The organism is Labrenzia sp. R5_0 (assembly GCF_017743835.1).
Classification (GTDB): Bacteria; Pseudomonadota; Alphaproteobacteria; order Rhizobiales; family Stappiaceae; genus Roseibium; species Roseibium algicola.
The window spans coordinates 683710-741380 of record NZ_JAGHRK010000002.1; the positions used below are offsets into that span (position 1 = coordinate 683710).

Consider the following 57671-nt stretch of genomic DNA (forward strand, 5'->3'; position numbering starts at 1 on the left):
TCCTCCGACAGTCGAGATCGGAACAGGATTTCACCCATCCAGATGAACATGGGTAGCGCCGTCAGATCCCAGGAGTTCGATGCCCCCCAAACCGTCGTTGCCAGAACGGGACCGGCAGGCGCAGATACAAGAACCATCATTGCAGCAAGCGCGACGGCAAACAGCGCAACAGCTACCCAGATACCGGTTGCAAGCGCCGCCAGCATTCCAATGCCGAGCAGGAGGGCGACAAGGGAGAGATCCATTATTCTTTCCCCTCTATCGGATCGGCCTTCACGACCGATTCAAAACTCGGCGCCTTGCCAGTGAGCGCCATGATCAGGTCGTCCAGCAAAGCGATTGAGAACACCAGCAGTCCGAAAGTCATCACCGACTGCGGAAAGACGAGCGGGATCGGAATGACGCCGTAGGAGGTTTCGTTGAATTTGAAGCTGTCGAGCGCAAGCTGTCCGGCGTTCCACGTGAAGAATGCCGCCAGCGCAAGAGCGACCGCGACCGCCCAGACATTCAGGATACGCGCCCCAGCTTTGGGCACGGATTGCAGCAGGATCGCGACCCTGATGTGATCACCGTTGCGCAGCGTCCCGGATAGGGCAAGAAAGGATGCCCCTACCAGCAGAAAACCTGCAATTTCAGCAAGTGAAGGAACCTGCAGTCCGAGTGGCTCAAGACCAAAGACCGTTCGAGACCAGTCGAATATGCGTCCAAACACCTGAAGAACAACGAGACTGGCAATGACAACGAGACAACACGCAGCCATAGCCGTTGACGCTTGATAAAGCGTATTCAAAGCCTTTCGCATCGGCTTCCCCTACCGGATGTGCAGCTGATATTAAAAAAACGCCGGACTTGTTAGGTCCGGCGCTTCTTTAGCTGTTTAGTTTTTATAGGCTTCGAGAACGGCTTGGCCGGTTTCACCGGCTTCCTCTTGCCATTCGGCAGCCATCGTCTCGCCGATTGCTGCGAGATCCTGGATCAGCTCGCTGCTCGGCTGAACGACAGTGATGCCGTTGTCGACCAGAACCTGGGTCTGCGTCTTGGTTTCTACCTTGGAAGCTTCCCAGCCGCGCTTCTCAGCAACATCGGCGGCTTCAAGGACAGCTGCCTTTTCGTCGTCGCTCAGGGCGTCGAAAGCACCCTTGTTGACGAACACCATGTTTTTCGGCAGCCAGGCCTGGGTGTCATGATAGTGGCTCAGGAAGTCCCAAGCCTTGGAATTCGCACCGGTGGAGGGTGACGTGATCATGGCTTCGACACGACCGGTGGAAAAGGCGGTCGGAATATCCGGCACTTCAACCTGCGTCGGCACGGCGCCAGCCAGCTGGGCCAGGCGCTCAGTCGCTGTGTTGTAGGCACGGAACTTCAAACCCTTGAGATCATCACCCTTGGTGATTTCCTTTTTGGCGTAGATACCCTGGGGCGGCCACGGCACGGCATACAGCAGCTGCAGTCCCTGCTCGCCGAGCTTTTCTTCCAGTGCAGGCTTCGACGCCTGGTAAAGCTTCCAGGCCTGATCATAGGACGGAGCCAGGAAAGGTACGGAATCCACCCCGAAGACCGCATCTTCGTTGGAAAGGCGGGACACCAGAATTTCGCCGATCGGGGCAAGCCCCTTGCGGACCGAGTTCTTGATTTCCGGATGCTTGAACAGCGACCCCGCAGAGTGGATCTGGATGACCAGCGAGCCGTCAGTCTTTTCCTTCACTTCTTCAGCGAAGGCAGCAATGTTCTGTGTGTGAAAGTTGCTGTCACCATAAGGTGTCGGCATGTCCCACTTGGTCTCAGCGGAAGCAGCGGTGAAACCCGCAAGGCCGAATGCGGCAGCAGCAGCCAGATGGATTCCGGCACGTGTCAGGGAACGAGATTGCAGCATGATTTTCTCCTCTAGGAAGCGGGGATTACCCGTCGGGATGCTGCTCGAGGTGCATTCTTCGAACACCTTGTGGAGCACATCTTCACAAACACTAGACTCAAAAATCACCAACATCAACAATTTATCGATAAATTGTGATTGTCATCTTCAAAACCAAAGCGTCCTTCCCTCCGCGAAAAGGATTGGCTAGCGTTCCGGCCAGACAACCTGGAAACCTGAATTCGTGCCAAACACCAACCAACGCCTCTTGAATGGCAACAGCGCCAACCGCCTGATTTTGGCGCTCATTTTGGCAGTGGCGGCCTTGCTACGCTTTCAGAACCTGGACAGGACGAGCCTTTGGTACGATGAAGCCGTCAGCTGGAGCCAGTCCAAGGGAACCATCGCCGAGCTGTTGACCGCCGTTGCAGCTGACAATTATCCGCCGCTGCATAATATTTTGCTCTGGCTGACGATGCCCTTGGCAGGTGACAGTGAAACAGCATTGCGCTTGCCATCCGTGCTGTTGGGCGTTCTTGCCGTCTGGCTAATCTTTCTGACTGGCAAGACGCTGGCCGGAAACACCACAGGCCTGCTTGCTGCCGCTCTCCTGACCGTCTCTCCGTTCCACATCTGGTATTCGACAGAAGCCCGCATGTATGCCCTGCTGGCAACATGCGGGCTCGCCTTTCTGCTTCTGGTTCTGAAAAGCCTTGAAAGGCCATCGGCGTGGCGGCTGGTGGCGCTTGGAGTGACTGGAGCCCTGTTCCTCTACAGTCACATCTACGCCCTTCTGGGCTTCGCATCCGTTGGTGTGGTCTGCGGCATCCTGGCATTGACCGGCATTTTGAAATCCGGCCGCAACAGTCTCACCAATGCGGTTCTTGTCTGCCTTGCGATGGCAGCGAGCGCGCTTGCCTTTTTACCTTGGTTGATCATCCTGGCGATGCGAGCAAGGTCGGTGGCCGAAGAAGGCTTCTGGATTGCTTATCCTGATCCGACGTTTCTCATCAACATCGCCTTCAGTATGGCCGGATCGCTGCCATTGTTCTGGGTGCTGGCAGGTTTGGCCGTCGCCAGTCTCCTGACCGTCGTTCACCTGCCAGGCAGGTACTTCGGCAAACCGCAAAGTGCGGACGCAATCCTCGTTTGCTTTGCCTACACCGTTGGGCCACCGCTTTTGGCCTATCTCTATTCCATAAGCGTGCAGCCGATCCTTTTTGATCGATACCTGATCGCGGCATGGCCAGGGCTTGTCCTGCTCGCCTCTGTAACAGCCCAGCGCCTGGCGCCACAGGTTGCACCGATCGCACTGTTTGCTGCCGCGATATGGTTGAGTTTCCCCGAATTGAAATTCACGCTGCTGGAGAGAATACGCCCCGAATGGCGCCTGATCGCACGGGACTATCTGGAACAGAAAGCCGATGGCGATCATCTCTTGCTGTTCAAGGGATTTGCCGCACCGGCCCTGTCTTATTACCTGCGCGACCCCAACACCTTCACGCCAGTTGATACAATTGCCGAAATAAACAAGGGCACCGCTGATGCCCGATGGCTATTGATCGTCCACACAAGCAGTGAGGAACTAAGCAAAGCGCAAGAAGCCTTTGCCCCGCGGGAAGGCACTCCGGCAGCCAGGCGCTTTGGCTGGGGAGCCAGTGGCCTGACACTTTTGGAGCGAGGCCCTGTCGAATAATCTCACTCGCCTGGATGCAAGTCGCAAAACAACCAGAAACAGACAGCAACAGTCGCAAGTACCCCTGCACCAATTGCAACTTCCAGCAAAAGCCCAAGCAGGGAAACGCCGAGAAGCAGGGCGACAAGCAGGAAGACGCCAACGAACCAGAGGTCTGCTGTCAGTATACTGATTGTGAAGTCGACAGCCTCCGCCAGACGCAGCAGAAACGGATCCCGTTCTTCTGATTTATCGTTTTCCGACATCTCCAGCTTTCAGTTTTCCCTTTTACCACAAGATCATATGGGGGTACCGCTGGCGATAAAAAGATCAAATAACAACCCATTCAGATTTTTTCATCGACATTTTATCGATAAAATGTCAGCATAAATTCACTTGCTATCAAAACGCTAATTATCGGCATGGAATCGCGTGTTCCTTGAAGCCGGCAGCATCAGAGGGAAGATCATGACAGCCAAGTGGGATTTCTGGATCGACCGTGGCGGCACCTTTACCGACATCGTCGGCAGGTCACCGGACGGCACGCTGCATCCGCACAAGGTGCTCTCCGAAAATCCGGAAGCCTATCGCGATGCCGCCATTCAAGGCATCCGGGAATTGCTTGGTGTGGAAAAAGGCGCGACTATTCCCTCGGACAAGATCGCGACCGTCAAGATGGGCACGACCGTTGCCACCAATGCACTTCTGGAGCGCAAGGGTGAGCGAACAGCTCTGTTCATCACGAAAGGCTTTCGGGATGCGCTCGAGATCGGCTACCAGGCTCGACCGCATATTTTTGCCAAGGAAATCATAAAGCCTGAGTTGCTCTATGAGAGCGTCCACGAGATCATCGAACGTGTCCGCGCCGATGGCGAACTGGAACTCGCACTGGACGAAGGACAGGCCCGTAGTGCAATGCAGGCCGCTTGGGATGACGGCATTCGCTCCATCGCAATCGTGCTGATGCACGCTTACGCCTATCCGGCCCATGAACAACTTCTCAAAAAGATTGCTGAAGACATCGGCTTCCCGCAGATCTCGGTGTCCCATGAAGTGTCACCGCTGATGAAGCTGGTGGGACGCGGCGACACCACTGTGGTCGACGCCTATCTGTCACCCATCCTGCGCCGCTATGTGAACCAGGTACAGGAAGAACTGGGCGAAGGTCCGCGGCTGATGTTCATGCAGTCTTCCGGAGGTCTCACCGCAGCCGATCTGTTCCAGGGCAAGGACGCAATCCTGTCCGGCCCGGCCGGAGGTGTTGTCGGCGCAGTCGAAACCTCACGCATGGCCGGTTTCGAAAAGATCATCGGTTTTGACATGGGCGGCACGTCTACAGACGTCTGTCACTACGACGGCGACTACGAACGCGCATTCGAAACGGAAGTCGCCGGTGTGCGCATGCGCGCTCCGATGATGATGATCCATACGGTTGCAGCAGGCGGCGGTTCGATCCTTCATTATGCCGACGGCCGCTTTCAGGTGGGCCCCGATTCAGCCGGGGCAAATCCGGGTCCGGCCTGCTACCGACGTGGCGGGCCTCTCACCGTTACAGATGCCAACCTGATGACAGGCAAACTGGCACCGGAATTCTTTCCGAAGATCTTTGGCCCGGACCAGGATCAGCCGCTTGACGGCGACGTTGTTCGCAAACGTTTCACGGATCTGGCTGTGCGCATTGGCGATGGACGCACCCCGGAAGATGTTGCAGACGGCTTCTTGAAAATCGCCGTCGAGAACATGGCCAATGCCATCAAGAAGATTTCGGTCCAACGCGGCTACGACGTGACCGAATACGCGTTGACCTGCTTCGGTGGCGCTGGTGGCCAGACCGGCTGCCGCGTTGCTGACAGTCTCGGCATGAAGACCGTCATTCTGCACCCGTTCTCGGGCATCCTGTCGGCATACGGCATGGGACTGGCTGATATCCGCGCAGACCGGCAACAGGCCGTCGTCAAGACACTTACGGACGACTTGATCCCTGAACTGCAGGCGCTTCGTGATCAGCTTGCCAGCCAGACGGAAGCGGAACTCGACAGGCAGTCGATCACTGCCGCCGCGCGCCGCACGACCGCAACCGCACATTTGCGTTACGACGGCACCGACACGCCGCTACCGGTCCCCCTCGGGTCCGTCTCTGAAATGCGGGCAGCCTTTGAGGATGCACACAAGAAACAGTTCGGCTTTGCCTATGAGAAAAAGCCGGTCGTCGTGGAAGCACTGGAAGTCGAAACGGCCGGTGGCGGCGCCGGTCTCACCGAGCCGGATCTGACATTGGCCACAGGGACGCCCTCCCCGGCAACCTCCACAAGCATTTACTCCGAAGGCACCTGGCACAAGGCCGGTATTTTCAAACGCGAAGTGCTGAAACCGGGCATGAAGGTGACCGGACCTGCGGTGATCATCGAACCACATGCCACGATCGCTGTTGAAGACGGCTGGCAGGCAGAGATCAATTCAAAGGATCACGTGATCCTGAAGCGTATCGTGCCGTTGAAACGCGCAGAAGCCATCGGAACGCACGCCGACCCGGTCATGCTCGAAGTGTTCAACAACCTGTTCATGTCTATTGCGGAACAGATGGGGGTCACCCTTCAGAACACCGCATACTCGGTCAACATCAAGGAACGTCTTGATTTCTCTTGTGCCGTCTTCGACGCAGACGGTGCCCTGGTTGCCAACGCACCACACATGCCGGTTCATCTGGGGTCCATGGACCGTTCGGTGGAAACGGTCATCAAGCTCAACAAGGGCAAGATCAAGCCGGGCGACGTGTTTGCATTGAACGCCCCGTACAACGGTGGCACCCACTTACCGGATATCACAGTTGTGTCGCCGGTCTTCGATGACGAAGGCAAGGAGATCCTTTTCTGGTCGGCGTCCCGTGGCCACCATGCTGATGTCGGCGGCTCCGCCCCAGGCTCCATGACGCCGCGCGCGACCAACGTGGACGAGGAAGGTGTTCTGTTCGACAATTTCAAGATCGTCGACGAAGGACGTTTCTGCGAACAGGAACTGGTTGAGCTTCTGACCAACCATCCCTACCCCGCCCGCAACCCGCATCAGAACGTCGCCGATCTGTCTGCACAGATCGCCGCAAACGAAAAGGGTATCCAGGAACTTCGGAAGATGGTCACCCACTTCGGACTGGACGTGGTCCAGGCTTATATGGGGCACGTCCAGGACAACGCGGAAGAAAGCGTTCGCCGCGTGATCGAAGCGCTGAAGGACTCCGAATACGAGTATCCGACTGACCAGGGCTCCGTGATCAAGGTCAAGATTACCGTCGACAAATCAAAGCGCGAGGCAACGGTCGACTTTACCGGGACCTCGGGTGTCAAGCCGAACAACTTCAATGCGCCGGAACCTGTGACCCGTGCGGCAATCCTATATTGCTTCCGGGTGATGGTAGACGGCGACATTCCGATGAACGCCGGCTGTCTTAAACCGATCAACATCATCATTCCGGATGACTGCATGTTGCGGCCTTCCTATCCGGCTGCGGTGGTGGCGGGTAACGTGGAAACGTCCCAGCATGTCACCAATGCCGTCTTCGCAGCTCTTGGTGCCATGGCCAATGCTCAGGGAACGATGAACAACCTGACATTTGGCAACAACACGTATCAGTACTATGAAACCATCTGTTCCGGCTCGCCGGCAGGGCCTGGCTTCAATGGTACGGATGGTGTCCACACCCACATGACCAACTCGCGGCTAACCGACCCGGAAGTATTGGAGTTCCGTTTCCCGGTTCTCCTGGAGGATTTCCATATCCGCAAGGGGTCCGGTGGCAAAGGCAAGTGGTCAGCGGGTGACGGCACCAGGCGGACCTTGCGTTTCCTTGAGAAAATGGACTGCGCGATCCTGGCGTCTCACCGTACCGTTCCGCCGAAAGGATTGGACGGTGGCAGCGACGGCGAACTCGGCCGCACCGAAGTTCGGCGGCTGAATGGCGAGATCCAACAACTGGAGGGCTGTGATCAGACGGTTCTTGAGGCAGGAGAAGCGGTCACCGTTATCACGCCCACAGCGGGCGGTTGGGGCCACGCCTGATCCAAATTCCAATAGATCGAAGAAAAAGAACGGCCACCTGATTGGGTGGCCGTTTTTTTGTTATCTCGCTGCAGATATGCACATCGTCACTTCTACCTATACGAGAATTATTCTTTCTCTCAGGGACAAAGTTTACCGTTTTTTCAATCTGAGTCCGCCTAAACTGACACAACCTCAACTCTGGCGCTGCCTATGGCGCTGAGAAACTCGGGCTTTTGAGAAATGTTTGCATCAAATCCCATTGCAACTTCAGTTGCCGCAAAAATTCTAGCATTGGTTGCCTTCCTCAGTCTTGGCCTGCTTGTTGTGGCCGCAGTTGCCATCGTTCAGATGGGAATGATCGGGAAGGAACTTCAAAACATTGCGGAAAAGGATATTCCACTCACGCAAGCAATCAGTCAGGTTGCCAATCATCAACTACAGCAGGCAGCGGTGATTGAACGGATCATGCGCGTATCCGGCCTGACCTCCGGCGAAGATGCTGAATCAACCGCTGCCTTGAAATCCACTTTGGCCGCTCTGAACGAACAGGTTTCCGATGAAATTCTGAAAGCGGAAGCACTCGCCCTCTCGGCGCTGGAAAAGTCGGCATCCGATACGCAAAAGGACGAGTTTTCCCAAACGCTCACACAGCTCAAACGCATCGAGAACGAGTACCAAACCTATTCTGCAGAAATAGCTGGTATCTTGGCGAAGATCGAACAGAACAACCTCTCTGATGCGAGCACCCTTCTCGTTGAGTTGGAAAAGGAACAAACTCGCCTCGACAATGAACTGGTGTCGCTACTCACCGAGATCGAGCGTTTTACGCAAACAGCTGCGTCATCTGCAGAAGAACATGAGAAACAGGCCTTTCAGCAAATCGCGATCACCGCGGCGCTGACTTTGATTTTGTGCCTTGTCGGCTCAGTCCTTTTCGCCAGATATCTGATTTCCCGTCCCTTGCACCAGGTCACCGCAGGCCTTCTGGAGCTCGCTAGAGGCAACACGGATGTGGAAGTCAATGTACGCACGAATGACGAAATCGGTCAGGTGGCAAGCGCATTCGAAACCTTCCGTGAAAACACGATCGAGATGAAGCGCCTGCAGGAACAGGCTCGCGAAGAAGAAATGCAGGCAGAAGCGGATCGTCGCGATACAAGATTGCGGTTGGCCGACGAGCTTGAAAGGCTCCTGATGACCAGCTGCGACACAGCGGTTTCTGCATTGAGTGAACTTGCGTCCGGTGCCGACGAATTGGCGCGCAACAGTCATGAGACCATTGAAAGGTCCAACACGGTTGCCGCTGCAGCCGAACAGGCCACAGCATCGGTCCAATCTGTTGCATCCGCGTCTGAGGAACTGGCGAGTTCAATTCACGAAATCAGCCGCCAGATTACACTCGCGAATTCCTCCACCTCTCGTACATCTGAACAGGCTGAAGTTTCCGGAGAGACAGTCGGAAAACTGTCTACATCGGCAGAGGAGATCACGGATGTCCTGAAACTGATCAGCGACATTGCTGCCCAGACCAATCTGCTGGCCTTGAACGCAACTATCGAAGCAGCGAGAGCTGGCGAAGCAGGCAAGGGATTTGCCGTCGTGGCTTCTGAAGTAAAGGCGCTTGCCACGCAAACCGGACAGGCAACCGATCAGATTGGTTCACAGCTGAGCGGTGTCCAGTCCGGGGCGGCAACCTGTTCTGATGCAATTACCACGGTTGTCAAAGCCATGATGGAAATTCGCGAACAGATTTCCGGAATTGCCTCTGCGATTGAAGAGCAAAACGCAGTTACGTCAGAAATAGCCAAAAACGCGCATCAGGTCGCGCAAGGCAGTGCCGACATTACCTTCAATATCTCCGAAGTGAACCAGGCAGCGCAGGTATCCGGCGACAGGGTGCAGGAAGTCGTGGGAGGCATTCAGAACATCTCCTCCCAGATAACGACAATTCGCGACGGGTTGGGCGATTTTCTCGGTCACCTGCGCGCAGCTTGACAACTGCTCGCCACGCTCTCCGGAACACTAGCCAAAACGACTGACCGCTGCCCCGTGTCCGCAACGCGGACACGGGGATCTGGAGCCATCCGGTTTCTAACTCCCGCTCCTGCGGTTAATCCGTGCAGACCAGATTATTCCAAAAGACCGATCTGTCGCTTGCCGGACCAAGGTAAAGCTCGATACAGATCTTGTCGGGAACCTGTCTCTTCAAGATCTTCACATTGTTCATGGGAAATCTCAGCGACCCTTGCTCCACCAGAAGCAGAACGCGGTTGCGCGAGAGACCAAGCCCTTTTGCAAGGACCTTATCCAGACGAACCTGGACGTGATCCGAATTCAGGATTGTCAGCGCCACTTTGCAGGCATCTGCACTATCGCCGGCAACCATTCGTCGTTTCAGGCTGAAATCAGTGCCCCCCTTGCCTCCGCCTCTCCCTTTGGTGTTGCAGGCGAAGGTGCTCGCCACTCCCTCATCGTTCCGCTGCAAGGCTTCGATGAGTTCTGCCGAAAGGCTGCTCACGGCTCGACGTTCAAAAATGGCCCTGTTCCATCTGCTTCCACAGACATCGCAACGATAGATCAGCCAGGCGTCAAGCTGGCTTCCATTTGCGTTCAACCGGAATTTGCCCGTCGAACCAAAAGGTTTCACAAACCCGCATCGTTGGCAGGGACGCTTTATTCTCGGTGTCTGAGAACGGACAACGGACCATTCCATGTTCAATATAGACGACATTCCGTGGGTCTTCCTCGCACGGGAAGTCCGTCACAGGCAGTCGGGACGGCCGGACAGCGTCAGCTATCGGCACTCAGTCTGGCTGGAAGCTTTTTCGAAATGTATGCAGTGAACCGAAACAGGATCAGATGCGCATGGCCAAGCCACACCGGCCCCGATCCGCCGCCAGGACGAACAAAGTTCATGACGCATTCGAGCGAATGCATGGCGGGATCGATGACCGGTCAGAGTGTTGGCAAAACAAACGTCCAAATTGAAACAGATGAGCCTCGATAGCGCTTACGAAAATGACAAGCAAGCTCAACTTGGAGTTTCGACGAGACGTCGTTTGAATTGTGTTCAGGTGTTGCGCGCCAGCAAAGCCAGAGCGGCCAGTGCAGGCCTCAGTTCAGACGGATCTTCCAATGGATCTGCAAACCAGAGACGTTCAACCTTATCTCCAGCCACAAGATCAACGCCTTCGGGATCCAGACAGGCAAGCCGCCAATTGGCCTCTCCGGCCTTCAGCAAATTCTGCGCATAAAGTTTCACCGCATCCCTATGGTCTGCGTTCATATGCGCAACCGCTCCGGCTTCCATTGAAGACCAGTCATCAGGCGAACTTACTGTTGCCAACAAGTCCTCTTCCTCCAATTCAAAAGCCTTGCCAAAGCCTCCATTCAGGCTGGCCCTGGAGAGCTCCAACCTGAAAAAGGAAAAGTCTCCGAAATCGACATAAAGTTCGGCTTTGGGATGACGAGAGAGGTAACGGTTGCGCAACCGCTCATGATCCGAACTTCCTCTCGATATCTTCACTGCCTTGCAGAAAAGAGAAATTCTCGGATGAGCGAGCGGATCGCCTTTTCCAGGTTCGCCCAACAATAGCGAACATGAAGGGTTCTCCAGAATTGCCGCCGTGTGTCCGGACAATGTACTTGTGAGGAGGACAGGTGCACCATCCAAATCGGTCGCCACCGCAACCCGACTGGCAAGTGGATGCCGCGTTTCGGCTTCGAGCACCGCCAAAGCACCAAACCTCGCGGTTCTGATCAACTCCTTGGCCAATCTTCTGGCTTGATCATCGGTCGGCCGGATTACTGATTTCGGTTCTTTTTCCAGGCTCACGGCCCCTCCAAGTTCTGTTTTCTGTCGGCGCAGACAAGTTGCATTCCACGGTTTTCGCCTTCACCCGAATTCTGAACGTCAGATGAACAGACATCTCAGAACCGGTTCAGGGCGCCTATGCGATTGTCTCACCATCAGATACGGCGCCAATCGAGAACAGCGCCTGCCTTTGGAGAAAACCAATGAAGACCATGAGCAAACGTCTTGTTGCCGCCGCCCTCACGGGCGCCCTTCTTTTGCCGACCTTCGCGGCTGCTGAAGCCGGCTCGCGCAACGGTTGGCGTGACCACCGTGGCGGCCACCACCATAACCAGAGACACAATAATCGAAATCATAACCGACACAAAAACAATGATAATCTTGGCGCGGCTGTCGCGGCAGGTGTCATCGGCCTCGCTGCAGGAGCAATTCTGCTGGGTGCTACCCGCCAGCCGAGCTACGCAGGCCCGCCGCCGGTAAATCACTACCCGCCGGCTCCCTATCCCGGTCGCGTCAACACGGCCATCGGTTATCAGCCGTGGAGCCCAGCCTGGTACCAGTACTGCTCTTCGAAATACCGGTCGTTCAACCCGTCGACCGGTACCTATACCACCTACCAGGGTGAACAGCGTTTCTGCCAATAAGCTTGCGCCCGCCTGGTGGTACTGAAGAACTCGTGGCAACAAACGACCGACCGGCCGAACCGGTCACCCGTTTGTTGTCATTCTTTTCAGAAGGGTCATGCTCCAAGGGAACTGAACAGCCTCGGTGGGCAAGTGCAACCAGGTTGTTTCGTTCAATCAGCCTGTTTGCATCAATCCGCCATGGTTTCTATTGAAGCGAAGCCTTCCGGAGCAGCACCGAAATCGAACGGCGTGTCGACCTCAATGACCTTGTCGGGATAAAAACCATTGAACCTTGTGCGAAGCGACAAGCTGTAGGCACCGATATGGCCAATCTCGATCCAGTCTCCCGTGTCGACTGTCTCCGGCAGCCAGAAAGGCCTGGAAAGAATATCAACGCTGTCGCAGGTTGCGCCGCAGACCTTGAAGGGAACAATTTTGTCGGGCTGACCAGCCCGTGTTTTGCGAGCCGGATCCGGAATGAAACGAGCCGGCAGCGTGATCTTTCCGGTCCAACTGTCGGAAAGAGACGCCCAGATACCATCATTGATGTAAAGGCGGCGCCCCTTTTTCAACAGTACTCTGACAATGAGAGAGATCGATCGGGCCACGATCACTCTGCCTGGCTCGGCGACAAGAGGCAGGTCATCAAATTGCCAATCAGCGATATCGGCTTTCAACTGCCCCATCAATTCCACGAGCGAGGGCATCTCAGGCGCTTTGCGGCGCGGATCGTGACCATAAACGGCCGGAAACCCTCCCCCGACATCAAGCTCCACAACGGGAACGCCAGCACGTGACCTGATCCAATCGGCTGAAGCCAGCGCTCGCTCATAGGTTTCCGGTTCTTCGATCTGGCTTCCTACGTGAAAACACAATCCGCATTTGAACCCGATACGGTCGATCCGTTGCAGCAACTCAACAGCGTGACCTGGAGCCGCGCCAAACTTCTTCGACAACTCGTAAGCAGCATGCCCCTTGGTGGCGATACGAACGAAGAGTGTGATCGTTCCAGGATCTATATCAAGGGCCCTAACAACACGCAGGATCTTCGCGACTTCGTCTTCGTGGTCGAGCGAAAGGGTTCGAATACCGTAGGTTTCCAAAGCTAGCCGAATGTCCGACTGTGCCTTGATAGGATGCATGTAAAGCATCTCAGCCTTTGGTGCTGCCTCTTTCACCGCGGCGAACTCTGCAGGCGATGCGACATCGAAACAACTGATCCCGGCCTTTGCCAGTGCCTCAAGGACAAATGGCTCACCATTCGTCTTGACCGCGTAAGCCGTCTTGCCGGGGAAGAGCGACTGGAATTGCTGTGCGTCATGCCTGAGCACGTCCGGCCGGAAACAATACACAGGCTGATCGGGACGAAGATCCAAGGCGGCGTCAATAGCTGTTTTATAACGTTCCATCAGTCCTTCCGGCGTTAGAAGTCATCGAATAGAAAGGAACAAGCTTGAGGCTGATTTGCAAGCCGGGATTGGGTTATTGGCAGATAATGTAATTACAGCTCTTGCCGTGGCATCCGATATCGAGATGGAAGTGAGACCTGTGATTTGGGTCTGCATCGGGGCCGAGAACGGTGGTGAACCTTTTACAGGCAGCCTTGTGTATGGCGGACAGGAAGCTTCCGCTCTGCGTGTTGCGCGCCCAATCCTTTTCAACTGAAATCTCAGTACCGTCACTTAATCGGAAGGCCACAATATCAATGGCTTTGCCAAGCGCATGTTCGGAGAGCTTTCCATCTGGAAGATTGTTTCGTCGGCGACACTGATATCCAGGGCCTGTGAGAAACTCGGACACTGGTTTCCCGAACTGTGCTTGTGCAATGGGCAAGACATCTTCAATCACCCACGCTGTAAGTGACGTCGCAAAACCGCACGATAGCGTGGCTTTCATCGGGAAGGTCACTTCGGCATCCTCGCCACGTAACCCAGAAAGATTGACAGGTACGGCGATCCCGCAGTCCTCATCATCTTGATCCCCTTGCACTTGCATGGGAGTAAGTTGTTCAAATGTAGCACCCGGAATATCGCAAGTTGCCGGTGTGGAGGTTTCGCCCGCAGAAGCTTTTCTGCCACCGTCGTCAGGTCCTGCCAAAGGCCCTTCCGGAAGAGTAGCTGGCTTGATCGCCGGCACATCAACCCCCTCGATGAATTGCGAACTACCGAGGCCGGGAAGCGGCTTTTCCTGTGGCAATGGAGGACTTGCATAAACATCTAAAGGCAGTAGGCAACACAACGCGAAAGCAGTACCAATTGACACGAGCTTTAAGTGCATTCCCTACTCCGCACATTGTACTTGCCAGCGCCCCTCATGATTGATCAACGCTTGTCCTGCGTCTATGGTTGCATGACCCCAAAAGTGGATGGCTCCCGATGAGTTTAGAACTTTTTTTCGCCTATGTGATTGCCACATTGATTGTCCTCGCCATCCCGGGTCCGACGATCATGCTTGTTGTCAGCTATGCTTTGACCCAGGGACGCAAGTCTGCGGTTGCCAGCGTATTGGGTGTTGGCTTGGGGGACGCGACAGCAGCTGCTGCGTCGCTGATGGGTCTCGGTGCCATTCTGACGACGTCTGCAACAGCATTCACCGTGCTCAAATGGGTAGGGGCGATCTACCTGGTCTGGCTTGGTCTGAAAATGTGGAGAAGCCGGCCAACTGCACTTGGGCCGCATCAGGTTGCCGATGTTCCTCCCAGAAAAATATTCTGGCATGCATATGTGGTCACAGCGCTCAATCCAAAAGGCATTGTTTTCTTTATGGCTTTCCTGCCACACTTCATTGCACCTCACGCCCCAGTTGTCCCGCAGCTCGCACTTCTGGGAACGACTTTCGTCGCATTGGGTGTTTTGAATGCAGCTGTTTACGCCTATGCAGCAGCAGCCCTTGGTCAAAAACTGAGAAGTCCTTCCCTGCTTAGACTGGTAAACAAGGTGGGCGGCGCATTTCTGATCTCCGCTGCGGCGATGACAGCTACATTGCAGAGATCTGCGAACTGAAAAAATCAGCGACTTGATGCGAAGGGAATGTTCTTTTTCGACCGTACGGCTTCCGCTTCGGTTTTTTCCTCTTCGGTTTTCAAACCGAAATTAGCACCGGATTGCTTCAAGGTTTCAAGTGATCTGCGGGCACCATCTTCACTAAGCGCTGCATAACGCTGGATGGCGGCATTTAGCTCCAATCCGCCAATGCGCAACCGCCTGGCCCTCATCGTGAGGATATCCTTGTAGGCTTCGGCCGTAACGCCGTTCGCCTTGCAAAGAATTATCAATGGCTTGTCGCTTGCGCTGAACAAGAGCTGGGATACCGCACTGGGCGGCAGATTGCTTACCTTGGCAAGCAACATCCCCAGCTCCGCTGTTCGATCCGAACGGGCGAACAAGATCACGGCATCATCGATTTTGGTCTTCTTGCTCACCACGTCACGGATCAATGCGTTGGATTGTTCACGTGCCTCTTCAAGCTTGTGCGCACGAGCAGCCACTTCGGTAGCGGCACGTTCAGCCAGGAGCTGAACAAGCGTGCTGTCGGCACCGAGTGCACTGACCCTTTCTTTCAACTCTTCCGTTAAGAAAGGCAGCAAGGCATGAGCAGCTGCATCCGGCAAGTCGGTGCGGTTGATCAAGGCAGCCTGGATTGCTTCACTCGATCGGGCTTTTTCCACCAATTTCAGGAAGGATGCATCAGCGAACTCTGCACCCTGGTTTTCAGCGACTTTACTTAAAACCGCCGTATCCCCCCGATCCACCAATACAGTGGTAACTGCCTTGTCGACGGTTTCACGCCCGGCAATTGCCCCCAGATGCTCCATCGACGCAGAACATGCGATCTCGACCAGGTCTGCTGAGGTGAGTGCAGGTGAGTTTTCCAGAACCGGGCCGGCAACCGGAAATTCATCCTGTGCGAGCTTCACCATCAGTTCACGAGGAGCGTCTTTCTCCTTGCAAACTCGTTTGGACAGAATGATCCTGGTTTCTTCCTCCAGCTGTCCGAGAACTTTGAGAACAATGTCGCCAAATAGTAGGCTGATCTGCTCGTCACGGTCGTCACCGGAGTTCACGAACAGGTCCGTCAGCATGCTGACCAGGCTTTTGCGCCCTCCAGCACTTGTGTCCCTCGCCAGATCAGCAAGTTTTGCAAGATTGATCATCGACACTCCGGCGCGACAGTCGCGTAAGCCTCGACATTATCAGCAGGCCCTTAACATTAAGCTACCGTTGATTGCCGCATAACCTGGAGAAACGGCCAGCAGCAGGAAGGCCTCCCCACAAATAATTCGACGCGCCAAATAATTATTTACAACCCTGGATCGCGCCTCCAGGACAAATTAGTTCTGTTTTTTCGCAAAAGGCAGTGAACGTTTCCAATCAAGGCTTTACTTAATGCTTCCTCAACAAACACAACCCTGGAATGCAATTCTCCGCTGCGCTGCAGCATCTTTTTTGCTTCGCTTCGGCATTATGCTGACTTAGTATCACCCCGTCAGAAAGAGGTAATCGGGAGCGGACATATGACCCTTGTACGGAACCTGAACATGATTGCCTTCCTAGCAGCCTTTGCGTTTTTGGCTGCAATTGTAGTTGGTGCAATCTGAACCAAACGGCAAGAAATCAAAGAAAACGAGCTGCGCCGAGCAGACAGCAGGACAATTCAACGAACAATTTTAGATTCCCGGCGTAGTCGGCTGCACCAGAAGGTGCAGCCGCCGAAGACGCTGTGCTGTTTCCAGAATTGATCGCTCGTACGGGTGTCGAGGGTGAGAAATACCACCCGAACGTACAGGAGACTGGGCAATTGCCGCAGGTGCCCAGACACAACCAAAAATTTTACTTCACAGGAAGCCAGTTGCATTCCGCAATTACAAACGCTGGTGTATCAGGCCTAAACACAGGTTCCGCTCATGCGGCCAGCTCTATCGTTTGAGCCAGTGCCGCGTCACGGTTTTCCGGTTCGATCATCAATTGATCTGCCGCGATCATTGTCACATCGGAGATGCCGATAAAGCCAAGAATATGCTTCAGGTAATTTCCGGCAAAGTCGATCTCTGATCCTATTTTGGTTCCACCAGAGGCAATGATGACGTAAGCCTTTTTACCCTGAAGCAGACCGACAGGTCCGTCCTCAGTGTACTGGAACGTCTCTCTTGCTCGCGCGACCATATCAACCCAGGCTTTTAGCGTAGCTGGAATAGAAAAGTTGTAAACAGGCGTCCCAATTACGATGGTGTCTGCCTCCTTCAATTCTCCAACAAGCGTGTCGGACAGAGCAAGCACCATTTTTTGTTCTGCACTCCGTGCAGCAGGATCTGTAAAAGTCGCGCCAATCCACTCTTCGCTCAGGAACGGTACCCCTTGGGAAACATCGCGAGTAAGGACTTTTGCATCTGGTGATTTTGCCAGCAAACGAGTCACGAAGGTCTGCCCAAGGTCACGCGTCACTGAACCGGCGGTACGTGCTGAGGCATTGACATGCAGAATTGATTTCAACGGTGAGGACATCTTGATCTCCAAAGTTTCAAAACCGGCATCGGCGTTTGTTCGTTAATTGGAGATAGTTTTGATATTTTCGAATAACTAGCATTAAAATGGTGAACAGTATGTCAAGTTAACGAACAATGCCTTTTTGAGAATTCAAGCCCCCCATCTATTTCCCGACAGAAGCTTGTAGAGGCCAGCCAGCGCCAACGCCCCTACAACGGTGTTGATCACCTTGCCTTTGACGCTGGACGTTCCTTTTCGCAGATCACGCAGAAAGTGCATGTCTTTCTGCGCTTCGATGGTGTTCTCGATATCGACGCCGAGCGCCTTGAGCACTTCTTGAGCAGCCTCCCGGCCGCCTTCTTTGCCACCTTCACGGGCGATTTCCCGCATCTGATCTTCGTTCACTGCACGCCCCCTGCGTAGCCCTGTTTGATTTCGTCGTACCACCGGCCGCACCGCACCACGCGGGCATTGGCGCGGCCAAGCGCCTGGTCTGTCCGGATCAAGGCAACGTCCAGAGGCTCCCCGAGCCGAACGCCGGACGCTTCTTTCCGCCGGCAGTCTTCCGGATAGCCCGGCAACTCCTTCGAGGCTTCCACGTGTGCCGAGAGTGAGGCGGCCGTTCGCAACCGCTCGTCATTGGTTGCGCAAGCGCTCAAAAAGATCAGGCTGCAAAGTGCAGCCATCCCCAACGGTCGAAACATAGTGTTCCAACTCCTGTGCTGCGGCTTCCGCTTCCGCGTTGGCCTGATCGATAAGAGAGAGGAAACGCCGGTTTGCCCGTTCCGTGACAACCTTCCGGCGTTTCAGCTCATCAAGCTGCACCCGGGCTGCGGTCAATTCCGCGTCGGCCACATACTCGACAACGGCCCGGCGAACCGCGCTCGACTTGTCGACCTTGTGCCAAACAAAAAAGCCGCCCAGAACGGCGGCAATGGCGAGGGCAGCACACGCGGTGCGGCTTTGGAGTATCCAGGCGATCACCGGCATTACCTCAGCCCTTCCAGGCAAAGCGAATGCTCGGCCGCGCGGCGGTTTACAAGTCCCCGGATCGTCCGGCCGCCCGCCTTGTTGAACCATTTGGCTGCGTTACAGGCGCCGCGCACGTCCCCGGCATCGAGACGCTTACGCGCAGTCGACCGGCAAAAGCCCCCGACCCCAATGTTGTAGCTGAGGCTGACAAACGCGACATAGGACTTCGCGGGAATGGCATCCGGCCGCTTGAGGCACTTTCTCATTCCGGCTTCATGCCGCTGCAACGAGGCCAACAGCATTGCGTCACACTCGGCCTTTGTGTGCTTGTCCCCAAGCTTGACCCCGAGCGTTTCGCCGTAACAGACGGTTGGAACACCGACAACGTCCCGGTATGCCGTCAGGCGCAGACCTTCCCAGGCACCGACCAGCGCAATCGCAGCCGCGCCAATGCCGCCGACAAGGCGGGTTTTACGTCCCATCTTTCATGTTCCTTTGTGCGAGAAGCCGGGCCACGAACGCGGCCGACACGGTGAGCGCCGACAGGGCAGCGAGTAAGCCCGGCGCAATGAAGTCGCCCAGAAAGGGCAAAGCTACTTCCGCGCCAGAGAGCAGCGCTGCAAGCAGCATAAGGCGCACGCTCCAAGCCCTTTGCAGGACCGCGCGCCAGTCTGAAACAAGTTTCATTGGAGTGCCTTTCAAGCATAAAAAAATCGCCTCAAGGGCGGTGCGGGTTTCGGTCGGTTTGGCCGAGTTTATTCAGACGCAGGCGGAACCCATTCCGGAATGAACCCACCGGAGTTTCGCCAGGCCTGCGCTGCCTGGATTACCTTAATGCTCCACCCGAAGTTTTCGCCTGGCCGCAAGCCGGTTTCGAGTGTTTCCGTGTACCCATTTGCGTGTTGCACATCATAGGAGCACGCGCCGACGATCTTGGACATATCGGTTAGATTGTGGTCGGTTTCGTGGCTTGGAAAGAAACCATGGAAATTGGTGATGACGGTTGTCTTGACGTTGATTTCTGTCATTCCTTTTCCTCACGCGACACGCTGATAGATGGCTACAGCACCGGCTTGCCCTCGGCATCGCCACGTGCCCGATAAGCCGGAAGATCTGTTACCGTCCGAACTGTCGGCATAGCCCGTTGATGCTGTGTGCAAATAGCAGGCTCGTGAAGCGTTTCTGTTGATCCCGGCGGGTGCAGATGCCCAGATGATGTGCCCAATTGGAAAGATGGTTTCGTTTACATTTGAGCCGTCGTAGACCATCCCAACCTTATGAAACCCACCGTCGTTCTCTTCTGCGACGAGAGCGTTGGCGCTGTCATCCCAACCAAAGTACCTGTCCGTATTGCTGTTCGCGTCTCGGAAAATCAGCCAGTTATCACCGGCCCCAGCACGGCCAAGATAAATATGGTTGTTCGACAGAAGCTGCCCGGTTGCCGTGAGGTTGCCATTTATCGTCCCGCTTACATCAGACCGCAGAAGCTGGCCCGACGTCAGGCCGCCGACGGTACCGGCGTCGTAGTTTGTCAAACCCTGCGGCCCTTCCGGCCCCGTAGCACCAACCGGTCCGACGTCACCCTTGGCCGCAAGCAGGCCCCAATCATCCGGCGAAATGCTCGGGTTCTGACCGATGCTCACCCGCAACGAGATATAGGAAGATCCGTTGTAGGTGACCGTTTCGTCATAATTGTACGTTTCGCCCGAAGTCCAGATACCGCGATAGCTCAGCCCGGGATCACCCTGCGGGCCTTGCGGACCTTCCGCGCCCGTCGGCCCCTGCGCGCCGGTATCACCTTTCGGGCCTTGGATACCTTCCGGACCTTGCACGCCCTGCGGGCCTTCCGGACCCTGAATGCCCTGCAACCCCTGCAGGCCGCGCTCCCCTTTGGCGGTGACAATGTCCCATTCGGCCGCAGCATCTTCCGGGGTGACGCCGGTGTGAGCCGCCACGCAGATGAAGTAAGACCCGTCATGGCTGACCGTATCCCGCTCGACGTAAGCGGTTGCCACGTTCCACGTTCCCCGGTGGTTCAGCCCGACAGGACCGGCAGGGCCTTGAATGCCCTGCGGCCCCTGCAAGCCCTGCGGCCCGCGCCCGAAGTTGACGCCCGTCGACCAGGCGCCGACCGCGTTGGAGAGCTTCCAATAAACAATCCCGGCCTCGGTATCGAGAAAGGACGTGTCTTTGGGTTCAGCGTCATAGGCTGCACGGTCGGCCGTCAGGCCGGTGTAATCCGGGTCGAATGACTTGCCAATCGGCCCCTCTGGACCCTGCGGGCCTTGCGGTCCAATCGGTCCTTGCGAGCCAGTCGGACCGGATGGCCCTTCGGGACCGCGCGGGCCTTCCGGACCTTGATAGCCGGTAGGGCCTCGCGGACCTTCATAGCCGAGCGGACCGCGTTCCCCCTGTGGTCCCTGCGGACCGGCAGGGCCTTGCGGACCGGACGGACCCGTGGGGCCTTGGTTGCCGACCGGGCCTTTCGGCCCTTGCGCGCCTGGAAGAGATGCGATTTCAAGAACCTGCTGCAGCGTCGGCAAGTCCTGATTGTCGGCCGCATCAAGCGCGTTGATCATCCGCCGGCCTTTCAGGTCAAAGCCGCCGTTGACCTCGATCAGCGCCCGGGTGGCGACCGACTGCATGTTGATCGCCGTCCGGTCCATGGCGCGTTCCATGACCGCCGGGTCAATCTCACCACCCGCCAGGCTGTAAGGCTGATCGTATTTGCTCACCAGCAGAACCGTCAGCGTTTCGCCTGCCTGCAAGGCGCTGGCGTCAAAGAGCACGGTACCGGTGCCGAAGTTGCCGCCGGTAAAGTGCCAGTTGCCCGGGCTTTGCTGATACTGCCAAACGGTAATCACGCCGGTTGTTGTCCGGTGCGATACCTGCAGGTTGTTTTGATCGACAAACTGGAAAGGCAAGTCGACACGATCCGTCACGCCGTCGCCCGTGATCTGGGCGCGGCCTTCGGTCAAGGCTGCTACTGTCATGGAGTTCCCTGGTAAAATTTGAGATCAGAAATTGAGCCACGGTCACATTGGCGGCTCGAAAAGGCTCTCGCCGGATTGACCTGTTACGTTTATCCGCCAGATCCTTCTGGAAATCTTGTATCTGCAGGTGTCAGCAACTCTTTCAAGGTCTGGCTACCGAGGTCTTTCCCTTCCCAATCAGGAAACTGCCGGTCAAAAGCCTCCTCCAGATTGTGCGCAGAACCAGAATCATTGCCTTTCGCCAGCGTCTCCGCAGCTTCCTCAGGACTCAGCCCATAGCCTTTTGTCAAAAGGGTCCACTTTTCAAACCTGTCGACAAGATTGCGTTCTCTTTTTGCCAACACCGCCGACTGCGGTGCCAACGCCAGAACCTTTGCGAGGTTTTCGTACGCTCGTAAAATGACCTCGGGTTCGTTGCTCCGAGTTCCCTTGCTCAAGGCGGCGGCATAACTCTCCGGAACAACGCCCTTCGTTTCCACAATCTTGAGTGCAAGTGTGTCCCGGTCGATTTCGCCATTTTCCAGAAAGGTGAACGCCCGGTCCGCGTTCTTCTGGCGCTGCGGTCCCCGATCCCCTTCTTCAGAAGACAAGAGCCAGTTCGCAGCTTCAATGTTCGCGATATGCTCCTTTTTTGCGACTTCAAGCTGGCCGATCAGTCGTGTTTTCTGCCTTGGGTCGAGCAAACCATTTGCTTCGATCTCGGATTTGTCGAACTGGCCAAAACTCGCCTCGATGCGGCGTTCGATCTTGCCAACTTCCCCAGCAGCAATCGCCGCTCTGCTTTTAACGGCATTTACCTGCATTCGGCCCAGTGTTTCACCAGGCAGCAGTTTCAGCCGCTCTGCCAGAACCTGGCTTTCGTCCGCAAACGCCTCCGGCCTGTCGGGACCATTGACGGTCTCACCCACCTGTTCGAGCTCATTTCCTAAACCTTCCGGTCCTGCAAACTCTCGCCTTGCAAGTTCGTCGCCGATTGCTGGTAGCAGTTCTTCAAGCGGTCTTGTCTCAGCCCACGCCTCTGCCAGTGTCTCGCTTAGTTTCGCATAGGCTGCCTTTTTGCCTTCGGTTGGCAAGGGAGCAGCCGACAGCAACGTTCTTGCCTGTTCGAATGCTTCTTCGAGACCATCCGGGTTCTCGCTCACCTCTGATGCCAGCCGGATGCCTTCTTCTTCCAAACCCTGCTGGAAATAGCGTTCGTTTTCCCCCGCCTCAATTGCAGCAAAGCCGTTGATATAGCGGTCGCGCTGCGCCTCCACGTGGCGGTTGAACGCATCTCTTGAACCTGCAGGCAGTTCCTTGAGCGCCTGCTCTCTAGACTTTTCAAGATGAGCCATCATGGCCTCGGTGAAGCCGAAGCCGCCTGGTTGCACCTGCCGCTGTTCCTCCGCAGCCTTTTCCTTCAACCTGGCGTCAAATTCCCGTTGAGCCATTTGAACTTTAAAGTCCTCAATTCGCCTGCGTCTTTGAGCAGCGGTCCCGGCAAGATCACCGAAAGCCCCTGCCGAACGGCGGATTTGTTGTCCCAGCCCTGCCACAGCTTCTCCAACCGCGGTGTCAGCGACAACTTGCGGACTGCCAACGCCCGGAAGGCTGTCGGCACCATTGAATTTCTGCAACCTCGCCATTGTCAGTACCGTTTTGTCACCTGAATTTGAAAGCACCGTTGTAGGCGGCATTGCCAAGCGTCGTGAATGCCTGGGTAACACCACCCAGCATGGCACCGGTGGCGCTGATACGGCCCACGCGGCGGCTCGAATGTGCCCGCTCCCGGGCCGTTTTCGCCTCGAAGGTCAGATTGTCCCGCTTGCCTTCCGCGCCATACCGAATTGCCTCGATGCTTTGTGCCGCTTCAAAGGCATTGTCGTCCGCGACGTCAGTCAGCGAACCGGTTTGCGATAGCCCGCGTTCGGCTCCGGCAGCCCGGTTGAAGCCGAGTGCCCTTTCGTATTTGTCCAGGGTTCGTTTTCGCTCAAAAGAAGCCTGGGTCTGGTTGACCGCCTTCTGGCGGTCGGCCAGTTCTGCACGGCGCTCTTCCGCCTTTGCCTGGGCATCTGCCTGCTGGCGCGCGCCCTGCGCTTGCACAGCGCCGCCGGCCAGCGATCCCGCAACGGAGACCGCAGCCAATATTGCTGGGTGACACATGAATTAAGGCTCCACGTCTCGGCCGAAATTAACGGCCAGGATGGTGCAGGGTTTGCCGCCGCTGGCTGCCAGCGTAAGCTGCCCCCCGTCTTCCCATCGCGTTTCTATTGGCTGGTCGAGCACCCCAGTGCGCAAGGGCGCCGGCTCTCCGGCAGGATCTCCCGCACGGTAGTAGATCAGCTCGTCCAGAAAGGTTTCGTCTGACCCGGCCTTCAGGGTTCCGGTGTTCAGAACCGCGATGCTGCAATTGTCCACGCGCATCTTGCGGCCCATGGCTGAGCCATCCTGCGCATTGACGGGAAACGGCAAGGTCTTCGCCCTCGCCGAAACATTCAGCCCGACCAGGATCTTTTCCGCTGTCTGGCCATTCGGCAGGCTCGCTTCTCCGGCGGTGACAGTTGCCGGATAGTCGGTCCCATCGGCATAAAGGATCACCTCTTCGCCTTCCAGATGCTGAAGTCCCGAGACCGTGGTTGCCGGCTGGCCTTCGTAGCGCGCTCCGCAATCGAGATGCCATGCATCCTCGATCATTCCACCTGGAAACGGCCGCTGCATGATTTCGATGTACCGCCGCACCTGTCCGTCGATGGTCCGTTTCACGATCATCCAGACGGTGTCCGCTCCAGCGCCCGAAAGGTCTGCCATACATTCCACCACACCACCGAAATCGTGGCGCTGCATGCCATAAACCTGCTGCTGGCGTTCATAGGTGAAGCCGATCCCACGGCCTTTCTGGTCCCACTGCCAGATGACGCTATCCGGATATTGCTGGTAGCAGGCCCCGGAAATCCCATCCTGAAACAGATGCGACTGCACCTCGCTCACCGCCTGCGACACCCGGCCATCGGAGCCGAAGTCATAGGCCATTTCGCGCATGTCGGTTCCATAAGGGCCGTAGTAGATCAGCACCGACCCCACCTTGATCGGGCTGACGTCATTGGCTCCAAAATTCGTCTCAGGCTTCTGGTCGACATTCTCCGGCCCATAAGGGTCCTGATCGGTCGCCTTGCCGACGGCACGCACCGCGCGGGTCGTGCCGACAATCAGGTCGTTATCGTCGACCAGCCACTGGATCCGGTTCACTTGTCCGGAAAGAATGCCCGCGGTCACCGCGTCGGATGCCTTCAGGACATGGGATACGGAAAAATTGGTGAAGTCCTCCGTCTGGCTTTCCCAGATCTTCTGTGGTTCCTCGCTGGTGCCCGCGAAGGCGAGCCTGTTCTTGTGCCAGCCGATCGTTTCCGGCCACCCCGTCGTGCCGGACCATGCCCCCAACCGCCAGATGCTTTGCGCCTTCGTGTCCTGCAGTGCCTGACCGAACAGCTGCACCTTGACCGAGGTTGCCGACTGGCGGCTGTGGATCCGGAACCAGCGCCAGAAGCCGTCCGACCCGCGAAACCGGATATGCCGCCCGACATCAGACGCCTGAAAGCCGGCACCGCCATTGATGCCACCTGTCCCTGAAGCCGTCAGCGTGAACGGGCTCTGGTCGTTGCCTGCCTGGTGAAACACCAGTTGCCCGATTGCGGAATTGTCCGAAGCAGATCCGCCTCCTTGCGTGAAGCTCAGCCGGTAATGAGTAAAGGCGGTTTCGTTGTGAAAATCATATTCCCGCCATTCGTTGGAGGCCCAGGTATCCTGACCGTCCTGCGTATCCAGAATTGTCCAGTCGGAGCCGTTGTTCGACGCCTCAATGTTCCACTGCCAGGGCATGTCGTCGTTCTGGCTGTTGTCGTTCGGCGCCTGCAGCATGTAGGCGTCGATCACGACGCTGCCGGGGAACTGGTATTGCACCCAACCCGTTGCCCCGGATGAAAGCACTGTCTTGCCCTCCGACCGGCTGAACACCTGCCACGCCGAAGCGCTGCCGTTGGAGGCAGACACCACTCCGCTCGGGGCTGTGGCAGCCGTCGGCGAACCGACATCGGAATAGATGGAATAGACCATGTCGCCGCTGTCATTGGCGACATTGTCGGCGATCACGCCTTCAGCCGTCGCAATGATGCGCTCTTCCTTGCGGCGTCCCCAGTAAGCGCTGATCCGCTCCGCCACCCGGTTCATGGCGCTGTCGCCCCGGCCCGTTGCGGCATAGCTTGCCACCGTCTTGGCACCGTATTTCTTGGCCAGGCGGTGCTTGTAGGCCTTCATGTCGCTGGCGGTGATCTTGCTGACACCGATCTTGTTATCACTGTCATCGATCACCGTCGGCTCGGCATCATCGAGGTCTTCCCAGTACGGCACTTCAATCTGGTTGCCACCGGCCTTGAAGCGCTTGCCGATTTCCGGTGCCGGACCGGCCAGAATGCCGGATTTTTCCAGCATGATCAGCTTGGCCGGCTTGTTCTCCGCCATATAGGGGGTGAACACACGCGGGACGACGATGTCTGAAATTTGAGATGTCATTGAATTTCCTTTGATTTTGACAATTTTCCGGCTCTAACGGACTGCTGTCGATGGCGCACGTTTCCTCGCCATGGCCGCAGGCAATTTGCCAAAAAGTCGCCCCTTCCAATTTTGAAGTAGCTGAAGCAACGTTCCGGTTGAAAAAAGAAATACGCAGTTTTGGAGGACTTCCGTTTCCTCGATTAACGGGGCAGAAATCGCTCAAAGCGGGTAAGATCGCTCAGCCGAGGTGGCAATATCGCGATGACAGTCACAGGCCTGCGTTGCTTTGACGGCAAAGCGCACAAAGGACTTCGCAAGTGAGCAAGGATCTGGCGTCTGATGGATCCGATTTGTGAGGTAATGCATCGGACCACGTAAATTTGAGGGGTCGTTCAGTTAAACGACAACACCCTTGAACCCGAACAACTCCGGGTTTCGTCCAGCAGAAAGGATAAGCTGCTTCGCCTTCGTCGGCTGATGGTCCAAAAGGAAGGCCTGCTGTTCGAGGTCGGGTTTTCTCACGTCGAATGGATTTGCATTCTTCAGATTATCAGGCTGGAGCATAGAGCGAGCTCTACTCGGTTTGGCGCTCGGAATGGGACCGTTCTCAAAAGCCTCACCGCTCTTCGGTTCGCTCAAGGATGGCGGCGGAATATCACTTTCGCCACGCAACGCGGGCTGACTATCCCTCGAACGGTTGTCATCCGCTGCCAAATGAGGTCTCGGCATCGGAAACGGAGCAGAAACATGGTTTCGTAATCTGTTGCCATGCGCCGACTGACCATCCAATTCAGGATCTGACTGCGCCGATCCTGCAGGTAAGACATCTTTGTTGCCGATCAGATCTTCGGTAAAGCCTGGGACTGGTTTTTCAAATTGATGCCTTGTTGAATTCAGCAATTCCTGTGGCGAAATCCCGAAAGACTTCAGGACCGTCCCCGCCACGCTGTTGCTATTTTGGTTGTCGATTCTGTAATCAAGGTTTTGAGCATTGATCCGATCAATAGCCCTGCGAGCTCTTATCCTGTATGCCTCGATTTCAGCCGGCGTCCCCGCGATAATTGTTGTCTGGTTGTCGACGAGATGCCCCATCCTTGAAAAATTATCCAAGTGACCTTTGATCGTATCGCTTCCGTCCCAGGGTTTTCCTATTGGAATTATATTATTTTGCCTGTCATGTGAAAGTCCGTTGACTTCCCAGATCTGCTTGCCGGTTTCATCATGAGCTGTGATGACAATATGTGAGGCAACTCCAAACAGCTTGTACTCACCGATACGTATCGTTTGCTGTCCGTGATTATCCATTACTTGGCCCTTATCTAAATGTTGTCAGTCCAACCGCCCTTTTCGCAATACCATTTCGGTGCGGAAATCAACGAACTTTCCGAGCCCTCCCGACTGAGGCAAAGCTCACCTTTTCGGGATTTTTTTTGCGTATAAATATACGGGGGAGGCGGTGGAAAACCGAGAAATGCGGCGGTTCTTTTGTCGGCATATTCTTGCTTCACGACATAAGTCATATCTTGAGTTTTGTCGCAAATTCTCACTATTCGAAAATATTCGTTGTATACGCGAGAAATCCTCTCCTGATCCGCGCCAGCAAGACCGGTTTTCATTTCTTTCTCAAGCCGTTCGAAAATCGGTCCGGGATCACAGGCCGAAGCCACCGTTTTCCCGTTTGCACCTGATAAATTTCTCTCTTCATCTGACGCGCAGGCAACGAGAAACAGGCCCAACAAAATGCCCGATAGTCTTGATAGTTTCACAATCGAACTCTCCGATTTCGATCTTTTGATACCGGCATATTGTTCATGATATGTTCCAAAAAACAACCGTTAATTGCATCCGGTTAGAAAGCCAGGCCTTCGCACCGGAGACTGAAAAGATCGCCAGATTTTTCTGCCGGGGTGTCTGACCTGCTCCACAGACGGATTGCTGGCATCAGGTGGCACGATTGCTCATGGCACAGCACGACTTTGCAGGCAGGTGTCAGCTTGTGCAGGTTTATGGAAATGCGCAATAAACCGACACCTGCCAGCGAGTTTCATCTCTCTTCGAGCGCTGTGGAAAGTGGTAGGCTCGCAGGCCGCAGGAAGACCAAAGACTGCATCTTCAGGCACTGGAGCTGGTCGGCAGAACCGGGTTCGGCGCCGGAATAGACAACCATGGTATTTTCCTGTCCGCCGTCGTCAGACCCGGCGAACTCGAAGACCGATGTGCAAGGCGTTTCGAGAACCTTGTCCCGAAAGGAAAACTCGAAATCGCCGAACTTCGTCATTGGCGGCCCGAATTCGACGAGGGTGCCTCGACCGTCCGTGACCTTCATCAACTCAAAAATCGATAATCCGAGCGACTGAAAGAACTCTCCTTTCGGTGCAAGGACTTCAGTCAATTCCGTGCTGTTCTCGCCACTACCTTCTCCCGACCCCGGCTTCTTGGCCAGATCGACATTGAGAACGGTAATCGTGTTGGAAAGCTGGTAATCCAACACATCCACCGGAATGCTGTAATAGTCATTCCGTCCATAGGGCAGGTGCGAAATGCGATGCCCCGGGACATCCGGAAACTGCTCCGCATTTTGGTCGATTTCCTCAGGCGAGAAGCCCAGATAAACCACGCGGACGTCCTCCGCGACCCGCACCTTGAACGTGGCGGGATCGAGGCTTGATTTGACATAGCCCTCAATCTCCGAGCGAAGAATTTCAGGCTGCTGTTCCCACGGGATGGCGGAACCATCTGCAGCCAGGCAAACCGACGGGAGAACAATGATCCCGGTCACTTTGAGAATTGCCCCTAATCCTTTGAAACAACGAAAGGTGCTTGTTTTCATTCCGGATCCCTCAAAATATGATCGCTCGCGAAGAAAAGCGTCGAAACGCTGAACAATCAGAATATGTTCATTATTTGTTCCAGATCAACCCTTAATTGAAATCGGCACGAAAACCTCTTCCGAAATCGGCGGCATTTTCAGAGACCGAACAATCTGGGATCCCGCCCCGCTGCGACGATCATCTGCCGTGCCCGCAAGGGGCTGTTTTCCAGAAGATCCGACTGCTGCCTGAGGTCCGGATTGCCGGTCTCGAAGGGATTGCCCCCCTCCCCACCCGCGCCGAAACCGTTCAGGCCGTCTTCCGCAAAGGCGCTGTCGTGGATGAAGGCGAGCAGCTTCACCGCCACGGGGTCCGTCACCTGCTGCAAACCGTCGCTGCCAGCCGTGGTCAGGGCGCCTTTTTCCGCAAACCATCCTGTCAGGTCCACCCCGGCCGTCTTCAGGGTGCTCAGCGCCCGGTCGGCCTTGGCAATGGCGTTCTGATAGCCGTCGCTGTCCGGTTCGCCATATTCCCTGACCAGGGACAGGTGCGCTGCCTCGGCCGCCTGGCCCTGTTTCTGCGCGGCGTCAAAAGCCGCTTCCTCATGGGCGGAAAACTGCTCTGCCATCTTGCCCACCCACCGGTCGTGCAGCTTCTGCGCTGCCTCGGGGTGAAGCCCCGCCTCCTTGAACCAGTCTCCGGCTTCCTGCGCAAAGGCCCGGTCGTAGGGAAAGTTTTCCGGCAGCGTCTCGGGCATCTTGAAGCGATAGCCGTCCTTCGGCGTCCAGCGGCTGGAAACATCGGCATAAAAGGCCGCCTGCTCCTCGCTGCCGGCATCCTCGCCCGGAACCCGCAGCGCCCCGGACAGTCTGTCTTCCAGCGAGCGATAGCTTTCCAGAATGCCGGCGGTATCGCGCCAGCCATAGCTGGCGGCCATGTCCCGGTCGGCATCGCTCAGGCCGTCGATGAAACCTCCCCCCTCCGAAGGGTAATACCCCATACCATCGTGTCCAGAACCGTCTTGCCCGCCGGCCTCCGGTCCTGCCGCCGGGTCGATCGCGTCGTACATCGTCAATATTCCTCGTCAGTTTCGAACTCGGGCAGCATTTCCAGCCGGGCGGCTTCCTGCAGCGCGGCGTGCTCTTCCGGCGGAATGCGGATCATCGACAGGATGCGGGCATAAAGTGCCTTGCGCCCGTCCAGATAACCGCCCGCCCTCGGCTCCAGGTTCACCGGCGGCGCCTGGTAGATGCCGCATTCGGCGGCCAGGTCCGCCAGCACGATTTCGCCGTCCGGACACAAAAAAACGGACCGATAGGCCCGTTCCAGCATTCCAGCCCGCTCCCGGCGCCGCCGGGCGGCTCGTTTGAGGCTACGCCAGACCATCCAGCCCTCCTTCGCCGCCCAGGGCCTGCAGAAGCGGCGCCCCGTCGCGGGCGATCCGCGCCATGCTTTCGCCGGTCGCAAGCTGCTGCTGTTGCTGCTGCTCGGCCGCCCGTTCCTGCCGAAGCGCCTCCACCTCTTCCGGCCGCCGCCTCAGCTTGGCGGGAAGCCCTAGCGCGCGGCGGGTCAGGTCGTATTCGGCTTCCCGGTCGTGCAGATCCAGAATGGAGGGATCGGCCCCCGCTGCGATGCCGAGATACTCCTGGAAGCCCATGATCGCCTCGAAATGCCCGGCCTCGCGCATCTGGTCGATGGGCGCCGTCGGCGTCAGGGTCACATCGCCCTCCAGCACGCTTTGCGGCGGGGTAAGGGGCGAACCGGGGGCAAAAGCGCCCCTCCGGCCCAGAATGCCGATCTCACGTTCGAACAAGGCCTCGTTTCCGGCCATGATGTTGGTGGAGAACGGCCCGATCATGTCGGCCATTTCCTTGCGGCGGATATTGGCTTCCGTTGCCGTGCGGCCATTGCCTTCCAGCAGCGTCTGCCACAGGTCGCCATAAAGCCCCACCCGCAGCTTCTCGCGGATGGTCTCGATCTGCGCATCCGCCGCCCCCGGGTTCACCGTGTCAATCATCGGCCGGAACAGCGGCCGGCCCTGCTCGTCGATCAGCCCGGGGTTGATCCGGCCGGGGTTGAGGTCAAGCTGGCGCTCCTGCGCATGGGTGGCGATCGGCGGGCGCACCGCCTGCGAACTGGCAATCAGCCCGTCTCGTGCCAGGCTCTGCAGGCTCTTGATGTCGCTCATCAGCTTTGCCTGCGGCGGCGAGCCATAGGGCGACAGCCCGTCCCGGTCCCACCGGCTGATCACCAGCGGATATTCGAAGAAGCCGCCCCGCCGGCAGATATGCCCGCTGTCTTCCTCGAAGTGGATGCTCTCGAACCGCGATTTCCTGGTGTCGGTTGCCTGGGCGTGACCGCCTTCGCGCACAAAGCAGGCATGCACGAAAGTGTAGTCCGTGTTCTTGCGCTTCGCGTCGGCCGCGTCTTCCTTCACCTTGGGCGACACCTTGCCGGCATATTCCTTCACCGCCTGCCACGCCTTCAGCGTGCGCACCCGAAAGAACCCGCAATCGTTGCCCTGGGCATCGATGACCAGGTAAATCTCGTAAAGCGGCACATAGCGGTAGTGAACCGGCGTGCGGATATCGGCCAGGCTGTCCTCGTTTTCGACCGGAAACAGCACACCCGTCCCCAGTTTCACGGTGGACAGCAGACGCGAGCGGTTGGCCAGCGCAAAGCCGGAACGCCCCGAATACCGCACACGGAACAGGTGATCGCGCACCAGTTCGAAAAACTCCTCGTCCGCCTGGCTGGGCGCTGGCGCAAACGGATCGCCGAAGCCGACCCCATGCCAGGGAAAGCCTTCGGGCATGGTCAGCGAGCCGATGCCGGAAGCAAGCCTGTCCAGCAGCCAGACGGCGGTCGGGTCGTACAGCTTGCGCGACCGGTCCCGGGCGGCAGACCCGCGCAGGGCGCTCATGCCATCCCGGGCACTCACGCCGCCGGGCCGGTTGAAGGCCCGCTCCATGTCCGGCGCCGTATAGGTGACATAGTCCTGCCAGTCCGCCTCCACCCATTGGCGTTCCGCCCGGGCCGATTGCAGCTCGGTTTTCAGATCGTCGACAATCCCCATCACGCACGCCCCAAAAGTGTGACACCGGGCCGCGAGGCACTGCCGTAATCGGCAACGCCCAGCGGGCCGGTCAGGTTGGTGGCCCGGGTGTTATAGGCGGCGGCCCGGCGCCGGCGCCCGTTTTCCTGCAGGTTGCGCGCCTGCCGCTGCGGGTCGGGTTCGCGCGGCGGCGGCGGTGTCGGTTCCGGGTCCGGCTGCTTGGAGCCTCCCCCACCAAACATGCACATGGGTGGTCCCTTTCTCTCAATGTCTTGAAAACGTGTAATCGGCGCCGCCTGCCGGCACGGCGGCAGCGCCTCAAGGCCGGTCCGCGCAGGCGGCCGGAAAAAAATCGAACGGACGTATCCGGCAGCGCCAAGGCGTTCCTGCCGGCCAGGCCGCAATTTTCCAAAGTACCGGTATGAGGTCTGTTTTAGCCCTGTTTTGACGAAGCGTCCAGCAAGGCCAGATGTCTGAACCTGTTGTTCAGACACGCATTTCCGGAAAGCTCTTGCCACTCAAAGGCTTTTTGAAGCTTCCCGGTTGTGCGCCCTGGGCGGTGTTTTTCACCGCGCCCCGGTGAAAGCTCCATCCAGCGGCGCGGCTTTACCGGGCGCTGCGGCGGCCAGCGCCGCCGGAACGTTTCCAGCCGGTGCGGCAGGGGCCTGCCGCGCGGCCCGCCTGCTGTTGTTTTTGGCGTGCGCCTGCCACGCCCTGTCCCGAACCCGGCCGACATTTGCCTGAAAGTCTTCCGTCAACAAATGGCGCTGTCCGGTCTCGTCGTCATAGGTCAATGTCATGCGCGGGCCGTAGCCGTCCTCGTCCGCCGGGGCCTGCTGCCTGTCCCGGCCGGTCTTGTCATTTGGCATTAGATGCCATTTCGCGGCGCGCACACCCTGTGCTTTCAGCAGGTCCTCAACGTCCTTGCGCACGTAACCATGGCCGTCTTTTTCAAGATCCGGATAGGCTGTCTCAACCGGATATTTCATTACGGTCCCTTCCGCCTCCGGCGCGAAGGCCGAAAGACCCCACATCTGCTTGAACCGGTAAATCGCATAGTCCCTGGCAGCCTCCTTGTGGCCGCCCAGTTCGACATAGCTTTGCCTGAACAGCCTTTCGTAATCCGCAAGCGCTTCCGCCTCTTCCGCGGCAGTTCTGCCGATCTGCCGATATCGGTCATAGGAACTTTTCCGGGCCAGATCAGCAGACGCAGCCAAACCGGCTGAGGCGTCAGCAACATCGGCCGCCGTTGTGGCACTCTCGCCGTCCAGCTTGCCGGTGCCCACTTCGGCGCCAACTGCGCCGGCTCCAGACACGCTGCCCTCAGACACGCCGTTTTGGCGCGCCTCCTCAAAACCAGGGGCCAGAATCGCGGAAGAGCCCGGCAGAACCGGCTTCCCGCCCAATGGCACTTGCCCGCCATCCATCAGGATGGTTTCAGAAGAAAGACTGCCGTCCTCCAGCCGCGGTGCCGTAAGCGGCGCATCTGTCGCCGCCACCGGGGCCGCCGCCATCGGGGCCGCCGACAACAGTTGCCTGACTTGTCCCCGGCGCAGCTCTGCGTCTCTCGTCAGGGTGTCAGTCAATTCTTCGCGTGTTGCGCCGCGGTTTGCGGCCTGCTCCACGGCTCCGCCGGCCTCAAGCGCGTTCTGTATCCCCTGCAGCGCCTGCAAGGCCTCTTCCTCATCCTCGCTGCCGGCAAACGCCCAGTCGATTGCGCTGCCCACCGCGCCTGTCAGCGCGTCCCGGCCATAAACGTAAGCGCCAAATGCCTCCGATCCTTCGACGGTTGTAGCAATTTCGGCCATTTTCCGGATCACCAGGTTGTCCGGATAGGCTTCGCCATAAAGCTGGGTCAAGGCGATAATGTCGTCCAGATTGCCCAGAACGTCCCAGGCCTTTTTCAGCGGCCCGACAGGCGTCAGCGAAACGGCCAGGTCGAGGCCCGCCTCCGCCGCCATGGACTTCAGATCGTCCTCTGTAAACTCCAGCCCCAGCTCTCTTGCCGCCTGCGCAAACGGTATGTTCCGCTCGTCCGCACGTGCCTGAACCTTGTTGAATATCACCGGCGCGGCAAGGCCAAGAACGAAAACCGGCGCGCCGTTCTTGACCAACTTCTTAAACCGCTTGCCAACGTTGAGTTCAATCGGTCGGTGAGCGTTCTTAATCTCGAGCGCTGCCTCGAAGCTTTCAGGAATCTTCGGGTGACTTTGCTCTAGATTGTGAAAAGCACCAAATTTTTGGCTAGTCGAGTTCGCTGCGTGAACAATTGTGTCGTGCTGTTGCGGTGTCAGCGGTACATCCGGATGGGTGAGCATCGAGATCATCAGGGATTTGAAACTCATCCGTCTGAATTTCATGCGCTCAAGTGCATTGTCGGCATTGAATTTGTTATCTAGAAAAGCACCGTCCGCACTAATAACGAGAAAATCGTACTTCTCTCTGTTGTTTCTATTCAGCATGAACTGCCGGACATCCATATCCCAGCCTTCATACCCCCCTCTGGACGAGTTTCGCCTATTATCCGGATCGAATTTCTTCTTAGCCCGCTCGGATTTCACCTCGGATGCTGTGAGGATCTTGTTGTTGTAAGTTCTTTTTTTCAACCAGCCATCGAAATGCGGCAGATATTCAATCGCAATATTGTTTGTGAGTTCTGTTGTTCCAACGCTTGGTACATAGAGAACCTTGTCGCCCAATCCAGCAACGGCATCAAGAACAGAAAATACTTTGTTCCTTATTTGTTCTTTTGGTAATTTTTTTTCGACAGTATAGGCGAGCAACGTCCCGACCTTGGCATGGTCGAGTGCAACGACTGTTTGCTTGCTCATCACAAGCCTCCTTCGTCTTGCTCGATGTAACCACTATCTAGCAAAAATTCGACACACGCCTTTGACCGAACAGATTCGTATTTTCCCGCAAGGACATCGCAGGCAGTAAACATACCAAAACTATACAGGTGCCTGGCTTCGTGAGGATACCCGGATTTCAGGCAGTACCATTCGTAAAAGTCTCCCATGAGTATGTGAGCCTCTAGTGGCCGGTTGTCCCATTCCGGATCCCCCCTGCCAACGGCTCCCCCATTGGCGTCAACAACTTTCAACCACTCCATTTGCTGAGCAGTCGCATCTCTAAGTTCCGGGTCTTTTAGCAGAAGTTCAGCAAAACGCTGCACTTGGGAGAGCCTGGTACTCACAAGGAAGACCTCTGGATCATGTCGATAGATATAATCGACCGCCTCTTGCCCCCCTTCTTCGTAATATGCCTGCAATTCTTCCCGCCAGCCGGTAATATCTTCAAAATCCGCCATGGATGCTGTGTCCAAACTATCTCAAATGTTACTAATTGTTCCGAAACTCTCTCAGCCCCGCTTTGCGGTGGCGATCAATCCTTCCAGCCCGAAGTTTTTCATGATCGGGCTTATTTCACTGGCATCTAACGCAACAATCTTCTCCATCAAACCTCCTCGCCCGGAAAGGAGATATAGCGCGCATAATTTTCCTTGATGAAGTCTCGGGCCTGTTCAGTTCTGAGTGATGTCAGCCTGCCCTCCTCAAGATCGATGGCCAGCCATGTCGCAACGATCATGTCCCTTTTGTCAAAGCGAACCGGAGCTTTCATCAGGTACCATTTCCTGAAATCAATAATGGTGTCATGAGCCTCGAGCGGGTTCAGCTCTACAAACTCATCATCGTGAACTTCAAGATCATGCTTTTCGGCATAGGCCGCAAACCAGATTTTCTTCCGTAAAGCCTCGTGCAGCTCTTCATCACCGCGGATCAGTTCAACCATCTGCACGACATTCTCATATGGAACTTTAATGCCACCGTAGCGCTTGTTGCCGGCAAAGAAGGCCCTGCCTTCTTCCGTTTTCTCAAATGCGGCCAGCTCTTCCCGCCAGCCGGTCAAATCTTCAAAATCAGCCATGGGTCCTGCGTCCAAATCCCCTAAAAAATGTTCATTCTTTGTTCCTGAGAGGATTGTGGTTGGTCCATTGGATTTTTGCAACCTTTCGAGGGCAGCTTTCCTGAAGGCTTCCCTTGCCGCGGCCCTGGCTATCGTTTCTCTTCGACCGACGCTCCTGGTAATGCCCCCGCCTGACCGGCCAAAGCAGGCAGGGTCGGGCTGGCAGGGGCTCTTGCTGCGGCTCAGCTCATGAATTACCGGTTGCCAGCTCAAAACCTTCGTCGATCCAGCCGGTCACGCCACCTGCCATGATCTTCACCGGGCGTCCCAGTTCCGCAAGCCGCAACGCCCCCCGTGCGGCACCGTTGCAATGCGGGCCGGCGCAATAGGTCACGAACAATGTCTCCTCCGGCCACCTGGCCATCTTGGAACGGATGATCTTGCCGTGGGGAAGGTTGATCGCGCCGGGCACATGGCCTTTTTCGAACAGCGCCGGACTGCGCACATCCAGCAACACAAAGCCAGGCTCGCCCTGAAGGGCGTCGTGCACATCCCAGCAATCGGCCTCGAAGGTAAATTCAGCGGCAAAATGTTCCCGGGCGAGATCGCTCGGTGCGGCCGGAACAGCGGTGACATTGTTGGTCATGAAGGTCTCCTTTCCCGCTGTTTCTCGCCCGTCTGAACGCCGATTGGCAATTGGCGTGATTGACTATATACGTAAATATCATGACAAAAGACACAGCCCCTCAAACCGCGGCCCCCTCAGCTCTGGAAGGCCCGCTTGTTGTCGCCCTGCTGTACGATGGGCTCTGCACGTTCGAGTTCGGTATCGTCGCCGAGATATTCGGTCTGGCCCGCCCCGAATTCGGCACCGACTGGTACCGCTTCGCCAGTTGCCCGGTCGAGGAAGGCCCCTTACGCGCCCATGGCGGCCTGACACTCCTGCCAGACCATGGCCCGGAACGCATAGCCGAGGCGGACATCATCGTCGTGCCCGGCTGGAAAGGGGCGGATTACCCGGTTCCCCAAGCGCTTGCCGACCGGCTTTGCGAGGCACACAGCCGGGGCGCGCGGCTCGTGTCCATCTGTTCCGGTGCGTTCGTGCTGGCAGCCACCGGTCTGCTCGACGGTCGCTCCGCCACCACCCATTGGCGTTACGCGGAAAAGCTGCGCGAGCGGCACCCCGCCGTCACCGTCGACGAGGCCTCGCTCTACCGTCAGGAAAACCGGATCTACACGTCTGCGGGCAGCGCCGCCGGCATCGATCTGATGATCGAAATCATCCGCCAGGATTACGGGGCAGACAAGGCCAACTCCGTTGCGCGCCGCCTCGTCGTTCCCGCCCACCGCACCGGCGACCAGGCTCAGTTCCTGGAACGCCCCGTCGCTCATCGCGAGGGCAACGAAATCGCACCGGTTCTGGAGCGGGTCAGGCAGGCGCTGCAGACGGCCTGGACCATTGAAACCATGGCGGCCCTCTGCCGCCTCAGCCCGCGCACCTTCCAGCGCCGCTTCACCGAAGCAACGGGGCTGACACCGGGCGAGTGGCTGGTTCAGGAGCGTCTGGAGGCCGCCAAGGAGATCCTCAGCCGGGGCGACGACGACATGGAAACGATCGCGGCCCGCGTCGGTTTCGGCAGCGCCCACGCGCTCCGCCACCACTTCCGCAAGAAACTCGGCCTGCGCCCAACCGACTACCGCATCCGCTTCGCTGCTCGCACGGCCTGATGCCAGCGGCCTTGCCCCAGCAGTATTGTCCCAGCAGACTTATCAAAGCGGCGGACCATGGACATATTTCCCGAATGCAAGAACCTTCCCAAACGTAATCTAAGTATTTCCTCCGAACCGGATCCTTGTTAGCCTGATTTTGAATAATTCAACCGGCGGGGAAAGCCATGAAACCGGATATTTTTCACTTGGTTCTTATCAGGCCAACGAAATATGACGACAACGGCTATCCGATTCACTGGCACAAAACTTCGATACCGGCCAATTCACTTTCTTGTCTTCTCGGAATTTCCAGGGATTGCGAACATAGGCAGGTTCTGGGGCCTGAGGTGGAAATGGTCATCCAGGCAATTGACGAAGGCAACACCCGCATCCGACCGGATCAGTTGATCGCCGGTATTCAGCGGCGGGGCGGTAAGGCCCTCATCTGCTTCACCGGCGTCCAGAGCAACCAGTTTCCGAGAGCTGTCGATCTTGCTCGCCCATTTCTCCTGGCCGGCCTCCCGGTTTGCATCGGCGGCTTTCACATCACCGGCTGCATGGCCATGCTGCCGCAGATGCCTGCCGATATGCGCGAAGCCGCGGATCTCGGCATCAGCTTTTTTCTGGGCGAGGCCGAAGGCGGCCGGTTCGACCCGGTCCTGCGCGACGCCTATGCAGGCAAGCTGAAACCCATCTACGATCACCTGAAAGACTTGCCGTCCCTGCCCGGTGAGCCGGTGCCCGTTGTCGATCGGGCGCAGGTCGAAAAATCGACTCTTGGCTATGGCAGTTTCGATCTCGGCCGTGGCTGCCCCTTCGAGTGCAGCTTCTGCTGCATCATCAACGTCCAGGGGCGCGGCAGCCGGTTCCGATCGACGGAGGATCTGGAGAATATCATCCGCGACCACGCAAGAATCGGGGTCACCAAGTTCTTTGTCACCGACGACAATTTCGCCCGAAATCGCAACTGGGAAGCCTTTCTCAACACGCTCATCCGCATGCGGGAAGACGAAGGTCACACATTCACGCTGATCATCCAGGTTGACACCCTCTGTCACAAGATCCCGAATTTTATCGAGAAATGCGTACGTGCCGGTGTTGATCAGGTTTTTATCGGCCTGGAAAACATCAATCCGGACAATCTGGCAGGCTCCAAGAAACGGCAAAACAAGATCACCGACTACCGGGAGATGTTCCTGGCCTGGAAGAAACACCCGGTCATCCTGACCGCCGGTTACATCATCGGCTTTCCCAACGACACCCGCGCCTCGGTCCTTCACGATATCGACGTCCTCAAGCGGGAGCTTGCCGTCGATATCCTGTCGCTCTCCATCCTGACACCCTTGCCCGGCTCGGAGGATCATCGCGATGCGGTCGCCGCCGGCACCTGGATCCATCCGGACCTCAACCGGTACGACCTCACACACAATGTCATCCGCCATCCGAACCTGCCCGGGGAGGAACTGGACAAGCTCTATCTGGATGCCTGGGCCAGCTTCTATTCACCGGACCATTGCCGCACGATTCTGCGCCGGGCTGCCGCCCTCGGCAGCAACAAGAAGATCGCCACCATGAATCGGCTGATCATTTACGGAACCGCGTCCCGGCTGCACAATGTGTTTTCGCTCGATGGCGGCTTTCTGCGACTGAAATACCGCAAGGACCGCCGCCAGGGTCTGCCTCTGGAAAATCCGTTGGTCTTCTATCCGAAATATTATCTCGAAACCCTGCGGAACCTTACCATCCTGACTGCCACCCGCTGGCGCTATCTGCGTTTCATCAGGAAACTCTGGTCAGATCCGAACCGCTTCGCCTATTCCGATCAGGCAATTGCATCGGTGGAAAAGGCCGAGTTCGAAACGCTGGAACTCTACACCGCGACCCGCGGCGGCCGTCAGGCAGTTGCCACCCATCGGAAAATGGAAGGCATCAAGCAGCGCGCGCGCGGAACGAAGGTGGCAAAAGCTTAAATCGTCTGCAGATACTTCTGCAGCTTCTCGCGCTGCGGATAATCGGCCAGAAAGTTGTCCGAGTTCACCTGAAATATGCCGTCCACGGTCACTACCGTGCCGCCCGGTTTGAAATGCGCCGCGCAGAAAAACGGCAAGCCGGGCTTCTTCAGGTCCCACTGCAGAAAACCGCCGCCCATCGGATATTGATCGCGAGGGGCCATATGTTCGTCGTGCCGAATCGTGGGCATGACCTTCACCAGCCGCTTCGGCCCGGTCACGGTTGCAAGGCTCAAGGCGCGGGTCTGCAGATCGCGGTATCCCGCAGCGCCGCGGTCCGCCAGAATGCCGTCATGCACGGTCGCGCGCCGCCTGTCCGCCTCCTGCGTTTCCTCCGGCAGGCCATACCGCCCGCCTGATCGCAAGGTCGTGCCCTGAAACTCGAATACTTCCGGCAGCGGCAAGTGCTTGAGGACCAGCAGCTTGAACCCCTGGTCCAGGCGACCCTTGTGATAACCGATGTTTTCCTCGGTCCTGCGATAGTCGGACAGAACGATGGCATTCAGTTGAGAGATATTGCCTGCGAAATGTTTCGTCATCTGCCCGACAGGCAGACCATCCTTGGATGAAGACAAGGCTGAGCCTCCAGATAAAAACGTCAAAATAGCAATGGCCGGACGCTACCAGCCTTCCCGGTTTCGAACAACGCTCATGGCCGCTTGTCCCCCCTTACCCAGGCATAGACATAAAAGTCCTCGCCGCCCCGGCCATAGGCTCTCAGCCGCCCTTCCCGTGTTGCGCCCAGCGCCTCGATCCAGCCATGGGCAATGTCATGATTTTCCAGCGTAATCACCTGCAGCCGCCGGCAATCCCGTTCCACAATCTGCCGGATATCCAGCAAGTGCCGTGTGATCGCCGGCACACATCGGCGGAATCGGTCCGTGCCGAAGGCCCAGGCCTGCCAGTGGTCCGGATCGAAGGCGGATGCCCGGCTGAAGCCATAGGCCGCCGCCGGCTGGCCGTCGTACCAGAGCGACCACACCATGCCCGGCACCGCCGTCTGCAACGCGCAGGCCGCCAGCGCGCGCGTGTCCCATTCCTTCCACAGACAGGCGATCTCGCGCAGGTCCTGATCGCGCATGTTGGCAGCGATGAAGCTGGCGTCCCGCAGGCAAAGGTCGCGGATCAGAAACCGTCCAGCGGGTCGCCCAGTGGCGCCATCCGGCTTTCGACCCCGGTTATCAGAACCTTCTTCAGCTCCGCTTTCTGTTTCCATCCCAATGCCTCGACAATCGCATCCGCCTCGTCCGGGGAAGAGCCCAGCCGTTCCTTGATCTCTTCCTTGCTCTCAATCAGGATTTTCCCGTTTCGCATCTTCCAGCGATGCGCGGTCAACTGCGCCTTCACCGTCGCCGAACGCCGGATTGCCAGCCCGAGCCCGCTCTTGGGGTGCAAGGCCTCGCGCAAGCGCCAGTAAAGTTCGGCGCGCAAGTTGTAGAACGGGATCCTGCTGTCCTTCGCGCTCTCGCCCGACTGGGCGGAGAAGACGCATTTTTCCGCCGGAATGTTGTTTTCCCGCTTCAGGAAGCCAACCGTGTCCCCGCCCCAGCCGCCCGTGCAGTCCACCACGATCATCGCATTGTCGCGCCGCTCGCGGATGATCAGCGAGCCGACATCCGCACCATCCTTCGTGTCGGTGCCCTTGCGCACGATGTTGGTTTCAAAGCGCCGGCCATGCAGCGGCTGCAGCACCGTCCGGTCCTTGCCGCCCTGGGCAACGTCCACCGCCAGCACCGTCATCGGTTCGTCCCGATCGATGCCCTGGTCGTATCGCTCGAAGGCAAGGTCCACCCAGTCGGACGGGATAACCTGCCACTCGTGGTCCTGTCGGGCCGCCAGAAAGTCTCCGGTCTTCAGCGCCGTGCGCATCGGCTCCGGCATCTGGTCGAGCTGGGCATCGTAGTCCGTTCCCAGAAAGCGGTTGTCCTGCCGCCGGGCCGGAATGAAGGTCCGGCTTTTTGGTGTGCGGACTTCGCCTTCAATCTCCACCGGCTCCGGCCCGTCCACCCACACCGTGCGAATGGCATCGCCGTCGTCAATGAAAACCGCCCACAGGATCTCGCCCGGCTGCACCTTGCCGTAGAGCGGATGCAGCGGATCGAGCCAGGGCGCGAACCAGTCGCTCAGGTAGTCCCCCTGCCCGCCCAGCGGCGGATTGGTAGCGATCAAACCACGGCAACGCTGGCCCCGTCGCGTCGTGCGCAACCAACCGAGCACGAAGATGATCTTGCGCGGGTCCATCTGCGCGCCCTCGTCGAAGGCCTTCAGGTCATGGTCGCGCCCCTGCCAGTCCTCTTCCGCCCCCGGCATCCCCAGGTGGCCGAATTCGATCAGCCGCTCGTCGGGCCCAGTCCACCTTGGCGGATTGCCGGAAATCTTGCCCATGCCCGCCTGGCGCATCAGTGCGTTCATGCGTTCGCTCAAGCCCTTCAGGGACTTGAGCGACTGACGGAAAATCGCTGCCTTGTGGTGGGCAAACAGCGCAAGCCCGGCAATCAGGTCTGTCTTGCCGCCGCCCGCCGCGCCGCCGTAAAGCGTCAGATCGGCTTTTGAGAAATAGCCTTCCGTTTGAGGTCCGGGTTGAGGCCGCCAGACGGAAAACTGGTCCAGCACCCCCGCCTCATCCAGTTGTTTCTGCAAGGCAACCCGCTCGTCCGCGGGCATCTGGTCGATGTGGTCAATCAGCGTTTCGAGGGCCGTCGCCATCCTTTGGCATATCCTTTCCGGTCAGCAATGCCATCACGCCCAGAGCGATTTCCTCCGAGCTGCGCGGTTTCAATGTCTCGAGTGTCTGGCTGTCTTCCGGCCCGCTCCAGACCGGCCATGCTTCCGGCTCCGTCCGGTCCCGCCAGCCGGCACGGTTCTTCATGACAAAGGTCCAGGCACTGGCGTTGAATTTCGCCAGCTCTCCCCTTGCGCCGTCCTTGCCGATCCGCTCCCACTCCAGAAGGCCGCGTCGGGCGGCTTCTTCCAGCCTTGCGGGCGGAAAGTCCTCGGGAAACTGTTCGGCGTAATAGCGGATCGTCCGGCGGTCGGCGTCCGGGAAACTGTCGATCGAATATCCGGCGGCAATATGCGCGCAAAACTCCGCGCACACCTTCCGGCGCGCTCTGGCTGTCGGCCACTTCAGCGCGCTGCCGCCCCCTTCTGGCAAAGTCATGGGTCGCACTTTCCTGCAAGTCGTCTGGAGGTCAGTTCAAAACACGGTCCGCAGCTTCCCCATCGCCGGTCCTTGGCCCCGGCGCTCGAAGCACCAGATGCAAAAGCCTGCGCCTTGCTGAAATTGTCTTTGGTTTCGGGAAGAAGCGTAAAACCGGTACCTGGCCTCTTGGGCACACTGATCCACGGTAAAATAAGGAAGCCCCTTTTTGCCCGGTTTTGTCGAAGCTGTCCACGTCGCCCCAATGTCTGAAGCCACTGTTTAGACCGCATTTTTCTAAAGCACTCTTGCAAACAGGAACTTGGTGACTGCCTCCGTTGTGCGCATCGGATCATTTTTTTTCGGCTCTTGTCGCCCCACCCGCAACTGCCTTCACTCGCTTGTCTTTTCGATTGCTCTGGCACCATTTTTGTCTCGCTGCCCCCTCAACCTGCTTTCAATCACTCCCGATTTTTCAGTGCACCGCTTGACTCGTGTCTCAAAATCTAATTAGTTCGGTAACAGAACGAACTAATGGAGCGTAGCCTTGGCAGACCCCTCGAACATCTCCAGACGCATGTCCTTGAGTGCCATCGTCCAGGCGATTGCCAGCTACAGCCCGATCTCCCGGGCGAGCGTCTCCAAGATCACCGGTCTGTCGAAACAGACGGTTTCGGAAATCGTCGGCAATCTGGAAGAAGAAGGCTGGGTGCGCACGGTTGGCCAGACCGAAGGCCATATCGGCCGCCGTGCCGTGGTTTATGAAATCGTGCCGGATGCGGCATCCGTTGCCAGCGTCGATCTCGGCGGCACCAAGATCCGTGTTGCCATCTGCAACCTCACCGGCGCCGTCGTCTCGGAGCTGGTGGAGCCGACCGACAGGCAGGGCGGCATCGCCGTCGTCGATCAGGTCGCGGACCTCATCCGCCGGGCAGCGACCGAAGCCAGCCCCTCGCTCAAGCTGCCTCGTGTCGCCGTCATTGGCGTTCCGGGCGCTCCGGACCCGGCTACCGGCCACATCCGCATGGCCCCAAACATCCCCGGCATCGGCGACATCGACGCCCCCGGTCTTTGGCGGGAGATCCTCGGCATCGAGGTCTTTATCGAAAACGACGTCAACCTTGCTGCCCTGGGTGAACACTGGCTCACCAAACGCGGCGACAAGGACGACCTGATCTACGTCTCCATCGGCACCGGTATCGGTGCGGGCATCGTCATCGGCGGCCAGCTCCACCGGGGCATGAACGGCGCTGCCGGTGAAATCGGCTACCTGCCCTTCGGCGCTGATCCGTTCGAACCGGAAAGCCTGGAAGTCGGTGCCCTGGAACGTGTCGCCGCCACCCACGCCATCACCGATCTCTATAAAAGCAAGACCGGCAAGACGCTGGACGTGCCGGACATCTTCGACGCCGCAAACACAGGCGACACTGCCGCCACTGAAACACTGGAAGAGATCGCCCGCCAGGTTGCCCGCGTCATGGCAGCGCTGGCAGCGGTCATGGACCCGTCCTGCATCGTCATCGGCGGTTCCATCGGCACGCGGGACGAGCTCTTCGTCAATGTCCGCAAATTCATTTCCAGATGCTTTCCGCGCCCGGTGCTGATCGAGAAGTCGACGCTCGGCAATCACGCAGCCCTTGCCGGCGGTGCCTCCGTCGCCCTCTCCCGTCTGCACCTGTCGCTGTTCACCGAAGGCCTCAAGGGCGTTGAAATCGCCGTTCCGCCGCCGTCCATCGAAACCTTCAAGAAGGGAGCGGCCTGATGGTTTCCTCAAACCTGCATGAAAAGCTGCTGACCACGCAGGACCGGGACGCCGATATCGACCTGCTTCGCGGCGCCCTGTCGATTGACAGCGTCACCGGCAACGAAACCGGCTTTGCCACCTTCCTGAAATCGCAAATGGAAACGCTCGGTCTTGAAACCGGCTCCGGCGAATTCCTGCCCGGCCGCCTCAACGTCTGGGGCCAGCACCAGCCGGTCCCCGGTGACGATACCCCCCACCTCCTCTTCGTCGGCCACACCGACACCGTGCATGTGCGCGGCTGGCAGGAAGCCTGGCAGGGCAAGCCACAGGAAAGCCCGTTCGGCGGCGCTTTGATAGACGGTGAGATCTGGGGCCGCGGCGCCTGCGATCTCAAGGGCGGCATCTGCGCCGCACTTGGCGGCCTCCGGCTCTTGCAGAAGGCGGGCTACCGTCCCGCCGGCGGCCTCTCCTTCGCTTTCATCGGCGATGAGGAAAGCGGCGAACCGGGCACCGGCGTCAGCGCCGGCGCTCACGATCTTGTCAAAAGGGTCAAGGACGGCACCATCGCAAAGCCGGATTTCGCGGTCTATGTCGAACCGACCAGGCTGGATGTCTATACGGCCCAGATCGGCTTCTTCATTGCCGACATCACCATAACCGGCAAATCCGCCTATTTCGGCACGCCGGAGCTGGGCGTCGATGCCCTGAAGGCAACCCACGCAATTCTGGGCAACCTCTGGCAACATGAGGCGGAACTGGCAGCAGGACCGAAGCACGATCTGGTCGGCGCTTCCTCCATCCTCGTCACGCATATCAATGGCGGCGGCTATATTGCCGTTCCGGGCGAGTGCAAGCTCTCCCTGATCCGCAAGCTCCGCCCCGGCGAGAACCTGGATGAGGCGGTCGCCGCCTTTGAAGCGGTCGTCCGGTCGGCGCCGGTCGCCGACGGCATCGGCATCGGGATTGCGTACCCCGCCGGCCGTGATCACCGCTTCGGCGGCTCGCCCGTCGAGATCTCCCGCGAAACCCCCGCCGCCCTGCAGCTGTCCCGCTGCGTCGAGGTTGCCACGAATGGCCAGAACCTTTCCGGCGGTGCCATCGGCGGTGCGCCTTACTGGTCGGAATCTCCCTTTCTTGTCAACGAGATCGGTTGTCCCGCGGTCTACTGCGCACCTGGGGACATCAGCGTCGCACACACATTCGAAGAGCGCATCGAGGTGGAAAGCTATCTGGCAGCCGTCAGGGCTTTCGCGCTGTTCGTGGCCGACTATTGCGGCCTGGAAGAAGAAGCAGACTGAACCAAACATAACAGAGGGTTAGAAATGAAACTGCTAGTCAAACATCTGGCGACATCCGCCCTTCTCGGGCTGATGTCCGTCTCCGCCATGGCCCAGACGGTCGGTCCCAAGGGCGAAGCGGCAACGCTTTCCGCCGAGGTGACGGTTCCCGACGATGCCGTCGCCGCCATCAAGGACGCAAAGTACAAGGCCGCCCTGCTCTGGCACGACCAGTCCGATTTCGTGAACGCGGTCTCAGCCGGTGCAACGGACGAGTTCAAGCGCCTGGGCATCGAGGTTGTCGCAACCACCAGCGCCGGCTTTGACGCCGCCAAGCAGCGCAGCGACGTTGAAACGGCCATGGCCAAGGAACCCAACATCATCCTGTCGCTACCGCTTGACCCGGTCACATCCGCCGCCGCCTTCAAGGAAGCCCGCGATGCCGGTGTTTCCCTGGTTTTCCTGTCCAACCTGCCCGCCGATTATGAGCACCCGCGCGATTATGCGGCCATCGTGACCGACGATCTCTACCAGATGGGCAAACAGGCTGCCGACGCGCTCGCCAGCGCCATGGGCGGCAAGGGCACCGTCGGCTGGATTTTCCACGACGCCGACTATTACGTGACCAACCAGCGTGACAACGCCTTCAAGTCGACCATCGAAAACGACTATCCGGACATCAAGATCGTTGCGGAACAAGGTATCAGCGACCCGGCTCGCGCCGAGGAAATCGCCAACGCCATGCTGCTCAAGAACCCGGATCTCGGCGGCATCTATGTGACCTGGGCCGGCCCGGCCGAAGGTGTGCTCGCAGCCCTGCGTGCCAACGGCAACAAGGACACCAAGATCGTCACGCTCGATCTGTCCGAGCCGGTAGCTCTCGACATGGTCCGCGGCGGCAACGTCGCAGCCATTGTTGCGGACGAAGCCTATGAACTCGGCCGCGCCATGGCAGCTGCCGCAGCCCTGCGCCTCGTCGACAAGGACGTTCCGCCCTTCATCGCGGCACCGGCCATCACCGTGACTGCAGACAACGTTGCCGAGGGCTGGAAGAAGTCCCTCAACATCGACCCGCCGGCAAGCGTTACCTCCGCGAATTGACCCGGCATTCCGGCAGGCTGCCCCATCACAGCCTGCCGGCCAACAGGTCCTCACAACAATTCTAAAAACCCGCACGGACCTCCGAGAAGCAACACCGTCTTTCCGACGGTTAATACCGAACCTTACGGAGAAGTCGCATGTTCAAGTTACAGACACTCCTGGCGTCGACACTGCTGGTCGGCATGACCGCCTTGGCCTCGGCTGCTGACCGCCCGCAAACGGTTGGCCCGAAGGGCGAAGCCCCGACCCCGGTCGCAACGCTCGAGCTGACCGATGCCGAAGTCGCGAAAGTGGCCGAAGGCAACTACACGGCCGCCTTTGCCTGGCACGAGCTCTATGACTGGTCCAACGCGGTCGCACGCGGCGCCAAGGACGAGTTCGAACGGCTCGGCATCAAGGTCGTTGCCGAGACCGACGCCGGCTTTGACTCTGCCCGCCAGAAGTCCGACGTCGAGACGATCATGGCCAACCAGCCGTCGATCATCGTATCCCTGCCGATCGACCCGACCACAGCACAGACCGTTTACGGCATCGCCCGCGATGCCGGCGTGAAGCTTGTCTTCGTCGACAACGCCGTCGACGGCTTCACCCATGGCAAGGACTATGTCACCGTCGTCTCCGCCGACCTGGTTCAGATCGGCGAAAAGGCTGCCCGGGCACTCGCTGCGTCCATGGGCGAGACGGGTACGGTCGGCTACATGTTCCACGATGCGGATTTCCCGGTCACCAACCAGCGTGACCAGGCGTTCAAGTGGACCATCGAAAACGAGTTTCCGAACATGGAAATCGCCATCGAGTCCGGCATGACCGATCCCGCAAACGCCGAAGACATCGCCCGGGCGATGTTGTCGCGGAACCCGGATCTCGGCGGCATCTATACGCCGTGGGCGGAACCAGCCCTTGGTGTCCTCTCGGTTCTGCGCCAGCAGGGCAACGACACCACCAGGGTGGTCACCATCGACCTCAACGAGCCGGTTGCCCTCGACATGCTGAAGGGTGGCAACACCGCGGCAATCATCGCGGACGAAGCCTACAGCATCGGCGTCTACGCGGCCCGATCCGCTGCGGCCAGCCTTCTCGGCAAGTCCGTCGATCCGTTCCTGGTGGTCGACGCCATCACGGTTGGCACGGATAATGTCACCGAAGGCTGGAACAAGTCCATGAAGATGGATCCGCCCGAAAGCGTTGCCGAAGCAGCCAAGTAAATCCCTTTCCGTGCAGGCCGCGCCTTGCGGCCTGCCGTCACCTACCTCTTCGAACTTGAGGCAATCCATGACCCAGGCGGTTTCGAGACTAAGACAACTCGATTACAAGCAAGGCGTGATCTATTTCGGGTTTCTCGGAATCTTTCTTTTCTTTGCTCTCACCCTTCACGACGTCGGCTTCCTGTCGCCCCGCAACCTGACCAACATCGTTCTGCAGACCGCACCGGCAACGATCATGGCCATCGGTCTGGTCTTCGCGCTGTCCGCCGGGGAAATCGACCTCAGCTTCGGCTCAGTCGTTGCCGTCTCGGCGCTCGCCGCAGCGCTTGCCCTGCAAAGCTACCCGCTGGTCGTCGGCGTCATCGCCGGCATCGGCGCCGGTGCCTTGATCGGCGCCATGAACGGCGTCCTTGTCGCCTATCTGCGCCTGCCGTCCTTCCTGGTGACGCTGGCCACCATGGGCCTCTTCGCCGGCATCGCCCGCTCCATGACGGACCTGCGCTCGATCCCGGTGCTGAATGACACCTTCGCAGGCATCTTCGGCTCCGGCAGCCTGTTCTCCATCCCCTCGCTGGTCATCTGGACCATCGCAGCCGTCGTCATCGGCCATATCGTCTATCGCAACACCCGCTTTGGCGCACATGTGGTGGCAACGGGCGACAATCCCCGCGCCGCCCAGGTTTCCGGCATCAAGGTTCCGCGCATCCGCCTCAGCGTGCTGACGCTGTGCGGCGCCATGGCAGGGCTTGCCGGCCTGCTCTACGCCGGCCGCCTTCAGGCTGCCAAATACACGCTCGGCGAAAGCGACCTGATGACGGTCATCGCAGCCGTCATCGTCGGGGGCACCGCCCTCAACGGCGGCAAGGGCTCCGTCATTGGCGCCCTGCTCGGCTCTTTGCTCATGGGCATGCTCAACAACGGACTGATCCTGATGGGGCTCGATGTCTCCGACCAGATGATCGTCCGCGGTCTCATCATTCTCGTCGCAGTCGCCGTCTCCCTGCGCGACACCAGCCGGTAACCTGGAGGACCACGATGTTTCTCGACGTTCTCATGCGCCGCAATCCGGCCTTCATCGAAGCGGCCATGGCACTGCATCAGGCCGGCAAGATCCCTGCCAATGCCTATGTTCTCGATCTGGACGCGGTCGAACGCAACGCTCGACTATTCAAGGGAGAGGCCGACAAGCACGACCTGAAAACCTTCGCCATGACCAAACAGGTCGGACGCCATTCCGGTTTCTGCCAGGCGGTCATGCGCGGCGGCATCGAAAGATCCGTTGCGGTCGACATGGCCTGTGCCCTTGCCTGCGACCGTGCCGGCCTCAAGACCGGCCATCTCGGCCACCTGGTCCAGGTTCCGAAGCGCGAAGCCGCGTTTGCCGCCGCCAAGCTGCAACCGGATTACTGGACGGTCTTCTCGGCTGAGAAAGCACAGGAAGCTGCCGCTGCCGCCGAGGCCGCCGGCAGGACACAGAACCTGCTCGCCCGGATCCAGACCGAAGGCGACACCTTCTATCGCGGCCACGAAGGCGGCTTCGACGCGGAAGACATCGTCTCCGTAGCAGCCGAACTCGATGCCCTGGAAGGTGGAGCCTTTGCCGGCATCACGACTTTCCCCGCACTGCTTTTCGATCTGGAAACGCGTAAGGTCAAACCAACGCCGAACCTGTCGACCCTCGCCCGCGCCGCCGAAGCACTGGCAGCTACAGGTCGCGGCCGTATCGAGATCAACGCTCCTGGCACCACGTCCTCCGCAGTGCTCGGCGCCCTTGCAGAAGCCGGTGCCACCCAGTGCGAACCGGGCAACGGTCTCCACGGCACGACACCTCTTCATGCTGTGGAAGACCTGCCGGAAGATCCGGCCGTGCTCTATCTCTCGGAAGTCTCCCACCACCACGGTGGCAAGGCCTACTGCTTCGGTGGTGGCCTCTACATCGATCCGGTCTTCCCGAAGTACCCGGTCAAGGCCCTCGTCTCCTCGGAGCCGACTTCCCGCCAGTCTGATCTGCTTGAGGTCGAAATACCCGACTATTCCGCCATCGACTATTACGCGATGATCGACGCCACCTCGCCCAAACCCGTGCGCGCCGGTGACACGGTGGTCTTCGGCTTCCGCGGTCAGGCCTTCGTCACACGGGCGCTTGTCGTCGGCATTTCCGGCGTCAGCGCTGGCACGCCTGCCGTCACCACAATCGAAAATGGCTTCGGAGATGCCGTCTCCTGGCCGGGAGCGTTCCAGCAATGACCGCCGACAATCCCGTTCTGTCCCTGAAGAACATCCACAAGGCGTTCGGTGGCGTGGTCGCCATCGAGAACTTCTCACTCGACCTTCACGCGGGAGAGATCGTTGCTCTTGTCGGCGACAACGGCGCCGGCAAGTCAACGCTGGTCAAGATCATCTCCGGCGTCCATAAGCCAACCTCGGGTGACATCCTGCTGGACGGCACGCCGGCATCTTTCTCCGACGCCAGCTCGGCCCGCAGTCTCGGCATCGAGGTCGTCTACCAGGACCTTGCCCTTGCCGACCAGCAGCCGGTCTACATGAACATGTTCCTCGGCCGCGAACTGACCAAGCCGCCGTTCGGGCTGCTCGACAAGAAGCGCATGCGCCGGGAATGCCAGGAGCTGGTCGACGAACTCGATGTCCGCATCCCCTCCGCCGGCTCTGTCATTCGAGACCTCAGTGGCGGCCAGCGGCAGGGCATTGCCATCGCGCGAGCCACACACTGGGCCAGCAAGCTGGTTCTGCTGGACGAACCGACGGCTGCCCTCGGCGTCGCGGAAACGGCCAAGGTCGAACAGCTGGTCGCATCGCTGAAGGAAAAGAACCTCGCCATCCTGATCATCAGCCACAGTCTGGATCAGGTCTTCCGCCTCTCCGACCGCATCTGCGTCCTGCGCCGTGGTCAGCAGATCGGCGTTCGCAAGACCAGCGAGACAGACAAGAACGAAATCGTCTCCATGATCACCGGCGTTTCCGGCCAGGCAGCCTGAACCTTCAACCAGAACAGACCAGCCTCCGGCAACTGCCGGAGGCTGGTCTGTTCACATCAGAACGGAATGGTGACGTTAAGCGTTGCACCATACGAGCGGAAGTCGGACGTCCCGATCCCGTCGTAAAAGCCCTCCCCGGAAATCTGGATGTTACGGCCAGGCACCAGCAGACCCGCGCCAGCTTCCACACGTGCCCGCAGATCTTCATCGGAAGAGGCAAGCGTCGCATCTGTCGGGGTATCGTCCTGCAACTTGTTGAAGTCGTAGATCCCGGAGAGCGACAGGAACGGCGAGAACAGCAGCTCGTTCAACTGCAGGTCCCAGGAGACCTTTGGTCCGAACTCGAGCCGCCCCAGATCGAAATCCTGCGACGGGATCAGCCGCCCCAATGTGTCCGTGTAGCTTTCCTGTTCTTCGTAGTAATAGGTGATCCGGGCAAATGGACTGACCCTGGTCGTTTCACTGAGCTTGAAGTCACCAGTCAAACCGCCCTGCAACAGAAACCGCTGCGTTCTGAAATCATCTTCGAAAAGCCCAAGCGCGTTCACGGTGTTGTAGGACTGGCCATACGTCGCCAGACCATCCAGATAGAAATTCTGATGAACCCGGAGAACAGCATAAGGGCCAGCCATCCAGCCGACGCCGTCGGCGGAGGTATCGGCGGCACCGTTTCTTTCCTCGGTCAGGTCGAGCTGCCCCAACAAGCCCAGGACGGCCCGGTCCTTGTAGCGATAGTCGACCCCGGCAAAAAACAGCCCGGTTTTGCTGTTGCTGCTGTTGTTGTCGGTAATTGCATACGTTCCCTGGGCCCAGAAGTCCCATCCCGACTGCCACTCGGCACTGCCCTCGCCGCCTGAAGGCGCATCTCCGTTGGTGCCGCTCAGGATCGCGAGGGTATCATCCTGCATCACCTGCGGACCGACGGCCGTGTAACTCATCGTGCCGGAGGACGTGAAATTGTCGAAGACCGCGTACCGTTCCGGCTCGGCATTCGCCGCGCGAACGCCGCTCCCGGCTCCTGCCATTGCCGCATTGTTTCCAGTGCCACCACCTTGTTGAAGAGAATTGGCAAAGGCGCGCAGGGAGAACTGGAAGTTTCCGGACTGCGAGGTAGGCGTAACGTCGAAATTGAACCCGTTGCGCCCACGCTGCCGCCCAAAGGGGCCGCTGGTCAGGCGCGAGACGATATCAGGCTGTCCGGACACGATTGCATTGGCCCGGCTTGTCACGAAGGAGGCAATCACTTCCTTCGTTTTCTGGATATCGGCCGATGCGTCCCGGTCATTGGTGAGAGAGAAGCTGACACTGCTCAGCCCCGTGGCACTCGCCGTCACCGAATATGGCGTGAGAGCACCACCGCCGTTATAGGACGAGGCAACCGCGTTTGCGGTCATGACGGAACTGGTCGCCGTTCCGTCCGCAGCCGTGGTCACCGTTTCCGTGTTGGTTCCCGTGCTCGCAAATGTCAGTGACGCACCACCAGCCGGCGCAGTGAAGGTTACGCTGACACCTGCAGCAGCGTTGTTGTTGACGTCTGTCGCTCTCGCGACGAGAACTGCCTCGAACCGGGTTCCGACTTCGGAACTTTGCCCGGATCCCGACACGACCGACAGCGCCGCCGCCGCCCCGCTTGCCGTCCCGCTCACCGATACGTTGAAGGGGTTTTCGTCCGCATCGTCATTGGCGAAGTTGAAGTCGAACCCGAACGCGCCAGGCGCTGTTGGCGTATAGGCCACAGCCAGCGTCGCCGTTCCACCACCGCTGCTTACGGTGTTGGAACTCAATGTGAAGCTGTTGACTGTGACGTTGCTTGTGCCGGTAACATTCGCACCAACCGTTGGAGTTGTGAGGTTGAGCACGGCCGACCCGGTGTTCGTGATCGTGTAGGTGATGGTTGACGTTGTTCCCGGCATGACAATTCCGGGAACGGTGTCTGTCCCCCCGTCCGATACAGCATTGCCTGTCGACGATGAAACCTCGATTTCCGGACTGCCAATCGCAGTACCGCTCACCAGAATGTCATACGTGGGTTCGTCGGCGTCATCGCTGAGAATATCGAGTTCGAACGAAAAATTGCCAATTGCAGTAGGCGTGTAGAGAACAGTGAAGGTGGTCGATGCACCACCCGCGAGCGTTGTGAGCCCCGGCGCAGAAATTGAATCGACCGAAACATTGCCTGCCGAGGCACTGGTTGGCGTTCCGGTCAGGGTGAGCGTCGCGGTACCCGTGTTTTCGATCGTGTAGACCAGTGTTTGCTGGTCTCCCACGTTTACTGTTCCCTGAGCATCCGTTCCGTTATCCGCAATAGAGTTTCCTGCAGGACGCTGCACGTCGATTTCGGGAGTAGCAACCGTCAGAGTGCTTGAAGACGTTCCGGAGTTTCCAAGGCTGGAGGTCAGGTCTCCAGTTGTGTTCGCGAAGGAACCATCTGTGGAGCCGGTAACGTCCGCGCTCATGGAACAGCTGCCCCCGGCCGCAACGGTGCCTCCGGTGTAGGAAATCACACCAGAACCAGTCGTCGCCGTTATCGTTCCCCCGGTACAGGTCGTTGAGGCGTTTGCAGGCGAGGCAACTGACAATCCTGCGGGGAGATTGTCGGTGAAATCCAGCGAGGTCGCGGCGACCGCGTTGGCGGAGTTGTTGATGACGAAGGAAACCGTCGAGGTTCCACCTGACAGAATGGTCGCTGGAGCAAAGGACTGCGTGAAACTCGGCGTGGACGTTCCCGTGCCCTGTACCCTGAATGTGTAGGTTCCCTCGTCGGCATCGTTGGAGTCAATCGTGATCGTCGACGTTTGGGTTCCAAGAGCATTGGGATCAAAAGTGACCGTGAACGTCACCGACCCCAGGGCGGCGATCGAACCGCTCGTCGTGCCCGACACCGCAAATTGCGTATTGTCCGAGGATGTCACGCTCGTCAGCGTCAGCGTGTCCGTACCCGTGTTCTGGATCGTGAAGACATTCGCATTGGTTCCGCTGGACACTGAAACACTACCGAAGTCGGTGTCGTCCGCAGCCGACGGCGTCGTATCACCACTGGCGATAGTAGTGCCGTTCCCCTGGACGTTGATCTCCGGTGCCACACCCGTGCCCTGTACCCTGAATGTGTATGTTCCTTCGTCGGGATCGTTAGATTCAATCGTGATTGTCGACGTCTGCGTTCCCAGCGCATTGGGATCAAAAGTGACCGTGAAGGTCACAGACCCCAAGGCGGCGATCGAGCCGCTGGTCGTGCCGGATAATGCGAATTGCGTGTTGTCGGAAGATGTCACGCTCGTCAGCGTCAGCGCATCTGTTCCGGTGTTCTGGATCGTGAACGTATTTGCGTTGGATCCGCTTGCAACCGAAACGTTGCCGAAGTCGGTATCATCCGCTGCGGACGGCGTCGTATCGCCACTGACGATACTTGTCCCGTTTCCCTGGACGTTGATCTCCGGTGCGATACCAGTCCCTTGTACCGTGAACGTGTACGTCCCTTCATCGATGTCATCGGAAACGATGGTGATCGTCGCAGTCTGGTTCCCACCGGCGTTGGGATCAAAAGTGACGGTAAAGGTCGAAGACCCCAAAGATGCGATCGAACCGCTTGTCGTACCGGAAATGGCGAACTGCGTGTTGTCCGACGACGTTACACTTGTAAGCGTAAGCGTGTCGGTTCCTGTGTTCTCGATGGTGAACGTATTCGCCACAGATCCGCTCGAAACCGCAACACTCCCGAAGTCGGTATCATCCGCCGCACTCGGAGACGTATCCCCGCTGGCAATACTGACACCGTTTCCCTGGACGTCGATCTCGGGTGCAATGCCTGTTCCTTGAACCCTAAATGTATAGGGATTCTCGTCCGCGTCGCTCGAGACGATCGTAATCGTTGACGTTTGCAAGCCCGTCGCGGACGGATCGAAGGTGACCGTGAAGGTTACAGATCCCAAAGACGGTATCGAACCGGCCGTTGTCCCCGACACAGCGAATTGTGCATTATCAGAGGACGTCACACTGGTCAGTGAGAGCGTTCCATTACCCGTGTTCTGGATTGTGAAGGTATTTGGATTTGTACCGCTCGAAACAGAGACGCTGCCGAATTCGGTATCATCTGCCGCCGAAGGGGTCATATCCCCACTGGCAATGCTTACCCCATTGCCCTGAACGTTGATTTCAGGAGAGGCAACCGTCAGCGTGGCAGATGACGTCCCGGAATTTCCCAGCGATGATGTGAGATCACCTGTGGTGTTGACGTAACTTCCGTCACTTGCAGACGTCACATCGGCACTGACGGTACAAGTCGCACCCGCCGCAGCGGTTCCGCCAGTGTAACTGATTACACCCGATCCGCTGGTCGCCGTGAGTGTGCCACCGGTACACGTCGTGGCAGCGTTCGACGGAGAGGCAACGGTCACTCCCGAAGGCAAGTTGTCGGTGAAATCGAGAGATGTCGCGTCCACACCGTTCGCAGAGTTGTTGATCGTGAATGTGACGGTCGAGGTGCCGTTTGCCACGATCGTACTGGGGGCGAATGCCTGGGTGAATGTTGGAGGCGTCGTCGGTGGAGTAACTTCGCCGCTGGAACCGGCATCAAGATAGGTGAAATTAATGCCTGTAGCACCGTAGGATCCGGTGATTGTGCATGTCGTGGTACAATCGATCGTCTGAATACCAGGCGACGTTACGTTGATGGTATCCGTTCCATTGGTAACGGAATACGAGAGTACATTCCCCGGGTCGTTTGGACCATTGTTGATATCGAAATTGGTGAGACTGCTTCCAGAACCCTGATCCTGGATCAATATCCAGTCGTCGTCCGCCGTCGTAGGTCCGATGCCACTTTCCCGCGTGCATTCATCCAGCGTGAGGTTCAACACGAGAGGATCGAGCGGGACAGAATTGCTTGGACAGTCTGTGTAGGCCGCCTTCGCGTCGTCAGGCAGGGCTCCCAGAAAAAGCATCAGAAACGCCAGCTGTACAAAGCGCAACAAGACGCCTGCGCGCGCGGCTTTGCTGAGCCTGGCTCCCCATACGTCACAAATCATCAAATCACCACAGAGCGAACCACGGTCGCTGCACCCCAAAAAGAAAGAGCCAAGGCTCGAAGGCCCGGTTTTTGTTAGCTGCCAAACACAACTATAACGTGATTTTTATCAAAACAATCTTTGGTTTAAATTCTACTACGCTCAAACTTAAATAGAATTCAAGCGCAAATCCGATCACATTTTTGACTGACCACATCTGCGTCAGGAAAAAGGATTCAATTCTGACAAATTCTAACCATGGTTGAAAGATTTGGTCAGAATTGGCCTTCATCCTCTTTAAGGCGAATAATTCCCTTAAAAATTGCAGAATTTGGCGATCTTTAACACTATTTCCAGTAACGAACACTCAACAATTCAGGAACTGATTTCAAAATTTTATAATTGCATTTTGAAATACATGTGTGTGAAGGTTGCAATGTAATTTGAGTCCAATTTCTCTTTCATGCAACCTGTGATTCGCAAGAGCAGGAAATCCAGACAACATCTGCAAGACCGAAACTTCCTTCGGAAGCAACGGGAGGAAACATGTCAGAACCATTTCTCGCCGAAATACGGATTGTCGGCTTCAATTTCGCGCCACGCGGCTGGGCTTTTACCGACGGACAGATTTTGCCGATCAATCAGAACCAGTCGCTCTATTCGCTGCTGGGCACGACCTATGGCGGAGATGGGCGGACGACATTCGCCCTGCCCGACCTGCGCAGCCGGACGCCGATCCACGAGGGCGCCGGATATCAGCTCGGCCAGAAGGGGGGAGCGGAAACTGTCACACTCACGGCAGCTGAAATCCCGGAACATTCCCACCCGGTGAAAGCGGTCTCCACCGCAGGAAACAGCAGAACGCCCAACATGGCCCTGTTTGGATCCGAAATCGCACCGGACAAGGCCTATCGGCCTTACGAAGTCGGCACGATGACGCAGATGAGATCAGGGACCGTGACCAACGCAGGTGGCGGGCAGGCGCACAACAACATGCAGCCCTACCTGACGCTCAATTTCTGCATCGCCCTTCAAGGCCTGTTTCCGTCCCGCAACTAATCTCCGAAAGGACATAGAATGTCTGAACCTTTCGTCGGTGAAATCCGCATGTTTGCGGGCAATTTCGCACCGCGCGGCTGGGCCTACTGCGACGGTCAGCTGCTGGCAGTTTCCCAAAACGATGCCCTGTTTTCACTCCTTGGAACCATTTACGGCGGAGATGGCCGAACCACATTCGGTCTGCCGGACATGCGCGGACGAATTCCGCTGCACGCGGGCACCGGCCCCGGCCTCAGTCCGCGGCGGCTCGGCTCCAAAAGCGGGTCGGAAAACGAAACGCTCACGGTTAACCAACTTGCCAGTCACTCGCACGGCTTCAATGCCAACACCGGCCTGGCCGACCAGACGTCGCCGGCGATGCATGTTCCGGCAGCCGGTGCAGGCGTGAGTTTCTACGCCGATGCCAGTCAGGACATTTCCATGGCGCAAGACATGATTTCAAACTCTGGCGGCTCCCGGTCGCACACCAACCTGATGCCGACAATATGCGTGCATTTCATCATCGCGCTCTACGGCGTTTACCCCAGCAGGCATTAGGAGGCGAACCATGTCGGAACCCTTTATCGCTGAAATCCGAATTTTCGCAGGCAATTTCGCCCCTCGAAGCTGGGCCTTTTGTGACGGCCAGCTCCTTCCCATCTCCCAGAACACGGCGCTGTTCTCGCTTATTGGAACGACCT

At 58.0% G+C, this 57671-nt stretch carries 53 protein-coding genes (2 of these 53 only partly in view); 17 read left to right on the forward strand and 36 right to left on the reverse strand.

Translation table 11 applies throughout. The features are described from left to right. The 3 genes from J7447_RS12020 to J7447_RS12030 form a co-directional block, all read right to left on the reverse strand. Window positions 1–245, reverse strand: partial view of a TRAP transporter large permease subunit gene (locus tag J7447_RS12020; protein ID WP_209169700.1) — the start only. Its footprint begins 1060 nt before the window's first position; only the first 245 of its 1305 coding nucleotides appear in the window; its start codon is at window positions 243–245; its stop codon lies off the left edge, out of view. Next, a complete protein-coding gene (locus J7447_RS12025) occupies window positions 245–802 on the reverse strand; it encodes a TRAP transporter small permease (protein WP_031269105.1) in 558 nt (185 codons plus the stop codon). Before J7447_RS12025 ends, J7447_RS12020 begins: the two co-directional genes overlap by 1 nt. Before the next feature lie 75 nt (window positions 803–877). Then, window positions 878–1873 carry a TRAP transporter substrate-binding protein gene (locus J7447_RS12030; protein ID WP_055656716.1) on the reverse strand — a complete coding sequence of 332 codons (996 nt, stop codon included), beginning with the start codon at window positions 1871–1873 and terminating at the stop codon, window positions 878–880. Window positions 1874–2096: 223 nt separating this feature from the next. Between J7447_RS12030 and J7447_RS12035 the strand changes: the two genes are divergently transcribed. Next, window positions 2097–3548, forward strand: a complete 1452-nt coding sequence (locus J7447_RS12035; protein ID WP_209169701.1) for a glycosyltransferase family 39 protein — start codon at window positions 2097–2099, stop codon at window positions 3546–3548. 2 nt (window positions 3549–3550) lie between these two features. Here the strand turns inward: J7447_RS12035 and J7447_RS12040 are convergent, their stop codons facing one another. Then, the gene (locus J7447_RS12040) at window positions 3551–3793 is read right to left on the reverse strand and encodes a hypothetical protein (RefSeq protein ID WP_062488105.1); all 243 of its coding nucleotides are present in this window, start codon (window positions 3791–3793) and stop codon (window positions 3551–3553) included. Window positions 3794–3995: 202 nt separating this feature from the next. On the opposite strand from J7447_RS12040, the gene J7447_RS12045 reads away from it, so the two are divergent. Together J7447_RS12045 and J7447_RS12050 are read left to right on the forward strand one after the other, a co-directional pair. After that, window positions 3996–7580: a hydantoinase B/oxoprolinase family protein gene (locus tag J7447_RS12045; RefSeq protein WP_209169702.1), complete on the forward strand. Its 3585-nt coding sequence runs from the start codon at window positions 3996–3998 to the stop codon at window positions 7578–7580. Window positions 7581–7802: 222 nt separating this feature from the next. Further along, window positions 7803–9557, forward strand: coding sequence for a methyl-accepting chemotaxis protein (locus J7447_RS12050; RefSeq protein ID WP_168684583.1), 1755 nt, complete (start codon window positions 7803–7805; stop codon window positions 9555–9557). A gap of 115 nt (window positions 9558–9672) precedes the next feature. Here the strand turns inward: J7447_RS12050 and J7447_RS12055 are convergent, their stop codons facing one another. Continuing rightward, window positions 9673–10275, reverse strand: a complete 603-nt coding sequence (locus tag J7447_RS12055) for a DUF1062 domain-containing protein (protein WP_286189170.1) — start codon at window positions 10273–10275, stop codon at window positions 9673–9675. Between the two features lie 357 nt (window positions 10276–10632). Continuing rightward, window positions 10633–11397 carry a DUF2470 domain-containing protein gene (locus J7447_RS12060; RefSeq protein ID WP_353653781.1) on the reverse strand — a complete coding sequence of 255 codons (765 nt, stop codon included), beginning with the start codon at window positions 11395–11397 and terminating at the stop codon, window positions 10633–10635. A 182-nt stretch (window positions 11398–11579) separates the two neighbouring features. On the opposite strand from J7447_RS12060, the gene J7447_RS12065 reads away from it, so the two are divergent. Further along, entirely contained in the window at window positions 11580–12020 is a 441-nt protein-coding gene (locus J7447_RS12065; protein ID WP_062488097.1) for a BA14K family protein, read from the forward strand. A 170-nt stretch (window positions 12021–12190) separates the two neighbouring features. Here J7447_RS12065 and J7447_RS12070 read toward each other — a convergent pair whose 3' ends face one another. Together J7447_RS12070 and J7447_RS12075 are read right to left on the reverse strand one after the other, a co-directional pair. After that, window positions 12191–13411, reverse strand: a complete 1221-nt coding sequence (locus J7447_RS12070; RefSeq protein ID WP_055655505.1) for an alanine racemase — start codon at window positions 13409–13411, stop codon at window positions 12191–12193. A gap of 73 nt (window positions 13412–13484) precedes the next feature. Then, window positions 13485–14279 (reverse strand): extensin family protein, encoded by a 795-nt coding sequence (locus J7447_RS12075; protein ID WP_209169704.1) that lies wholly within the window; start codon window positions 14277–14279, stop codon window positions 13485–13487. Between the two features lie 98 nt (window positions 14280–14377). Between J7447_RS12075 and J7447_RS12080 the strand changes: the two genes are divergently transcribed. Further along, entirely contained in the window at window positions 14378–15004 is a 627-nt protein-coding gene (locus J7447_RS12080) for a LysE family translocator (RefSeq protein ID WP_209169705.1), read from the forward strand. Between the two features lie 5 nt (window positions 15005–15009). Here J7447_RS12080 and J7447_RS12085 read toward each other — a convergent pair whose 3' ends face one another. From J7447_RS12085 to J7447_RS12195, 23 genes are all read right to left on the reverse strand, one after another. Next, window positions 15010–16155 (reverse strand): DUF2336 domain-containing protein, encoded by a 1146-nt coding sequence (locus tag J7447_RS12085; protein ID WP_209169706.1) that lies wholly within the window; start codon window positions 16153–16155, stop codon window positions 15010–15012. A gap of 748 nt (window positions 16156–16903) precedes the next feature. Beyond that, the gene (locus J7447_RS12090) at window positions 16904–17503 is read right to left on the reverse strand and encodes an NAD(P)H-dependent oxidoreductase (RefSeq protein WP_209169707.1); all 600 of its coding nucleotides are present in this window, start codon (window positions 17501–17503) and stop codon (window positions 16904–16906) included. A 132-nt stretch (window positions 17504–17635) separates the two neighbouring features. Continuing rightward, the gene (locus J7447_RS12095) at window positions 17636–17890 is read right to left on the reverse strand and encodes a hypothetical protein (RefSeq protein ID WP_209169708.1); all 255 of its coding nucleotides are present in this window, start codon (window positions 17888–17890) and stop codon (window positions 17636–17638) included. Beyond that, window positions 17887–18114: a hypothetical protein gene (locus J7447_RS12100; protein WP_286189122.1), complete on the reverse strand. Its 228-nt coding sequence runs from the start codon at window positions 18112–18114 to the stop codon at window positions 17887–17889. Before J7447_RS12100 ends, J7447_RS12095 begins: the two co-directional genes overlap by 4 nt. 7 nt (window positions 18115–18121) lie before the next feature. Beyond that, window positions 18122–18475 (reverse strand): hypothetical protein, encoded by a 354-nt coding sequence (locus tag J7447_RS12105; RefSeq protein WP_209169709.1) that lies wholly within the window; start codon window positions 18473–18475, stop codon window positions 18122–18124. After that, on the reverse strand, window positions 18475–18939 hold the full coding sequence (locus J7447_RS12110) for a lysozyme (RefSeq protein WP_209169710.1): 465 nt from the start codon (window positions 18937–18939) through the stop codon (window positions 18475–18477). Before J7447_RS12110 ends, J7447_RS12105 begins: the two co-directional genes overlap by 1 nt. After that, on the reverse strand, window positions 18929–19144 hold the full coding sequence (locus tag J7447_RS12115) for a hypothetical protein (protein WP_209169711.1): 216 nt from the start codon (window positions 19142–19144) through the stop codon (window positions 18929–18931). Before J7447_RS12115 ends, J7447_RS12110 begins: the two co-directional genes overlap by 11 nt. Window positions 19145–19212: 68 nt before the next feature. Next, on the reverse strand, window positions 19213–19485 hold the full coding sequence (locus J7447_RS12120; RefSeq protein WP_168684601.1) for a hypothetical protein: 273 nt from the start codon (window positions 19483–19485) through the stop codon (window positions 19213–19215). 9 nt (window positions 19486–19494) lie between these two features. Next, a complete protein-coding gene (locus J7447_RS31295) occupies window positions 19495–21450 on the reverse strand; it encodes a hypothetical protein (protein ID WP_286189123.1) in 1956 nt (651 codons plus the stop codon). 89 nt (window positions 21451–21539) lie between these two features. Further along, a complete protein-coding gene (locus J7447_RS12130; protein ID WP_209169712.1) occupies window positions 21540–23171 on the reverse strand; it encodes a hypothetical protein in 1632 nt (543 codons plus the stop codon). Beyond that, window positions 23092–23592, reverse strand: a complete 501-nt coding sequence (locus J7447_RS12135) for a hypothetical protein (RefSeq protein WP_152533361.1) — start codon at window positions 23590–23592, stop codon at window positions 23092–23094. Before J7447_RS12135 ends, J7447_RS12130 begins: the two co-directional genes overlap by 80 nt. 3 nt (window positions 23593–23595) lie before the next feature. After that, window positions 23596–25995 carry a hypothetical protein gene (locus J7447_RS12140; protein WP_209169713.1) on the reverse strand — a complete coding sequence of 800 codons (2400 nt, stop codon included), beginning with the start codon at window positions 25993–25995 and terminating at the stop codon, window positions 23596–23598. Window positions 25996–26373: 378 nt separating this feature from the next. Further along, a complete protein-coding gene (locus tag J7447_RS12145) occupies window positions 26374–27282 on the reverse strand; it encodes a hypothetical protein (protein WP_209169714.1) in 909 nt (302 codons plus the stop codon). A gap of 14 nt (window positions 27283–27296) precedes the next feature. After that, the gene (locus J7447_RS12150; protein ID WP_209169715.1) at window positions 27297–27743 is read right to left on the reverse strand and encodes a hypothetical protein; all 447 of its coding nucleotides are present in this window, start codon (window positions 27741–27743) and stop codon (window positions 27297–27299) included. 278 nt (window positions 27744–28021) lie between these two features. Next, a complete protein-coding gene (locus J7447_RS12155) occupies window positions 28022–28807 on the reverse strand; it encodes a hypothetical protein (RefSeq protein WP_139314135.1) in 786 nt (261 codons plus the stop codon). A gap of 137 nt (window positions 28808–28944) precedes the next feature. After that, window positions 28945–29856 (reverse strand): hypothetical protein, encoded by a 912-nt coding sequence (locus J7447_RS12160; RefSeq protein ID WP_209169716.1) that lies wholly within the window; start codon window positions 29854–29856, stop codon window positions 28945–28947. A gap of 2 nt (window positions 29857–29858) precedes the next feature. Beyond that, complete coding sequence (locus J7447_RS12165; RefSeq protein ID WP_055655554.1) at window positions 29859–30173, reverse strand: hypothetical protein; 315 nt, start codon at window positions 30171–30173, stop codon at window positions 29859–29861. Further along, window positions 30160–31863, reverse strand: a complete 1704-nt coding sequence (locus tag J7447_RS12170) for a portal protein (RefSeq protein ID WP_209169717.1) — start codon at window positions 31861–31863, stop codon at window positions 30160–30162. The genes J7447_RS12165 and J7447_RS12170 overlap by 14 nt, the downstream gene beginning before the upstream one ends. Then, the gene (locus tag J7447_RS12175) at window positions 31863–32084 is read right to left on the reverse strand and encodes a hypothetical protein (protein ID WP_006936041.1); all 222 of its coding nucleotides are present in this window, start codon (window positions 32082–32084) and stop codon (window positions 31863–31865) included. The genes J7447_RS12170 and J7447_RS12175 overlap by 1 nt, the downstream gene beginning before the upstream one ends. A gap of 324 nt (window positions 32085–32408) precedes the next feature. Then, window positions 32409–34673: a hypothetical protein gene (locus J7447_RS12180; RefSeq protein WP_209169718.1), complete on the reverse strand. Its 2265-nt coding sequence runs from the start codon at window positions 34671–34673 to the stop codon at window positions 32409–32411. Further along, window positions 34673–35152 carry a hypothetical protein gene (locus J7447_RS12185; protein ID WP_023000427.1) on the reverse strand — a complete coding sequence of 160 codons (480 nt, stop codon included), beginning with the start codon at window positions 35150–35152 and terminating at the stop codon, window positions 34673–34675. The genes J7447_RS12180 and J7447_RS12185 overlap by 1 nt, the downstream gene beginning before the upstream one ends. Window positions 35153–35298: 146 nt before the next feature. Beyond that, window positions 35299–35769, reverse strand: a complete 471-nt coding sequence (locus tag J7447_RS12190) for a hypothetical protein (protein ID WP_209169719.1) — start codon at window positions 35767–35769, stop codon at window positions 35299–35301. A 226-nt stretch (window positions 35770–35995) separates the two neighbouring features. Next, the gene (locus J7447_RS12195; protein WP_023000422.1) at window positions 35996–36394 is read right to left on the reverse strand and encodes a rhodanese-like domain-containing protein; all 399 of its coding nucleotides are present in this window, start codon (window positions 36392–36394) and stop codon (window positions 35996–35998) included. 80 nt (window positions 36395–36474) lie between these two features. Here J7447_RS12195 and ftrA point away from each other — a divergent pair, with 80 nt between their 5' ends. Together ftrA and J7447_RS12205 are read left to right on the forward strand one after the other, a co-directional pair. Then, window positions 36475–37476, forward strand: a complete 1002-nt coding sequence (gene ftrA, locus J7447_RS12200; protein ID WP_209169720.1) for a transcriptional regulator FtrA — start codon at window positions 36475–36477, stop codon at window positions 37474–37476. 335 nt (window positions 37477–37811) lie between these two features. Further along, window positions 37812–39428, forward strand: a complete 1617-nt coding sequence (locus tag J7447_RS12205) for a radical SAM protein (RefSeq protein WP_286189124.1) — start codon at window positions 37812–37814, stop codon at window positions 39426–39428. Here the strand turns inward: J7447_RS12205 and J7447_RS12210 are convergent. The 4 genes from J7447_RS12210 to J7447_RS12225 all read right to left on the reverse strand — a co-directional run bounded on the left by J7447_RS12210 (window position 39425) and on the right by J7447_RS12225 (window position 42627). Then, window positions 39425–40042, reverse strand: a complete 618-nt coding sequence (locus tag J7447_RS12210) for a hypothetical protein (protein ID WP_055655573.1) — start codon at window positions 40040–40042, stop codon at window positions 39425–39427. The two genes, J7447_RS12205 and J7447_RS12210, sit on opposite strands and share 4 nt — an antisense overlap. A gap of 74 nt (window positions 40043–40116) precedes the next feature. Then, entirely contained in the window at window positions 40117–40683 is a 567-nt protein-coding gene (locus J7447_RS12215) for a hypothetical protein (protein ID WP_209169722.1), read from the reverse strand. Beyond that, complete coding sequence (locus J7447_RS12220; RefSeq protein ID WP_209169723.1) at window positions 40593–42173, reverse strand: hypothetical protein; 1581 nt, start codon at window positions 42171–42173, stop codon at window positions 40593–40595. The genes J7447_RS12215 and J7447_RS12220 overlap by 91 nt, the downstream gene beginning before the upstream one ends. Beyond that, the gene (locus J7447_RS12225; protein WP_209169724.1) at window positions 42145–42627 is read right to left on the reverse strand and encodes a hypothetical protein; all 483 of its coding nucleotides are present in this window, start codon (window positions 42625–42627) and stop codon (window positions 42145–42147) included. Before J7447_RS12225 ends, J7447_RS12220 begins: the two co-directional genes overlap by 29 nt. Window positions 42628–43153: 526 nt before the next feature. Between J7447_RS12225 and J7447_RS12230 the strand changes: the two genes are divergently transcribed. From J7447_RS12230 to J7447_RS12260, 7 genes are all read left to right on the forward strand, one after another. Continuing rightward, the gene (locus tag J7447_RS12230) at window positions 43154–44368 is read left to right on the forward strand and encodes an ROK family transcriptional regulator (protein WP_286189125.1); all 1215 of its coding nucleotides are present in this window, start codon (window positions 43154–43156) and stop codon (window positions 44366–44368) included. Continuing rightward, window positions 44368–45648, forward strand: coding sequence for a M20/M25/M40 family metallo-hydrolase (locus J7447_RS12235; protein ID WP_209169725.1), 1281 nt, complete (start codon window positions 44368–44370; stop codon window positions 45646–45648). Before J7447_RS12230 ends, J7447_RS12235 begins: the two co-directional genes overlap by 1 nt. A 24-nt stretch (window positions 45649–45672) precedes the next feature. After that, the gene (locus J7447_RS12240; RefSeq protein ID WP_077292318.1) at window positions 45673–46728 is read left to right on the forward strand and encodes a substrate-binding domain-containing protein; all 1056 of its coding nucleotides are present in this window, start codon (window positions 45673–45675) and stop codon (window positions 46726–46728) included. Window positions 46729–46865: 137 nt separating this feature from the next. Beyond that, window positions 46866–47933: a substrate-binding domain-containing protein gene (locus J7447_RS12245; RefSeq protein ID WP_055655587.1), complete on the forward strand. Its 1068-nt coding sequence runs from the start codon at window positions 46866–46868 to the stop codon at window positions 47931–47933. A gap of 67 nt (window positions 47934–48000) precedes the next feature. Then, window positions 48001–48954 carry an ABC transporter permease gene (locus J7447_RS12250; protein ID WP_031269094.1) on the forward strand — a complete coding sequence of 318 codons (954 nt, stop codon included), beginning with the start codon at window positions 48001–48003 and terminating at the stop codon, window positions 48952–48954. Between the two features lie 14 nt (window positions 48955–48968). Continuing rightward, complete coding sequence (locus J7447_RS12255; protein WP_209169726.1) at window positions 48969–50180, forward strand: alanine racemase; 1212 nt, start codon at window positions 48969–48971, stop codon at window positions 50178–50180. After that, a complete protein-coding gene (locus J7447_RS12260) occupies window positions 50177–50929 on the forward strand; it encodes an ATP-binding cassette domain-containing protein (protein ID WP_023000409.1) in 753 nt (250 codons plus the stop codon). The genes J7447_RS12255 and J7447_RS12260 overlap by 4 nt, the downstream gene beginning before the upstream one ends. Before the next feature lie 56 nt (window positions 50930–50985). Here the strand turns inward: J7447_RS12260 and J7447_RS12265 are convergent, their stop codons facing one another. Further along, entirely contained in the window at window positions 50986–55869 is a 4884-nt protein-coding gene (locus J7447_RS12265) for a choice-of-anchor D domain-containing protein (RefSeq protein WP_209169727.1), read from the reverse strand. Between the two features lie 609 nt (window positions 55870–56478). Here J7447_RS12265 and J7447_RS12270 point away from each other — a divergent pair. The 3 genes in view from J7447_RS12270 to J7447_RS12280 are tightly spaced (at most 18 nt apart) and all read left to right on the forward strand, a layout consistent with a single transcriptional unit that may run on beyond the window. After that, on the forward strand, window positions 56479–56991 hold the full coding sequence (locus tag J7447_RS12270; protein WP_023000407.1) for a tail fiber protein: 513 nt from the start codon (window positions 56479–56481) through the stop codon (window positions 56989–56991). 18 nt (window positions 56992–57009) lie between these two features. Continuing rightward, window positions 57010–57528, forward strand: a complete 519-nt coding sequence (locus J7447_RS12275) for a tail fiber protein (RefSeq protein ID WP_023000406.1) — start codon at window positions 57010–57012, stop codon at window positions 57526–57528. Window positions 57529–57538: 10 nt separating this feature from the next. Beyond that, window positions 57539–57671, forward strand: partial view of a tail fiber protein gene (locus J7447_RS12280; protein WP_023000405.1) — the start only. 395 nt of this gene lie beyond the right edge of the window; only the first 133 of its 528 coding nucleotides appear in the window; it begins with the start codon at window positions 57539–57541; its stop codon lies off the right edge, out of view.

What these genes read in the sequence shown, in the direction of transcription:
- J7447_RS12160 (WP_209169716.1), bottom strand. Translation starts at nt 29,856, where the DNA reads ATGTACGACGCGATCGACCCGGCGGCAGGACCGGAGGCCGGCGGGCAA.
- J7447_RS12165 (WP_055655554.1), bottom strand. Translation starts at nt 30,173, where the DNA reads ATGGTCTGGCGTAGCCTCAAACGAGCCGCCCGGCGGCGCCGGGAGCGG.
- J7447_RS31295 (WP_286189123.1), bottom strand. Translation starts at nt 21,450, where the DNA reads ATGACAGTAGCAGCCTTGACCGAAGGCCGCGCCCAGATCACGGGCGAC.
- J7447_RS12140 (WP_209169713.1), bottom strand. Translation starts at nt 25,995, where the DNA reads ATGACATCTCAAATTTCAGACATCGTCGTCCCGCGTGTGTTCACCCCC.
- J7447_RS12260 (WP_023000409.1), top strand. Translation starts at nt 50,177, where the DNA reads ATGACCGCCGACAATCCCGTTCTGTCCCTGAAGAACATCCACAAGGCG.
- J7447_RS12120 (WP_168684601.1), bottom strand. Translation starts at nt 19,485, where the DNA reads ATGACAGAAATCAACGTCAAGACAACCGTCATCACCAATTTCCATGGT.
- J7447_RS12275 (WP_023000406.1), top strand. Translation starts at nt 57,010, where the DNA reads ATGTCTGAACCTTTCGTCGGTGAAATCCGCATGTTTGCGGGCAATTTC.
- J7447_RS12225 (WP_209169724.1), bottom strand. Translation starts at nt 42,627, where the DNA reads ATGACTTTGCCAGAAGGGGGCGGCAGCGCGCTGAAGTGGCCGACAGCC.
- J7447_RS12080 (WP_209169705.1), top strand. Translation starts at nt 14,378, where the DNA reads ATGAGTTTAGAACTTTTTTTCGCCTATGTGATTGCCACATTGATTGTC.
- J7447_RS12215 (WP_209169722.1), bottom strand. Translation starts at nt 40,683, where the DNA reads ATGGAAACAGAAAGCGGAGCTGAAGAAGGTTCTGATAACCGGGGTCGA.
- J7447_RS12235 (WP_209169725.1), top strand. Translation starts at nt 44,368, where the DNA reads ATGGTTTCCTCAAACCTGCATGAAAAGCTGCTGACCACGCAGGACCGG.
- J7447_RS12070 (WP_055655505.1), bottom strand. Translation starts at nt 13,411, where the DNA reads ATGGAACGTTATAAAACAGCTATTGACGCCGCCTTGGATCTTCGTCCC.
- J7447_RS12195 (WP_023000422.1), bottom strand. Translation starts at nt 36,394, where the DNA reads ATGACCAACAATGTCACCGCTGTTCCGGCCGCACCGAGCGATCTCGCC.
- J7447_RS12240 (WP_077292318.1), top strand. Translation starts at nt 45,673, where the DNA reads ATGAAACTGCTAGTCAAACATCTGGCGACATCCGCCCTTCTCGGGCTG.
- J7447_RS12145 (WP_209169714.1), bottom strand. Translation starts at nt 27,282, where the DNA reads ATGGATAATCACGGACAGCAAACGATACGTATCGGTGAGTACAAGCTG.
- J7447_RS12185 (WP_023000427.1), bottom strand. Translation starts at nt 35,152, where the DNA reads ATGGCGGATTTTGAAGATATTACCGGCTGGCGGGAAGAATTGCAGGCA.
- J7447_RS12115 (WP_209169711.1), bottom strand. Translation starts at nt 19,144, where the DNA reads ATGAAACTTGTTTCAGACTGGCGCGCGGTCCTGCAAAGGGCTTGGAGC.
- J7447_RS12085 (WP_209169706.1), bottom strand. Translation starts at nt 16,155, where the DNA reads ATGATCAATCTTGCAAAACTTGCTGATCTGGCGAGGGACACAAGTGCT.
- J7447_RS12245 (WP_055655587.1), top strand. Translation starts at nt 46,866, where the DNA reads ATGTTCAAGTTACAGACACTCCTGGCGTCGACACTGCTGGTCGGCATG.
- J7447_RS12205 (WP_286189124.1), top strand. Translation starts at nt 37,812, where the DNA reads ATGGTCATCCAGGCAATTGACGAAGGCAACACCCGCATCCGACCGGAT.
- J7447_RS12105 (WP_209169709.1), bottom strand. Translation starts at nt 18,475, where the DNA reads ATGCCGGTGATCGCCTGGATACTCCAAAGCCGCACCGCGTGTGCTGCC.
- ftrA (WP_209169720.1), top strand. Translation starts at nt 36,475, where the DNA reads ATGACAAAAGACACAGCCCCTCAAACCGCGGCCCCCTCAGCTCTGGAA.
- J7447_RS12250 (WP_031269094.1), top strand. Translation starts at nt 48,001, where the DNA reads ATGACCCAGGCGGTTTCGAGACTAAGACAACTCGATTACAAGCAAGGC.
- J7447_RS12135 (WP_152533361.1), bottom strand. Translation starts at nt 23,592, where the DNA reads ATGTGTCACCCAGCAATATTGGCTGCGGTCTCCGTTGCGGGATCGCTG.
- J7447_RS12025 (WP_031269105.1), bottom strand. Translation starts at nt 802, where the DNA reads ATGCGAAAGGCTTTGAATACGCTTTATCAAGCGTCAACGGCTATGGCT.
- J7447_RS12220 (WP_209169723.1), bottom strand. Translation starts at nt 42,173, where the DNA reads ATGGCGACGGCCCTCGAAACGCTGATTGACCACATCGACCAGATGCCC.
- J7447_RS12265 (WP_209169727.1), bottom strand. Translation starts at nt 55,869, where the DNA reads ATGCTTTTTCTGGGAGCCCTGCCTGACGACGCGAAGGCGGCCTACACA.
- J7447_RS12155 (WP_139314135.1), bottom strand. Translation starts at nt 28,807, where the DNA reads ATGAAAACAAGCACCTTTCGTTGTTTCAAAGGATTAGGGGCAATTCTC.
- J7447_RS12090 (WP_209169707.1), bottom strand. Translation starts at nt 17,503, where the DNA reads ATGTCCTCACCGTTGAAATCAATTCTGCATGTCAATGCCTCAGCACGT.
- J7447_RS12030 (WP_055656716.1), bottom strand. Translation starts at nt 1,873, where the DNA reads ATGCTGCAATCTCGTTCCCTGACACGTGCCGGAATCCATCTGGCTGCT.
- J7447_RS12270 (WP_023000407.1), top strand. Translation starts at nt 56,479, where the DNA reads ATGTCAGAACCATTTCTCGCCGAAATACGGATTGTCGGCTTCAATTTC.
- J7447_RS12175 (WP_006936041.1), bottom strand. Translation starts at nt 32,084, where the DNA reads ATGTTTGGTGGGGGAGGCTCCAAGCAGCCGGACCCGGAACCGACACCG.
- J7447_RS12055 (WP_286189170.1), bottom strand. Translation starts at nt 10,275, where the DNA reads ATGGAATGGTCCGTTGTCCGTTCTCAGACACCGAGAATAAAGCGTCCC.
- J7447_RS12190 (WP_209169719.1), bottom strand. Translation starts at nt 35,769, where the DNA reads ATGGCTGATTTTGAAGATTTGACCGGCTGGCGGGAAGAGCTGGCCGCA.
- J7447_RS12170 (WP_209169717.1), bottom strand. Translation starts at nt 31,863, where the DNA reads ATGGGGATTGTCGACGATCTGAAAACCGAGCTGCAATCGGCCCGGGCG.
- J7447_RS12040 (WP_062488105.1), bottom strand. Translation starts at nt 3,793, where the DNA reads ATGTCGGAAAACGATAAATCAGAAGAACGGGATCCGTTTCTGCTGCGT.
- J7447_RS12050 (WP_168684583.1), top strand. Translation starts at nt 7,803, where the DNA reads ATGTTTGCATCAAATCCCATTGCAACTTCAGTTGCCGCAAAAATTCTA.
- J7447_RS12065 (WP_062488097.1), top strand. Translation starts at nt 11,580, where the DNA reads ATGAAGACCATGAGCAAACGTCTTGTTGCCGCCGCCCTCACGGGCGCC.
- J7447_RS12045 (WP_209169702.1), top strand. Translation starts at nt 3,996, where the DNA reads ATGACAGCCAAGTGGGATTTCTGGATCGACCGTGGCGGCACCTTTACC.
- J7447_RS12255 (WP_209169726.1), top strand. Translation starts at nt 48,969, where the DNA reads ATGTTTCTCGACGTTCTCATGCGCCGCAATCCGGCCTTCATCGAAGCG.
- J7447_RS12075 (WP_209169704.1), bottom strand. Translation starts at nt 14,279, where the DNA reads ATGCACTTAAAGCTCGTGTCAATTGGTACTGCTTTCGCGTTGTGTTGC.
- J7447_RS12180 (WP_209169718.1), bottom strand. Translation starts at nt 34,673, where the DNA reads ATGAGCAAGCAAACAGTCGTTGCACTCGACCATGCCAAGGTCGGGACG.
- J7447_RS12110 (WP_209169710.1), bottom strand. Translation starts at nt 18,939, where the DNA reads ATGGGACGTAAAACCCGCCTTGTCGGCGGCATTGGCGCGGCTGCGATT.